Source organism: Hymenobacter sp. HSC-4F20, assembly GCF_019599275.1.
Lineage (GTDB): Bacteria > Bacteroidota > Bacteroidia > Cytophagales > Hymenobacteraceae > Hymenobacter.
Genome location: NZ_JAHZTD010000001.1, coordinates 1775068 through 1829996, shown reverse-complemented (window position 1 = coordinate 1829996; position 54929 = coordinate 1775068). Strand labels below are relative to the sequence as shown.

Here is a 54929-nt window from a genome sequence, read left to right as displayed (position 1 = left end):
AAGTACACCTTCGCAGGGTCGTCGCTCTGCACATCCAGGGCTTTGATTTCTACCAGGGAAAACGCGTCGGCGTCGAGCAGGAACAGGGGTTTATAGGAGATGGGCATGGGAGTATAGCGGTGAAACGGCGAAACAGTTGCCTACCGGAAATTACAAAGCTACTTTCTTCTGGCCGGCATCTATTCCCTTTAGGAACGTGAGCAGGCCGGTCATATACGTCAGCTGATCGTCGTAGAAGCTCATGTGGCTGCCGTTGGGGCAAATCAGCGCCGTGCCATTCTGCACCAGGGTGGCCACGCGGCGCATGTGCTCGGGGTCCATGGTGTCGTACTTGCCACCGATGCTGAGTACCGGTACCACGAGCTGGTTGAGGTCCGGGGTTCGGTCCCAGTGCACCAGCTTGCCGGCGACCCCAAACTCGCTGGGGCCCTGCATGGTGACGTAAAGCGACTGGTTCATCTTGGCGAAGGAGCGGTTCACCGGCTCAGGCCATTTATCCAGCGGCAGGCGCAGGATGTGCTCGGTATAGAAGTTAGGAAGCAACAGTTCCATGTAGCGCGGGTTCTGGAAGTCCTTCCGGGCTTCGATCTGCCGGATTTCCCGCAGCACCTCAGGCTTCAGCTGCTTGGCCAGCACATTGTCGGCGTACTTGCCGTAGTCGGGCACGCTCATCATCATATTGGAAATGATCAGGCCCTTCAGGTGCTGCTGGTATTTGAAAGCGTACTCGGCCGCCAGAATGCCGCCCCAGCTGTGGCCCAGCAAGTAAAAGTTATCCTTGGTCAGGTGCAGGGCCTGGCGCACCTGCTCCACCTCTTCCACGTAGCGGGGCAGGCTCCACAGGGCCGTGTCCCGGGGATTGTCGGAGTTGCCGCAGCCGAGCTGGTCGTAGTAAATAAACTCTATCCCCTCCTGCGGCAGAAAGCTCTCCATGCACTCAAAGTACTCGTGCGTGGCACCCGGGCCGCCATTGAGCAGCAGCAGCTTAATGCGCGGGTTATTGCCGAAACGCTTAGTCCAGACGTTGAACTTCCCCTTGGGGGTAGTAATCGGGATAACCTGCACACCGCCGTCCTTTACGCGGGCCGTGTCGCCGGTGAAGTAAGCCGGGGGCACCGTCGTGGTAGCCGCCGCGTGGTCTTGCTGCTGGGTGCAGGAGGCCGTAGCCAGGGCTGCCAGCAGCGTAGTGGTGACCCGCAGAATGGAAATGAGCTTCATGAACGTAACAATAAGGGGCGTGGTCAGCGGGTTGCTGTCAGGCTAAACCTAATGATATTTCTCACTCTTCCCAACGCACCCTAAGCCCCTGGCAGAACCGCCGTATGCCGCTACACCTGTTCTTCCGCCAGCCAGCGTGCCGCCTGGTACTGGCCGGGACCAAAAAATAATGGCAGCACCTCATCCGTGAGCTTGAGGCCATTGGCGCTGTTGGTAAAAAACACGAGGCTCTCCTGCCGGCTGGGAAAAGCCATGAAGAAGGAAGTAAAGTCCCCGTTGTTGCCCCAGTGCCATAAGGCCCGGCCGCGGCTGGTGCGCGCAAGGCCGACGCCACAGGCCCAGGCAATGCTCGGGTCGGGCGGGCGGGCGGGCGTTGCGCGGCGTTCTGCGCTGCACTGCGGTTCCAGCAGCAGGGCCCGGGTAGCGGGCTTCAACCCAGTGCCAGCCAGCACAGCTTGCAGGAACACGTTGTAATCGGCCGCTGTCGACAGCAAGCTGAACCCCGCATTGGCTTGCTCGAAGCGCTGTACTGCAGTAGGCTGGCCGGCGCCGTCGTGACCGGATGCGGCTGTTGCGGCAAAGTCGGGCCGCCACACGAAGCTGCTATTGGGCAGGTGCAGAGGCCCTACTACCTCGTCCTGCACCAGCAGGGGGAGGGGCTTGCCGGTCAGTTGCTCCAGCGTTTTTTGCAGAAATACGTATCCTTCGCCCGAATACTGCCAGCGCTTACCAGGAGGGCCATGCAGAGTGAGCGGGGAGGTGGCCCAGCCGGCGCCCAGCGGATGCTCGGCCCAGTTGGGCAAGCCCGAGGTATGGGTGAGCACCATGCGAGCCGTAATCTGGTGGGCCGCCGGTTGCTGATGTAAGCGAGGGTAGGGGTAGTACGCCAGCAGCGGTTCGTCCAGCGACAGGACGCCCCGGTCGTGGAGGCGCAGGGCTGTATAGGCCAGCATCACCTTTCCCAGGGAGGCCGCCTGAAAGATGGTGTGCGCCTCAATGGCCGCGGAAGTGCCGCTTTTGCGGTGCCCCAGCTGATACAGGGTAGTCTGGTGCCGGTGGGTGTGTACTAGCTGCAAGCCCGGCACTTGGGCCTGCTGCATCAGGGCCAGGAGCTGGCGCTGACGCTGGGCTTTACGAAATGCTGCGGGTAGCCGGAGCAACGCCGTCATCACGAGGTTCATCAGGACAGAAATGAATAGGACGTAGCAGAAGCATGCAGCCTCTTGCAGGGCAAGTATGTACCTGCGCTTGCCGGGGCGTTTTGGCCGTGGGGTAAGCAGCAGCACGAATTGCCCGTATCCGCCGCTCCTACCCCGGCGCGTTGGCTGCGTGCTGGAAAGCGTGTGCCACCGTAAAGCAAGAGTAAGATAAGGCCGGAAGCTTTGGTGGCGTTCAGCGTAGTGAAGCGCGCCTTTTCGTAGCCTTTAAAGGGAACGTAAAAGCACACGCGGGCTGCGCCACCTGGCGCAGCCCGCGTGTGTACGTGCCAGGAGCCGTCAGCGCGTTAGCCCAGCGTATGATACACAGCCTGTACGTCGTCGTCGTCCTCGAACTTCTCAATCAGGTTCATCACCTCTTCCAGCTGCTCGCCTTCCAGGTGCACGGTGGTATTGGGCACGCGCTGCAGCTGCGCCGACACCACGTTGAGGCCTTTTTCCTCGAGGGCTTTCTGCATCTGCCCGAAGTCGGTGAAGGCCGTTTCTACCACGATATAGTCTTTCACGTTGCCGTGCTCGTCCTCTTCCTGGTCGGTGTACACGTCTTCGGCGCCGGCGTCAATCAGCTCCAGCTCCAGCTCGTCGCGGTCGAGGCCTTCGGCGGCCAGCTTGAACACGCCCTTGCGGGTGAAGGTAAAATCGGAGGAGCCGGCCGTGCCCAGGGCGCCATTGCCGCGGTTGAAGTACATGCGTACGTTGGCCACGGTGCGGGTAGGGTTGTCGGTGGCCGTTTCCACCACAATGGCCACGCCGTGGGGGGCGTACCCTTCATATACCACTTCCTGGTAGTCTTTTTCCTCTTTGCTGCTGGCCCGTTTGATGGCGGCTTCTACCCGATCCTTGGGCATGTTCACGCCTTTGGCGTTCTGCATGGCCGTGCGCAGGCGGGAGTTGGTGTCGGGGTTGGGGCCGGCTTCCTTTACAGCCATTACAATTTCCCGGCCGATCCGGGTGAAGTCCTTCGACATTCGGTCCCAGCGCTTCATTTTGCGGCCTTTGCGGAATTCAAACGCGCGTCCCATCTATGGTAAGTTGGTGAAAAGGTGAATTAGTGAGGTTTTACTTCGGCGGGCGGGGCCGAAAGGGGCTGCAAGTTAGCAGAAAGCCCGGCGGAGCGCAATGCACGGCCCAACGCCGCCCAGCACCCCTAGCCTCAGTTCTAGCTGCCGGCTGCTTGCTGCCGGTAGGGGGCATAGAAGCCGGCAAAATATCCCGCTTCTGCGCCTGAGTCCCGACGGGTCAGCCTTCCCCTTCCACCTTTGTGGGGGCCGCTGGGGTAGCATTAGAGGCACTGGAGCAGTTGCGGTAGATGCGTTCCAGTACTTGGCGCAGGTGGTCAAGGTCGGTTTCGCTGAGGCCGGCCAGAGCGATGGCGCGGTTGCTGAGTACCACCGGCTGTACGGCCGCCAGCGTCGCTTCCCCAGCCGCCGATACGCGCAGGCGGTTGCGGCGGCCATCGGTGGGCTGGGGTTCCGATAGCACAAGGCCGCGTTTCAGCAGCAACGCCAGAATCCGGGCCACCGACGCCTGGTCTTTAAATACCCGCTCAGCTATTTCCATCTGGGTCAGGTCGTCGTGCTCTTCCAGCACGCGCAGCACCAGCCACTGGTCAATGGTAATGTCTATCCCCGCCCGGTCGATGTTGGCCTGGGCAAAGCGCCGGTACTGCCGGATAGCCTTATCCAGGGAGTAAAAAATAATGTTGGAAAGCATAGATACAGGAGAACGGGCCGGTGGAGGCAAAGGCAAGATAGAGCACCGCAGAAAGCGCCGGACGTTCGGCGCTGCAGCGCGTTGTCACAAACGGCATCCTCTTTTTTCGGTGCCCGGGTGGCTACTGTTGGCGCAGGGTATAGATGCTCTGGTTGCCGGCGGGGTAGCCTTGCATCGTCAGCGTCAGGAGGCCATTGCGCAGCTGAAACGTGCCCGCGTCGGTGCGGGACTGGCCTTTCTTATCGGTATAAGAAAAGCTGATGCGGTTGCCCGCAAAGGTATAGCGCCCGTCCTGGTCGAAGGGCATGGTGCCGCCGTTGGCGCTGAGCGTGAGGCGCTTCTGATACGTGCCGTCGGGGCGGAGCGTGAGCGTGCCACCTACCCCTTTCGCCGGCATAGGCGTAGGACTGGTGCCCCGGTCGAGGATGGAGTAGGTCAGGTAAGAGTAGGTAGTAAAGAAGGAGGGTGCCAGCCGGGGCACGGTAGGGGAGGTGCGCTGGGCCACTGCCGAAAAGCCGCTGAAACCCAGCAGGGCGGCCAAAACGAAACGATATAGCATGCTGCAAGGTAACCTGCGCCCGCCAGATGGGCACCAGCTACCCCACGGGCAGCTAAGCAAGCTGCGGTTTACTCCTACATTTGGGCATGCCCACCTTTATCCGCGACTTACTGCGCCCCGCCGCCGAACTGCCCCAGGCCGATGTGTGCCTGGTGGGCTTACCGCTCGACTTTGGCACCGTGCTGGAAGGCGGCCGCGCCGGGGCGGCCGGCGCCCCCGAGGCCATCCGGCGGGAGCTGCGCCGCTACCACAAAACCTACAACCTGGAGCACAACGTCAGTCTGGACGCCCTGCGCATTGCCGATGCGGGCAACCTGGACGTGCGCGCTAGCCCCGACCACGAAGCCAACCACCAGACCATCCGGGCCGAGCTTACGCGCCTGCTCCACCAGTATCCGCGGGTGGTGGTGCTGGGCGGCTCCCACGATGGCACCTACAGCACCGTCCGGGCCCTGCTCGACGCTACCAACGGGCACGCCGTGGGCGGTATCAACCTGGATGCCCACGCCGATGTAAAAGACCGGCCGGGCCTGCTCAGCAGCGGCACGCCCTTCGGCAAGCTCCTGCGCGAAGAAGTGCTGGCCGGGGAGCGGTTTACCGAAATCGGGCTGCACTCCAACCTCAACACCCGCGAGGATATTGACTTTCTGCACCAGCAACAGGCTACCATTGTCCCGCTGGCCCACGTGCAGCAGGATGGCATGGCCGAGTACATGCGCCGGGCCCTGCGCCGCGCTACCGCCGCGGGCCCCGCCTTCGTGAGCTTCGATATGGATGGCTGCGCCGAAGCCTACGCCCCGGCCGTATCGGCGCCCAGCGCCGATGGCTTCACGCCTCGGCAGGCAACGGAAGCCGCTTTTCTGGCCGGCAAAGAGCCCGAGGTACTGCTGTTTGAGCTGGTGGAGCTGAACCCCCTCTTCGACCGTGACAACCAGACTGCCCGGCTGGCTGCCACCATCCTCACGGCCTACCTGACGGGCGTAGCTGCCACCCTGAGCGCATAAGTACTACCCCTCGTAGAGCAGCAAGAAGAGTACTCTTTGTTTTTCTGCCTGGGCTCCGAGCTTTCCTTCTCCTATGAAACATCTGCTTGCCTGCCTGCTGAGCCTCACGCTTGCCTTGCCCGCTGCCGCCCAGAAATCGGCTTCCAAGCCCGTGGCTAAACCGGCTCCTGGCCCGGCCTTTACGCTCACCTGCGCGCCCCGCCCTGCCTCCAACTCGCTGCAGAAGCAACACTGCGAAACCCGCGACCTGAGCCTGCCCGCCCCGCCCGCCGGCACGCCACTCACCATAGACGCCCGCCTGAACGGTAGCATTACCGTGCGCAACTGGGCCGGTACTACCGTGCGCGTGCGCACTTTGGTGACGGGGCGCGCCGCTACCCTGGAAGCGGCCAAGGCATTGGCCGCGGCAGTGCGCGTTAGTACCCAGAACAACACCGTGCGGGCAGCCCGGGCCAATGAGTCGCTGGATGGGTGGGAGGCAAGCTACGAGGTGCTGGTACCCGCCCAAACCGACCTGACCCTGCGCTCCACTAATGGCCACATCAGCATTGAAAACGTGCGCGGTACCCTTCGCTGTGAAAGCACCAAAGGCTCCATTACCCTAACCGGGGTAGGCGGTGATGTGCGCGGCAAAACCACCTCCGGCGACCTGCGCCTGACCCTGACCGGCGAAACGTGGCAAGGCCCTACATTGGATGTCAGCACGGTAAATGGCAACATTACGTGGCAACTGCCGCCGGTGTACGCCGCCACCATTATGGCGCGCACGGTGCAGGGCCGGGTACAGGCCGAGCTGAACACCAAGCGCAAAAGCGTGCTACCCCACAACCTGGTTGCAACCCTGGGCAAGGGTGGGGCCCAGCTCCGGGCCACCACCGTTAACGGCAACGTTTCGGTAAAGCAGGAGGCTCTGTCTCCGGATGCTCAGCCGGCCGCGGCAGGGGTAGCAGAATAAAAAACGCCCGCTGAAAGCGGGCGTTTAGCGTGTGAGCGTATGTCGAGTAGAGCCAGGTGTCAGGGTTCATCCTGTCATGAATTACCTTGGGTTCTGCCTTCGTTGGAAGGGCAAGCAAAACTTAGTAGTGTTCCGGGTAGCGCACTACCTCGTCGGTGCGGGGGCGCTTGGGTACGGGCGAGGTTTTCTGAGGGTACTCGTTTTGCTTGTGCTTTTGGTAGCGCTTAATCAGCACGGCTACCCCTACCAGCGCCCCTAAGCCGGCGGCGGCAATGGCAAATTTCTGCCGGATGGGGTCGTGGGGCGCAGCGGGGAGGTAGGCCACCCCGTTTTCGTCGAGGCGCGCGGGGTCCTGCACGTAGCGCCCCTGAGCCGGCATCGGGAACTCATCGGCTAGCTTTTGCAGGCCAGCGGCGGCTTCGGGACCTTTGATAACCGGGCCGTGGCCGCAGCCAATAGCTGCGGGTCGCAGGGCTGCCAGCTTCTGAACCGACTCGCGCACTTGCTGCCAGTTGTAGTTGAACGGCGCGCCCGCCACGCTGATTTTGGGCAGCTGCAACAGCAGCTCCGGCACCGACTCGTGGTTGGCCGTGGCAAAGGCATCAGCCCCAATCAGGGTGCGGTCATTCTCGCGGAACAGCGCAATCTGGCCCGGCGCGTGGCCCGGCACGTGCAGAATCTGCCAGTCGGGCAGGAAAGGTGGTTCCGTATCGTTTTCGGGTAGGCGCTGCACATAGTCGCTGAGCTGAAACGACTGGGGCGGGAAAAAGCGGGCCACAAAAGCCAGCGAGCCGCCACCAGCTACGGTAGGGTCGGCGGGCGGATACACGGCTTTAGCCGTCAGGAAAGGTATTTCTAAAGAATGGGCCAGCACGGGTACTTTCCAGTGCTCAGCCAGGGCTTGCGCCGAGCCCGAGTGGTCCATGTGGCCGTGGGTCAGCAGAATAGCTTCGGGGTGGGTGCCGGGGTAGAAAATCTTGTCGGCAGCCTCAATAATGGCCTTCTCGGAGCCGGGTAGGCCAGTATCCACCAGTATCCAGGCACCCGCATGACCGGTTTCTACAAAGTATACATTAACAAAACGTTGAATAGAGAGCTGGTGAACCCCAGCGGCTACCTTTTCCATGAGTTCAGGGGTAGGTGAAACGATACAGTCAGTACGAACCTCCTCTGAATTGGGTATGGGTAACAGAGAGTTTGCCGCCGTGTCTTTCCGAGAGAAGCGAAAAAGTGGAGTTCATCTATTGAGAGCTCCCCCGGTTCCTTGCTTCTTTCTTAAGAAGAACACACCCTGTCATACCCCGGCACCAAAAAGGCCCGGCTGGCGAACCAGTCGGGCCTTTTCAGGAAGTTTGAAGTGCTACAACTTACGCCAGGGCCTCACGCAGGGCGGCAAGCAAAGTGCCTACGCCCTGGGCTTCGCCGGCCGAGCCGAGGTGTACGCGCAGGGTGCGGCGGTTGTAGTCCTGCAGGGCCTTCAGGTCGCCGGCGGCCTGGGCGTTCTGGAAGGTGCCGAAGGTGTAGGGGCGGCCGGGCAGGGGCAGGTCCTGAGCGTGGTCGGTGGTGATTTGCAGGAACAGACCGTTGTCGGGGCCGCCTTTGTGGTACTGGCCCGTGGAGTGCAGGAAGCGCGGACCGTAGCCCGAAGCCGTAGCAATGTGCAAGTGCTGCTGCACCAGGCTGCGCACCTCCTGTAGCTCCTGGTTCAGGGCTGGAGACTCCTGGAGGTAAGCCTGAATGCAGAGGAAATTGCCGGGCTGGCTCTGGCCGAAGAACGCACGTAGCACCTCCACCGCGCTACCCCCCGATACGTTAGCGTAGTAGTCGAGGCCGTTTTCCTGGAGCACCGGGGCGCTTTCCTCGGGCAGGGAGCCTTTTTCTACTACCACTTTCATCAGCTGGTCGGTGGCGGTTTTGGCGGCCTGCACGTTGGGCTGGTCGAAGGGGTTGATTTCGAGCACGGCGCTGGCAATGGCCGTGGCTACCTCCCAACGGAAGAACTCGGCGCCCAAGTCCAGGGCATCATGCATCAGAATGGTAACTACCGGGTGGCCGGCCGCCTGCAGGGCAGCTACTTGCTGGCGGTTCTGCTCGTCGGGCTGGTTTTCGAAGCCCACGTACACGAACACGCGGTCCTGGCCGTACACCTCGGGACTACCCAGCGGGTCGCCGGCCAGGGGCATAATACCTTTGCCTTCCTTACCGGTGCTTTCGGCTACCAGCTGCTCCAGCCACAGGCCAAAGTCCGAAATGGTGTCGGGCACTACCAGCGTGAGCTTGTCGCGGCCTTGCTGGGCCAGTACGCCCAGGGCCACGCCCAGCTCTAAGCCGGGGTTTTGCTGCACGTCGCCCTCCGAGCCGGTGGCGCGCATCATGTCAATGGCACGCTCCAGCAGGGTTTTGATGTCGATACCGTACAAAGCAGCCGGCACCAGCCCGAAGTAGGAGAGGGCCGAGAAGCGGCCGCCTACCTCGGCAAAGTTCAGGAAGATACGGCGGTAGCCTTCCTCGGTGGCCTGGGTCACGAATTTGGAGCCAGGGTCGGTAATGGCCACGAAGTTTTCGCCGGCCTTGTCGCCTTTAATTTCCTTTAGGCGGGCATAGAAATAGTCGCCGAAAGCCAGGGGCTCGGCCGTGGTGCCCGATTTGCTGGCTACCACAAAGAGGGTCTGGGCCAGGGGCACCGACTCCTCAATTTCGCGCACCGTACCGGGGTTGGTGGTATCGAGCACCGAGAGGGGTAGGGCATCGGCGCCCTGCTGGAACGCCTGCCGGAATACAATGGGAGTCATGGTGCTACCACCCATGCCCATTACCACTACGTGCTGAAAGCCAGCGGCCTGCACCTCGCGGGCAAACTCCTCAATCTCGCCCACGCGGGGCAGCATCGTTTCGGCTACCCGCAACCAGCCCATAAAGCTGCGCAGGCTTTGCTGGGCGGCTTCATCCTGCACCCACAGGTCGGCTTGCTTTTGCCAGAAGCCGGCGGTGAAGTTGCGGGCGTTGAAATCCTGAAGTTTGGCATCAACGGCAGCCTGGTAAGAACCCAGCTGCAGGGTCATGGCGGGGATGTTGGAGGGAGAAGTTTCCATTCGATTCGGGTTCAGGGAGTGTCGAGGAAGGAGCCGGCCGCTACCGGCGGTCGGCCGCAAGGGTACCGGGCAAAGGTAGAGAAGTCACTACATACGCCGCGCGGTTTAACCAAATTTCCCCGTCGTGAGAAGAACATGGCGGCACAGCGGCAGGCGGTAAGCACTACCCCCGGCGCTACACCCTCTAAAAACAACGAGCCGCAGTTCCCTCCGCGGGTGGGGCGGAAGGAACTGCGGCTGGCAGATACTCGGCTGGAAAAGCTGCCCGACCTAGGTGTTGGAGGGCGCTACTGCTACGCTACGGAAGAAAGCCGAAATTTCTTCCGAGAAGGTAAGCTTGGCTAGCGGACGCTGACGGTTAGCTGCGCCAAGCACAAGCAGAAGGAAGAGCGCAAAAAAGCGCAGAAGAGTAGAAAAGCGCTGCATAATACAAGGAACGAGTGAATGAAAATACTAATGTGGGTGCATCAGCGCCGGTACATACGGCGAAACTTCATTTAGGTATAGGAATACTTGAAATTTATTTGTCGAACCCCCCTTTAGCACCTGTCTAACCCGAAGCTGGCTGAAGAGCCTAGGCCCTACCAAGCCGGCTGCAATTCCTGGTCGCCCTACGCGCCTAGGAGCCTGACCATTCATTGCGCGTAGTGCGCGCCGCTGACCGGCAAGGCAACCATCGAACGAGGTAGCACTACCGACTAGCTGAGCGGCCTCCAGGGGTAAGCAACGGGTGCCGCATGATACGGTGTACGAAAAGTTTCGTGGTGTATGCGTCCTTTACGGGTTGCCCGTTGTCAGTGGGGTAGTATTCACCTTACCACTTCCCTACTATGAAACAGGTACTTATTCCTCTGCTAGTGGGCGCTTCGGCCCTGACGGCTGCCGCCCAAACCAGCCAGCCCGTCTTTACCTCCGCCTGCGAGGAAGGCAAGTGGGGTAGCTCCGGCCAAAAGCGCTACTGCGAAACGCGCGACCTGACCCTACCCGCCCCAAATGACGGACAACGCCTCACAATTGACGGGCTGCGCAACGGGGGCATTTCGGTGAAAGGCTACGCCGGCTCCCAGGTGCGGGTGCGGGCGAAGGTGCAAGCCTGGGCCCGTACCGAGGCCGAAGCCCGGGAGCGGGTAGGGCAGGTGAAAATCGGCAGTGAAGCCAATACGTTGCGTGCGGCCAGCTCAGCCGATGCCGCGGGCTATGCCGTGAGCTATGAGATATTCGTGCCCGAAAAGGTGGCGCTGGCCCTGACTACGCACAATGGCGGCATCCACCTCGAAAATCTACAGGGCCCGGTTTCATTTGAAGCCCAAAATGGGGGCGTCAGCATCACCGGCTCCGGGGGCGACATCAAAGGCCAGACCCAGAACGGCGGACTGAGCATTACGCTGACCGGGAGCCGTTGGGAAGGCAAGGGCCTTGATGTAACAACCACCAACGGCGGCATTTCCTGGCAGGTTCCGGCCGCCTACTCAGCCCAACTGTTCACCAGCACCCAGCGGGGCATTATCAACACTAGCCTGCCAGGCAGCAGCAACGGCAGCCGAGAGGTAGCCCTGAACCTGGGCCAGGGCGGGGCGCCCGTGCGGGCCGTAACTACCAACGGCGGTATTGTGCTGCACAGCTCAAGCAAATAGTACCGCGGCCCTACCTCTCTAAAAACAAAAAAGCCCCTCAGCTAGTGAGGGGCTTTTTCTTACTCGTATTGTTTGCTAAGCCACAGACTACTGAGCGGTGGTGCCACCCGTGGTGGTGCCAGCCGTAGTGCCCCCAGCCGTAGTGCCGGTAGCATCGGTAGTGCCCGTGGTCGAACCTTCGGTAGTGCCGCCCGCCGTAGTGGTCGAGCCAGTTGTCGAGCCGGCGCCCGCGCCGGTGTCGGTCATGGTCGAGTCAGTCGTGGTGGTCGATTCGGTGGCAGGAGCCTCCGTAGCCGAAGCGTCATCGGCACCGGTGCCGCCTTCGTTAGTCGTGGTAGCGTCGCCGCCGCACGAAGCGAAAGTGAACGAAGCAGCAGCCAGAGCGAGGAACAGAACTTTTTTCATGGTGATGGTAAGTGACAAGTAAATAAGGGCAGAAGAAAGAGTGAGCCCGCCGCCAGTCGGCCGCGAATCCGAACCTTAATAGCGGCCAACGGGGGAGGTAACCCATCAGAGGTAAAATAATTCTTGATTATTTTTTACTGTTCAGCTTCCGGAGTTTCTCTCCGAGAGGGAGAAGCTGAGGCATAAAAAAAGCTCCTCACCCAGTGAGGAGCTTTTTTTATGCCTGAGGTAGGCCTAGCGGCCCGTAGTGCCGCCGCCGGCCGTGGAGCCACCACCCGTAGTGCCGCCCGCCGTGCTGCCGCCCGCCGTGGTGCCAGTGCTGCCGCCGGCCGTAGAGCCGCCCGCCGTGGAGCCACCGGCTGTGCTACCACCTGCCGTAGAGCCCATGCCGCCGGCCGTGGAGCCGCCGGTAGTGCTGGTGCCGCTGGTGGTAGAGCCAGCGCTCTGGTCGCCGTTGCTGGTAGTGCCACCGCCGCCCGAGCCGGTGCCCATGCTGCTCGTGTCGCTGCTCATGCCAGCGTCGCCGGAAGCATCCATAGAGCCCGAGCCGGAGCCGCTGCCCGACTCAGTGCCGGTACCGCCTTCCGAGCCCGTACCCGAGCCAGCAGCGCCTTCTTGTTGATTGCCACCGCACGAAGCGAATGTGAACGAGGCCGCAGCGAGGGCCATAAACAGAACCTTTTTCATGGTGTTGGTAGGATAAGTGGAGTGTTGGTGGAGTTTTTAGCCGATTCGAGCCTGTTAGCGACGAATCAGTGCTTTATACTGCGAATAGAAAATAGGTAACCTGATTTAGAGTAATAAAATCTTGGTTTTTTTATAATGGTTGAGCTTGGTGCAGCATCTACTGCTGAGCCTGCCGGGTCGAATAAACCAGGCCTTGGCTCTGCAGGGGCGTAAAAGTGGGCGCGAGGGTATTGCCCATTGAGCGGGCGCCAGCCGCGGCACTGTGGAAGCGGAAGCGACGATTAACTGCTCCAAGCACAAGTAAGAGCAGCAAAAACAGAACCTGAAAATAGGTGGTGAAGTGGCGCATACGGGCAACGCAAACAGTGAATGAACAGCTTATCAGCAAAACTTCCGTCTGATACGGCACCTGCCCGGGGCGGGCAGGCAAACGGGCGTTAAGCTTTGGTAAACAATCTTGCCGGGCGGGTTGCCAGAGGCTGGGCCGGACCGTGGGAAAAGCATACCTTCCAGCCCCAAGTACTACCCAGCCGCGCTACTCTATGTCTGCCCCCACCGCCTCCATCACCCCTGAGCTTAACCTAGAAGCTGCCTCCACTTCTGACGCGGCCAACGCCCCGCAGCCGGCTACCCGGCCTATGTACTACGAGTACAAGCCCGCCGAAACCGTGCGCGCCCAGCACGGCGCCGGGTTGCGCTGCAAAACCTGGGAAGCCGAGGCAGCCCTCCGTATGCTCGAAAACAACCTCGATCCGGCCGTAAGCCTGGTCTACGACGAGCTGATTGTGTACGGCGGCGCCGGCCGCGCCGCCCGCAACTGGAAGGAGTACCAGACGATAGTAAAGACGCTCAAAAACCTGGAGGCCGACGAAACCATGCTCGTGCAGAGTGGCAAGGCCGTGGGCGTGATTCGCACCTGGGCCCACGCCCCGCGCGTGCTCATTGCCAACTCCAACCTCGTGCCGGCCTGGAGCACCCAGGAATACTTTGATGAGCTGGACCGCCTGGGCCTGATGATGTACGGGCAGATGACGGCCGGCTCCTGGATTTACATTGCTACCCAGGGCATCCTGCAGGGTACCTACGAAACCTTCGCTGCCGTGGCCGACAAGCACTTCGGCGGCACGCTGGCTGGTACCGTCACCGTTACGGCTGGCCTGGGCGGCATGTCGGGGGCCCAGCCCCTGGCCGTGACCATGAACGACGGGGTGTGCCTGGTCATTGAGCCCATTGATGCCCGCGTGAAGCAGAAGGTGCAGGAAGGCTACCTCGACGAGCAGGCCCGCGACCTAGACCACGCCCTGAACTTGTGTGAGCAGTATAAGCAGGCGCGCCAGGGCTGGAGCATCGGCCTCACTGGCAACGCGGCCACCGTGCTGCCCGAGCTGCTGGCGCGCGGCTACCAGGCCGACATCGTCACCGACCAAACCTCGGCCCACGACCTGATGGACTACATTCCCGAGGGCGACATTGAGGCCGTATTGCAGCTGCGCAAAGACAACCCCGAAGAGTTTAAGCGCCAGGCTCTGGCCTCCATCGTGAAGCACTGCAGGGCCATCATTGAGTTGCAGGCCGGCGGGGCCGTGGCCCTCGATTACGGCAACAACCTGCGCGGACAGGCCGAAAAAGGCGGGCTGCAAGTGCGCGACTCAACCGGACGGTTTCTCTACCCCGGTTTCGTGCCTGCCTACATCCGGCCGCTGTTCTGTGAGGGCAAGGGACCGTTCCGCTGGGCGGCTCTCTCCGGCGACCCGCAAGACATCCTGCGCATCGACCGCGCCCTGCTCGAAACCTTCCCGGAAAACCGCATGCTGCGCCGCTGGATTGAGAAGGCCCAGGCCAAGGTGCCCTTCATTGGGCTACCGGCCCGCGTGTGCTGGCTGGGCTACGGCGAGCGGGCGAAGTTCGGCTTGGTTATTAACGACCTGGTAGCCCGCGGCGAAGTCTCGGCCCCCATCGTCATCGGCCGCGACCACCTCGACTGCGGCTCCGTGGCCTCGCCCAACCGCGAAACCGAAGGCATGAAAGATGGCTCCGACGCCGTGGCCGACTGGCCCCTGCTCAACGCCCTGGCCAACACGGCCTCCGGCGCAGACTGGGTGAGCCTGCACAACGGTGGCGGCGTGGGCATTGGCAACAGCACCCACGCGGGCATGGTCATCGTGGCCACCGGCACCCCCGAAAAAGCCGAGCGCCTGCGCCGCGTGCTCACCACTGACCCCGGCATGGGCGTCTTCCGCCACGCCGACGCCGGCTACGAGCTAGCCCAGCAGGTAGCCCAGGAGCGCGGCGTAAAGATTCCGGGGCAGGAGTAGCTGACGAATTATTGTTTAGATGGACCATACTTCTTTGAAAATACGGCAGATTTTTCTGCCGTATTTGCTAATTGTGAATGGTGTTATCCTGAGCTTTCTGGCCATTGACTGGCAGTTGAACCAACAGACAGCCAGTTCACAGAGCGCGGTATGGACCTTTTTTATTCCAGGCATAGCCACCCTCGTTTTACTATGGCGTTTCTTACGGCCAAGGCTCCTGATGCTGGAGGAAAACGCGTCTCGGACCACCGGTGAAAAGGATTAGGGTTACGTGTCCTTTTATTTCTTGACCGTAACGCTGGTTCTGTTGATGACGTGGAGGATAGATGAGTATGTAAGCAAGCGGCTTGGTAGGGTAGCTGTGTTAAATAACATAGCTGAAATGGCTATCGGGCCGCCTGCTCGTTACTACTTCCTGAAGCAGGTGTATGTCAACAAAAAAATGGCGGTGTATGACTCTGTAGTCGTGCAGTCCAAAACTGGAAATCCTTCCTCGCACCTGAGAATAGGCCTTCCTTTGCTAGCCAACCATACCGATACACTCAAAAAAGTATATGCGGTATGGTTGGCTTATGAGCTCAGCAAAGAATTTGCGCGCAGTACCGACAAGGAAGAGCGGGACAGTACGGTGCTTAGGTTAAATCAGGCGATGCGTGCAGAGGTTAAAGCCGCTCGGTTAGATTCTCTGCTTAACTTTCAATACCTGGAACGCGCTGGTGACAGCGACAAAAACCTATCGTATAGAAAAGCTATTCAACGCAGCCAGTTCTTAACAAGTATTGATCCTCCCGTACTACTATATCCAGTGTCAAAACCATTTGCTCAGCGTAGTAGGGGAGCTCTCTGGTTAATGGTAGGTATATACCTTGTAGGGAGTGCATTATTTTTATCGGAGTTGTTATTTACTGCTCTTAAAGAGCAGAATACTAAGCAACTTCACGCTATATGCCTTTCTGATGGGCCCCTTGAGGCTGGGCCTGCGACGCAATAAAGGGTGAGCTCTTGCCGTGCATGACGCAAACGGACTCGTTACAGCCTAAGACTGCGAGAAACGCTCGTAGAAACACATGCCAGCGTTAGAACAATACCCAGATGGTCTAGGTCATTATGAAGAGGTAGGCGTACCTACTGGGCATAAGCTACTAGTGGTCCTACCAGTAATCGAACCGCCTGGCAAAAAAAGCAAAACGTCCACTTCCGCTGTTTACCTCCCTGCGCTGGCACATCACCGGCGTACGAACCAAACAACACAACCTATGAACATCGGAATCATTGGCGCCGGCCACATCGGTAGCGCCCTTGCCGTGCGGCTCACCAGCCTCGGCCATTCAGTTTACATTGCCAACTCCCGTGGCCCCGAAACCCTGCAGGACCTAGCCCGGAAAACCGGCGCTACCCCCGTGACGGCCGAGGAAGCAGCCCGCCGCGGCAGCGACTTCATCGTGGTGACTATTCCCCTGGAGAAAATCCCGGACCTGCCCAAAGACCTGCTGGCCGATGTACCGGCCGAGGTGCCCATCATCGATACCAGCAATTACTATCCCATGCTGCGCGACGGCCATATTCCGGAGCTGGAAACCGGCGACCTGACCGAAAGCGGCTGGGTGCAGCAGCACCTGGGCCGCCCGGTAGTGAAAGTGTTCAACAACATCTTCGCCGAGCACCTCGAGAAAAACGGGAAGCCCGCCGGCACGCCCGGTCGCATTGCCCTGCCCGTAGCCTCCGATGATGCCGCAGCCAAGCAGAAAGTAATGGCCCTGGTAGAAGAGCTGGGCTTTGACGCCCTCGACGGCGGCACCATGCGCGAATCGTGGCGGCAGCAGCCCGGCGGCCCCATCTACTGCAACGATTTGCCCGCCGACCAGGTGCGCGAGCATCTGGCCCGCCTCGGCTCGGAGCGCACGGAAGCTCAGCACCAGGAGTTCCTGGCCAACCAAGCCAAGCAGGAGCAGGCCATGCAGGCCCAAGGCATCAAGCTGAAATAGCCGACGCCAGGAAACGCCAAGCCGGTGCGTACGCCCCTGAAAACCGGAAAATCAGCCGTTTTCTCTACCATGGGCTTACCGCTGAACGCGCATTCCAATCAATGATCTACTTATCCGTTTTCGCCAAGGGTAGCCCGCTTTGAGTACCAACTCAAAGCTTCATGAAACGAGTTAAACAACTCCAAAAGGCCTTTGGCATGGTGGAAGAAGGCTGTTTTGTCGACTTCCCAGCCAAGTTTTCCAACGTGCAGGTGTCGCGCGTGGTGTTCGGTAATGCCCGCGGCTGCGCCTACTGCTTTCCGCACGGCCCCGAAACCAGCAACGCCACCCTGGCGAAACGAGAGCGGAGCTGGAAGCAGTTTCGCCGAACCCAGTGGAAACACTGAGGTTAGCCCCACGCAGCAAGCGCCGCCCCGGTTTCCGGGGCGGCGCTTTTCGGTTGAAGAAGGGTAAGACAAAGCTTCTATGCCGCTGTTGCTAGTATGGACATATCAGCTAACAGCGGCATAGGAGCTTTATTTCTTGCTTAATACCCGCACATCCATAGCTGGCACGATTACCTGCTTCACTGGCTTCTTGGTAAATGCGTCCCGGTATTTGTTCTTGGATAAAACGGCATTGGTGAAGGTGGCCGCTTGGTTGCCGCGGTTGAAGATGACCAGCACATCGTCGGGGCCGTGTTGGCGGCGGAAGGCGTAGAGCTTCTGGGCATCATCGGTGGCTACCGTGGTGAAGGTGCCCAGGCGCAGGGCCGGGTGCTGCCGCCGGAGCCCGATGAACTTCTGGTACCAGGCAAACAGCTCCGGGTTAAAGCCTACCGGGTCAGGGTCGTGCTTGGTTTGGTCGGGGTTATGCGTTTCGGGCTCGTAGGCCTTTTCGGCCCAGAGCATGGGTTTGCGGCAGTCGGGGTCGTTGCTGCCCCAGAGGCCGGCCTCGTCGCCGTAGAATATCATGGGGGAGCCCAGGTACAGCATTTGAAAGGCCGCAATCAGCTTTTGCTTTTGCACCTGGGCGGGGGTGGGCTTGCGGGCGTTGTAGGTGGGGTTGTTGCTTTTCTGGCTCCAGTTGAAGTACGGGCCCCAGTCGCCGAACTTCTTGCCATCGGGGTTGGCCACGGCGCTGCCAATGCGGGTGGCATCGTGGCTGTCCACCAGGTTTTGCATGTTCAGGGCCACGCCCGGCCCAAAGGCTTCGCGCAGCTCACGCAGTCGGTTATCAAACTGCGTAGCCGTAGCAGCGGTGGCTTCCTGCACGAAAAAATCGTGGACCGCAAAGGCGAAGTTGTAGTTCATGGTGGCGTCGAACTCATCGCCGCTCAGGTAGGGCCGGGTTTGCTCGATGGGAAATACCAGTTCGGCCGTCATGTAAGCCTCCGGGTTGAGGCTGCGCACCCATTGGCGCCAGCTTTTCCAGAATGGGTGGCCCACATCGTAGGCCACATCCAGGCGCCAGCCGTCGATGCCATGGGCCGCGCCCTTGTCCATAGGGTTCATCCAGCGCTTGGTCGCGTTGAAGATGTACTGCTTGGGCCCGGCCACAATGCCGTTGGCGTCTTCGCGCAGCTCAGGCAGCGTTTTCACCCCAAACCACCCGTTATACTCGAAGGCAGTACCCTTGGCCGGGTCGCGCCAACTCTTCACGGAAAACCAGTCGGCGTAAGGCGAGGCCTGTTGGTTTTTCTCCACATCCTGGAAGGCAAAGCTCTTGGCTCCGAGGTGGTTGAATACGCCATCGAAGATGATGCGCATCTTGCGCTTGTGTACTTCTTCAATCAGCTTGAGGGCTAGTAAGTCAGCCTTGGTCCACACCCAGGTTTCGGGCTTGAGTGGGTTTTCGGTGGTCATGAGCTTTTTATCGCCCTCGGGGTCGGGGCCGAAGGTAGGGTCGATGTGGTGGTAACACAGCGCATCGTACTTGTGCGAGGAGGGCGACCAGAATACTGGGGTCAGGTACACGGCATTCACGCCCAGCTTCTGCAGGTAGTCCAGCTTGTTGAGCACGCCCTGTAAGTCGCCGCCGTAGCGCCGGCGCTGAATGTTATACCAAATGTCCTTTCCATTCTTCTGCTCGTAGGGCTGCAACTCGTACCAGTCGCTCTGCCAGGGATGAATCTGGAAAGGAGAGGTAGCATCGAAGGGGTAGGCGCCATGCTGGTCGGTCACCTTGGGGTCGTTGCCCGGGTCGCCGTTGCTGAAGCGCTCCGGGAATATCTGGTACCACACTACCCCCTTACTCCAGGCAGGGGTGAAATCGGTGGGTTGGGCCCGGGCAGACAGGGTAGGCAGTAGGGGCAGAGCAACGGCCAGCAGAACGGAAAAAAGAGGCTGTTTAATCATTATTGGGGTACATACACGCCGCAACAGCGGGGCTACCTGCCAAATAACGCAAGCTTGCCGCAAGAAATCGGTAGAAGGGAAGGCGTAAGGCGAAAAGAGAGCCTGAATTGGGGGAAGCTCCAGCGCGTCTCGGGCCTGGCAGAGTGCAAAATCAGGTTGAGCGGGCTGGCGCTACCCTGGGCTTTAGTATAAGTCGGCGCCCGGTTGGGAAGGCTCTCCTCAGCCCGCAAGGCGTGGTTACTCAACGGGCAGCGTCGCCCTATAAGGTACATATCACGTCTCGTCACCGGCGCTTTACGCTTGCTGAGGCGTAGGTGCATGAGCTATTCCTGCGCGCATAAGTGGCTTCTGCTTAGAAGGGGGGCAGCGGTGGTAGATAGGGAGGCTGAAGCCGTGATACTTGATTCGCTACCTTCGTAACCACACGCGCTTTGCCCCCTATCCGTACCACATGGAACAATCTATGGCATTACCCGCAGTATGGGCCCGGAGTAGGGCGGCGGTATCCCGGGTGCAAGCTGTGGATGTAGTGCGGGGGCTGGTTATGGTAGTTATGGCGCTGGATCATGTGCGCGAATTATGGAGCCCCACAGTCTTTCGGCCCGAGGATGTTACTCAGGCTACGGGCCTCCTGTTTTTCACCCGTTGGATTACTCACTTCTGCGCGCCTACGTTCGTGTTTCTTTCGGGCGTAAGTATCTGGCTGCAACAGCAGAAGCAGGGGAGCCGGGGCGCTACCAGTCGCTTTCTGCTTACGCGGGGGCTGTGGCTGGTTTTTATCGAGGTGATGCTTATCACCTTCCTGCTGCAGTGGAATCACAATATGATCGTGCTGGAGGTCATTTGGGGTATCGGCTGCGGGATGGTGCTGTTGGCAGGGCTGCACTGGCTGCCGCGCCCGGTACTGGCCGCGCTGGCGGCCCTCGTTCTGCTAGGCCACGATGCGCTACCCTTTATTCAGCCGATAACTGCTGGCAACATTGGCTGGGCCCTGCTGCATAACACCCCCTTTGTGGTACCCCTGGGGCCACTACCGCCGGCGCTGGTGGCGTATTCCGTGGGGCCGTGGCTGGGCGTGATGCTAGCTGGCTACGTGGTAGGGCCGTGGTTTGGGCAGCCGCTCTCCGAGCGGACCCGCCGGCTGCGCCGGGCCGGCGCTGGTTTGTTGCTGCTCTTTATAGCGTTGCGGGCCACGAATTGGTACGGCGACCCCAGCCCCTGGAGCCCGCAGCCGCGCGGATGGCCCTACACGGTGTTCTCGTTTCTAAATGTGAGTAAGTATCCGCCCTCTTTGCTGTTCGTGAGCCTGACGCTAGGCGTCACCCTGCTCCTCTTGAGCCAGTTGGAAACCGTAGACAACCGCCTGACGCGCTGGCTGCGCACTTATGGGCAGGTGCCGTTCTTCTACTTTCTACTCCACCTGGGGCTGATCAGTGCCGGGGCCTGGCTTTGGACTCGCCTGGCGTTTGGGCAGGCCCTCAATTTATCGTTTGCGGCCCCGCCTACCTGGCCGCAAAGGTACGAGCCCAGCCTGTTGCGCGCCTACCTGGTGTGGGCCGCCGTGGTGGTACTGCTGTACTGGCCCTGCCGTTGGTACCGGGACTTCAAGCAGCGGCATACGTACTGGTGGCTGTCTTACTTGTAGGCAAGCTGTGGGTTGCGCCGCTCCAGACAACTCGGGGCGGCCTTTTCATTGCCGCACCAGTGGCAGCAGACGCCGGTAGCCGCCACCTAGCTGCCAGCGCGTTTAGGGAGTAGGTAGCTGTTGCTCAAGCGCACTTCGGCAGAGTAGTATCCGGTTAGTAACCTCAGCGGCGGCGTTACCGGGGCGTTGAAGGGCACTGAGGCAATGGCAACAAAAAGGCGCGGGTAGCCGCCCGCGCCTTTTTGTTGCCACAACTCCAGGTTCCTACAGCTTCCGTGCCGCTACACCTTCCTGGGTAATCTTCACCGGCTGAATGCGGCCCTGGGCGTCGAAATACAGCCGGTCGATGCAGGTGACGCGGTGGTTCATATCGGTTTCGGTGAGGGGGCGGCGGTGGTACACGATGTACCACTCCTCCTTGCCCGGCACCTGAATGACAGAGTGGTGGCCGGCTCCGGTAGCTACCTGGGGGTCCTGCTGCAGAATCTTCCCTACCCGCTGAAAAGGACCGAGCGGAGAGTCGGCTACGGCGTAGGCCACCGAGTAGTCGGGCCCGGCCCATCCGCCTTCTGACCACATGAAGTAGTACTTGCCCTGGCGACGGAACATAATGGGACCTTCCACATAGTTCTGGGGCGTGATTTCCTTGAAAGTGCTACCATCGGGGAAAGGAAGCAAGCCAGTAAAATCAGGTTTGAGGCGAGCCAGGTTGCAGTGCGACCAGCCCCCGTAGAGCAGGTAGTACTGCCCATCTGCGTCCTGAAATACGAACTGGTCAATGGGCTGGGCCCCGTTGTGGATATTGCCCACGAGGGGCTTGCCCAGGTAGTCGCGGAATGGGCCCTGCGGGCGGTCAGCCACGGCCACCCCAATTCCGCCCACTTCCCCCTCGTGCACATCATTGGCCCCAAAGAACAGGTAGTACTTGCCGCCTTTCTGCACTACGGCGGGCGCCCACATAGCGCGTCGGGCCCATGTAACGCTAGCGGTGTCGATGATGCGCGGGTGCTTGGTCCAGTGTACCAGGTCAGGGGAGGAAAACGCATCCATGAACACCTGCTGGTCAAACGGAGCCGAGTAGGTCGGGTACACCCAGTACTGTTTGCCGAAAATAACGGCCTCGGGGTCGGCGTACCAGCCGGGGAAGATGGGATTACCGGAGGTGCGGGCGGCAGTAGCGGGCTTCGGCCCAGCGCCAGAGGTAGTGGCCTGGGCGTAGGCCTGCTGCGTCAGCAGCAAGCCGGGCAGCAACCAAAGAAGCAGAAGTTTCTTCATGGGAGCATACTTACGAAAATTCTGCGGAACCCCAGCTTCCGTAACGGGCCGGGGCCGTAGGTTTTCGCCAAGCCAAGGGAGTGCTCTGGCTGGCCACCACCCACGGAAGGCAAGGCCCATGCCGGCCGTGTGTTACGGGCCACGCAGCCCCGGCACAGCGGCCAGCGGGTTTCTTAGGCCAGCACCTGCCGCACCTTTGTCCACCGAACCTCAGGGTACCGGTCGTTGTCCAGTGGCTCCGCGAGTTTGGCTTGGCCGCTGAGCATGTTGTGCAGGTATTGCATACCCTGCCACGGCGGAAACACCTCGTTCTTGGCCGGCAATAAAGTGCGGGTAGCCTTAATCATCGTATCAAGCAGGCCTAGCCCCCCCACCCGAAAAAGCTTGAACTCCTGGCCTAGGGCCTGGCTGGCGGCGGCCTGCACTGCCCGAATGCTGGCTACTTCGCCGGCCACGCGCAGGTAGCGGGGCGTGGTAGGGTCGAGGGCGGCGGCGGCCGTAAACTCGGCCGTGTTTACCATGGTAGTGAAGTCCAGGGGCTGGTCGGCGTCGCCCCAGTACAGGATGCGGCCCAGGCCGGTCTGGATAAGCGGCGCCTGACCGTTGAGCAGCTCCATGAACATGCCGTTGAGGATGGAGGTAGCCTGGATGGAAGCCTTGTCGAGCCGGCGCTGAAACTCCCGCCGCAGATCAAAGTTGCGGTTGGAGCCCTCGGGCAGACGGGTAAAATCGGCAGAGAAGTCGGAAGGAATAAAGCGCGGCACACCCGCCGCTACGGCTGCTTCCAGCAGCTGGGTCTGCGCATCCACAATCACCTCCCGCAGTCCCGATAGCGCCGATATTACACAGGCGGCCCCCACGCAGGCCGCCGTCAGGGCGGGGGCATTGTCGTAGGCTACTTCCACTAGTTCTACGCCCTGCAGCCGCAGAGACGCTACCTCGGGCCGGGGGCCGGCTCCCGGCCGGATCAAGGCCCGCACGGGAGTCCCGCGTCGGCGAAGGTGATGGGCAATAAGCAGGCCGAGGGCGCCGGTAGCGCCGGCCAGCACAATCGGGGCCGGCTCAGAAGCAGGGGAGCTAAGGTAAGCGGGGGTGGAGTCTGCCACGATGAAAGCCGTAAACTGTCGGGGATGGAAACGGGTTGCCTGCTTTGGGGGAAGCACGTCCCCGGGAGCGGCGGCAAGCAAGCCCGGCAGTTACCGGGAAACGGTAATACTGGTACCCGGGCCGGAAGGTTTTCAAAGCGGTAGTGCGCCCCCACCCAGCGGCTACCTGCTCACCGCCAGTAGCCTGAAAACCGCGTACGCATAGAAACCAAACCGGACCACAGGAGTTGCGGCCACCAATACGCCTATGAGTACGCAACAGCAAGCAAAAACTGGCCGGCCCGAGGGCTGGCATGCAGGGCCGGAAGCAGGCCCGCGCCCAGACTGCGCGGGGCTGGTAACGGGGCTGGTGCTGGGAATAGGGGCGGACTACTCACGGGCTGCTCCGACGAGAAGCCCCGCCGCCCGGACTCCGACCGGTCAGCCAGTGCCCCTGCGGCAGCTTCCCCAGCTACCGGCACCTCCTCCGCTGCTCCGGCCGAGAGTACTGCAGCTTCCCCGCGGGTAGCAGCGGCCAGTACCGGGTAGCAGTAGCAGCGGCCTACTTCTTCGACTCGCCCCAGCAATCCGAGCCCACCGGCCCCTACCCACTCCGCGACGATGTGGTGTATGGAGAAGAAAGCGTTGGTTTTGTGAAAACACGCTTCACAAGCCCAGGGGGCGCAACCTCGGTAGGGTGGTTGAAGGCCAGCGAGCTAAGCCAGGTCGCCCCCGCCCGGCTCGCCTGGCGCCGCCCGCCCAGTTGGTGAAGGTTCCCGCCGATGACAACTACAGCTACGAACTGGAGCCGGCCGCCAGCAGTGCTGCGGAGGCCGGCTCCGTGGGCTTCCAAACAGCGGTGGTGCAGACGCCGCGCTCCTGTTTTTACACCTCGGCTGACGTAACCCAACCCCGCAAAGCCCACTGCGTGCGAGGCGATAAAGGCCGTCTGGAGGAAGAGCGTAACAATGCTGTATTCGTGCGCTTTATCCAACTGGGGAAAGGTGACTGCCACCGGCTGGATGCGCAAAGATGCCCTGCGCCACACCCCGTAGCACCGGCTTTACCGACGGCCCCACCCCGAACAATTGGCTGCCCAGACCGGTTGTTGGGCCCTACCGCAACTCCACATTTCCATGAAAGCATACAAGCTGCACGGCCCCAAAAACCTGGATAACTTCCAGCTCGGCAACTACGATGAGCCCCTCGTCCGCGACCACGAGGTGAAGATTCAGGTAAAAGCCGTGTCCCTGAACTTCCGCGACTGGGCCCTGGCCAACGGCTGGTTTGGCTACCCCGGCGAGAAGCTGCCCTTTATTCCCTTCAGCGACGCGGCGGGGATAGTAACGGAGGTTGGCCAAAGCGTCACTGCCATCCAGGTGGGCGACCGGGTGGCCGTCAACTTCTTCCCCGACTGGGCAGATGGACCTTTCTCGGCCGAAAAAACGGCCCGCTCCCTGGGCGGCAGCACCGATGGCGTGCTGGCCGAGTATGTCGCCTTCCCGGAAAGTGCCGTGGCCAAAGTTCCCGACTCCTTTTCCTTCGAGGAGGCGGCAGCCTTTCCCTGCGCCGGCGTAACGGCCTGGCACTCTCTGGTGGTGCAAGCTCAGCTCAAGCCCACGGATACGGTACTGCTGCAAGGCACCGGCGGGGTTTCCATCTTCGGCCTGCAAATCGCCAAGCTGCTGGGGGCCCGCGCCATTATCACCTCCAGCTCCGACGAGAAGCTGGCTCGGGCCCAGGCCCTGGGCGCCGATGAGCTTGTCAATTACCAGCAAACGCCCAACTGGGAAGCCAGAGTTCGGGAGCTAACCCACGGCCACGGCGTGGAGTACGTGGTAGAGGTAGCCGGGCAACTGGCCCGCTCCCTCAAGGCCCTGAAGGCTGGCGGCAGCATCTTCCAGATTGGGGCCGTGGGCGGCCCGGCTGACGAGGCACCCAACCTCGGGATGGTGCCCATCAACACCCAACGCATTCAGGGAATTTACGTGGGCAGCACCCACATGCTCACGGATATGTTCCAGGCCTTCCACCGCAACGGTCTCAAGCCGGTTATCAGCAACACCTTCGAGTTCGACCAAGCCAAGGAAGCCCTGGCCTACATGGGCAATGGCTCGCACTTCGGCAAAATTGTAGTGCGAGTAGGGTAAGCCGCCCAGACGGCATCCGCTATTCAGCCAAGCTCGGCAAGCAGTAAAACAACCGCGTCCATAGCGCATTCACATCAGCATTTTGCTGTTCCAGGTCCGGCCTTCCGGAAATAAAGTGTAGGTTTACACTCAGTAAGGCAACTTGCCTCGTGTCGCTATCATTAATTCGCGTGTTGAATTAACAATAGGGTTCCGCTGCCGCTTGCTTCATTTATCATCCATCTCCTCGCATCATGCAGACAGGAACCGTAAAATTTTTCAATGAAACCAAGGGCTTTGGTTTCATTAAAAACGCCGAAACCGGCGAAGACATCTTTGTTCACGTAACCGGCATCATTGACGAAATCCGCGACAATGACCAGGTAGAATTCGAAGTAGAGCAGGGCCGTAAGGGCCTGAACGCCGTGAAAGTTCGCCGCAGCGCCTAAGCGCTAGCTTGCCCTACCGCCTTACAAGAAGCACGCTATCCGGCGTGCTTCTTTTGTTTTATACCAACTGAACTCCGAGCTTGGCATCCAGAAACCACCAGTAAGCAGAAGCAAAAGTAACTACTTGACCACAGGTTGTGCTTTCGCTTACAACGTCATCATATAGTTTGTGTCAATTAACGATAATACATAATACTTGACACAACTGACTGTGTCAGATTTGTATGAAAAATAAAATACTGACACACGGCTTCGAGTTAGTGTAACCGGGCCACTTCTGCCATGTTAAATGGGCCGCTTATTATAGAGAGCAGAGCTGCTGATTGGGGGCTGGTAGGGTAGCACCTAGGGCCTGATGACCCAATAGGTTACTGAGTAGCTTGCTTGGCTTCTGGTTTGAAAACAAGTAGATAAGCAAGGTAAGTGTGGGTAGGGTAGCGTACTGCTGCGGTAGCCGTAACAGGCTCTGGCAGTGATTATTTAATGGGAAGCTGTTTCTTTGTGAGGGCCACCCACCACTTAGTTTCTATGCAGTCTGCCCGCACCGTTTTCCTTGTCCGGCCCACCCGCTTCGCGTTCAATGCCGAAACGGCCCAATCCAACCACTTTCAACAGCCGCTGGCCGGGCTCGACGAGCAGACAATTCAGGCGCGGGCCTTCAGCGAGTTTGATGCCGCTGTAGCGGCATTAAGTGTGCGCGGGGTGGAAGTAGTGGTATTCGACGATACCCCCGAGCCCCACACGCCCGACGCCATATTTCCCAACAACTGGGGCACCTTCCATGCCGACGGCCACGTGCTGCTCTACCCCATGTGCGCCCCCAACCGCCGGGCTGAGCGCCGGCTCGATATTCTGGCGGCGCTGGGCCGGCACTTTACCATTCGACAAGTCACGGACCTGTCGGCCCACGAGCAGGAGGGACGGTTTCTGGAAGGAACGGGCAGTATCATCTTCGACCACGTACACCGGGTAGCGTACGCCGGCTTATCTGTGCGGACGGAGGAGAGCCTGTTTCGGGAAGTAGCGGCCCGGCTAGGGTACGAGGCCGTCGCTTTCCGGGCGGCAGATGCCCGGGGCCAGGAAATCTACCATACCAATGTGATGATGTGCCTGGGAGCAGCGTTTGCGGTCATCTGTCTGGAAAGCATCCGGGACCCGGTGGAGCGGGCTACGGTGGTGGCCTCGCTCCGGCGGACGGGCCGCGAGATACTGGCTATTACCCTGCAACAGGTCGTCTGTTTCGTTGGCAACATGCTCACGGTGCAGTCGGCCTATGGCACGGAGTTGCTGGTACTCTCCCAAACTGCCTACGAGGCCCTGGAGTCTGAGCAGCGCCACGCTCTAAGCCGCTACGCCGAGCTGGTGCCCCTGGCTATTCCGACTATTGAAAGTATTGGGGGCGGCAGTGCCCGGTGTATGCTGGCCGAGGTGTTTCTGCCAGCAGCGGAGAGTAGGCCGTAGGCTCGCCACTAAGCAGCGAAAATATGCGCAATAAACTGAAAATCAGAGATTAAATAATGGGATTACGGGAGCAAACTCCGGGGAGTTAGTGTTATAACTAACTATGACCCAACCGCAGTTGTTTCCTTCGCTTGCTATTCTTGACCCGACCCCGGAACCGCGCCAGCACAGTGCCAAAGTGTGGTTACCGAAGCGGGTAGTATTCACGCCTGATGCCCTGGACCAGCCTTTCGGTCGGCAAATCCTGGAGCGCGTAAGGGCCCACGGCTTGGAGGTAGAGCTGCTGAAAAGCAACCGCCTCGTGGGCGTACGCGGCGAGGATGCCCGCGACACGTATCGCCGGGCCAAGAGTACGCTGGCGGTAGTGTGTGCTCCGCCCAGTGCCCTGCGCCTGCAGCCCACGCCACCCTCCGCCGACTGGCAGATGAACCTGGCCGAGGGCTGTCCTGCCCACTGTCAGTACTGCTACCTGGCTGGTAGCCTGAGTGGGCCGCCAGTGGTAAAAGTGTTTGCTAACCTGCCCCAGTTGCTGGAAAACACCCAGGCCTACGAGCAGCCGGGCCGCGTTACCTCTTTCGAGGTAAGCTGCTACACCGATGTGCTGGGCATTGAGCACCTCACGGGCAGCTTGGCCGAGTGCATTCGCTACTTCGGACGGCGGGAGGGAGCCCACTTGCGCTTCGTGAGCAAGTACGACTACGTAAACACGCTGCTAGACCTGCCCCACCACGGCCGGACGCGCGCCCGTTTCAGCCTCAATGCCGAAGCCGCCGTGCGCAAGCTGGAAGCGGGAACAGCCTCCGTGGAGGCCCGCCTGCAGGCCCTGCGCCGGCTGGCGCTGCCCGTAGAGCAGGGTGGAGGCGGCTACCCCGTGGGGGTGGTGCTAGCGCCCATTATGCCCCTGCCCGGCTGGCAGGATGCGTACCGGCACCTGCTCGACCGGCTGGCGGCTACCTTAGATTTTCCCTGCGACCTCACGGCCGAGTGCATCACCCACCGCTTCACGCCTGGCTCTAAGGAGGTACTGCTGCAGTGGTATCCTAACACGTCTCTGGACCTGGAGGAAGCTACCCGCGCCGTGAAGCGTAACAAGTTCGGGGGCACCAAATTCGTGTATCAGCCCGCCGACATGCGCACTCTCAAAGAGTTCTTCTACCAGGAGTGGCAGCAGCGCTTTCCTGCTGCCCCCCTGCTATACTGGACGTAAGGAAGAAACGCGGCTCGCTTGCTCCCAACTATGCGCAGAGGCTGGGAGTATTGCATGGAGCGAATAGCAAAGGGGCACCCGGTGTACGGGTGCCCCTTTGCTGTTTAAAGCTACGTGCTCGTACCTACGCAGGGGTAGCATCTACTTTCAGCCCAAGAACGGCACTGGTGCGGGCCCGCAGCTCCTCTACCAGGGCCGGGTTGTCGTTCAGGGACTGCCCGAAGGACGGTATCATTTCGCGCAGCTTGGCTTGCCACTCCGCCGACTTCGCCTTCTCGGGAAAGCAGCGCTGCACCAGGCCCAGCATAATACTGACGGCCGTGGAGGCACCGGGCGAAGCCCCGAGCAGGGCGGCAATGGAGCCATCAGAAGCGGCTACTACCTCCGTGCCGAACTCCAGAACACCGCCTTGTTTTTCGTCCTTTTTGATTACCTGCACGCGCTGCCCGGCAATTTCCAGCTGCCAGTCCTCTGCCCGGGCTTCAGGCAGATATTCGCGCAGGGCTGCCAGGCGGTCTTCCGGCGACTGACGTACCTGGTTGATCAGGTACTTGGTTAGCGGAATATTTTTGAGGCCGGCAATAATCATGGGGCGCATGTTGCTCAGCTTCACTGACAGGGGCAGATCAAGGTAGGAGCCCTGCTTGAGGAACTTGGTGCTGAAGCCGGCGTAGGGGCCGAACAACAGCTCCTGCTTGCCATTAATTACGCGGGTGTCCAGGTGGGGCACCGACATGGGCGGGGAGCCCACGGCTGCCTTGCCGTACACCTTGGCGTGGTGCTGGGCAATAACGGCGGGGTTCACACATTTCAGCCACTGCCCGCTAACAGGAAAGCCCCCAAAGCCCGAGCCCTCCGGAATGCCCGATTTGATGAGCAGGGGCAACGACCCGCCGCCGGCCCCGATAAACACGAAAGGCGCCCGGATTTTAAGAGTAGCATTGGTTGAGAGGTTCTGGGCTTTTACGCGCCACGTACCGTCCTTCTGCCGCAGCTTCTCTACGTTGTGGTTGAAGTAGAACGTCACGCCGGGCTTCTGCTGAAGCAGGGTAAACATACCGCGGGTCAGGGAGCCGAAGTTTACGTCGGTGCCCAAGTCCATGCGGGTGGCGGCCACGGGCTGCTGCGGGTCGCGGCCATGCATTACCAGCGGCATCCACCGTTCCATTTCCTCCCGGTTTTCGGTGTACTCCATGCCCTGAAACAAGGGAGATTGGGTTAGGGCGGCGTGGCGCTTGCGCAAAAAGCTAACGTTCTTATCGCCCCACACGAAGCTCAGGTGCGGAATGTGGTTGATGAAGCGCGAGAGTTCTTTAACAGCGTAGGTTTCGGCCAGGAAAGACCAGAACTGTTTAGACTCCTCAAACTGCTCGGCAATTTTGATGGCCTTGCTAATATCGACGGAGCCGTCGGGCTTTTCAGGGGTATAATTTAACTCACAGAAGGCCGAGTGGCCGGTGCCAGCATTATTCCAGGCATCGGAGCTTTCGGCCGCGGCCACGTCCAGACGCTCCAGGATGGCTATGGTCAGATCAGGCTGCAACTCTTTCAGCATCATGCCCAAAGTGGCGCTCATGATGCCCGCCCCAATCAGGACTACGTCGGCGGAAAGGGAGTCAGCGGGTTCGGTAGTGCTCATGCGTATTTCGAAATAGGACTTACGAAGTACGGGGAAAGTCGGAAAAGGTGGCTTTTGTTGCCGAAGAAACTACTTTCCTCGCTTCGGGCGGAAGCAGCAGGGCTCCCCGCCGCAGATAAGGTTAAACACCAGGTGGGGGCGGCTCGTTCCGCAACGTACTGCTTTGAGTTTGGTCTGCCCGGCCGCGCCCCACTGGTACAGCACCGCCGATTCAAGCCCTTCTCCCTTTCGTGAACAGGAGGCATACGCTACCGCGCAAGGCTACGTAGTTTCCGGGGCGTTCGGTTGGATTTGGGCCCGTAGCTGCTGCACTTCGCGCTCCAGGGTCAGGGTGCGGAACGTAACCTTCAGCTCCAGGTCCTGGTAGGAGCGCTCCAACTGCTCCTGCAGCTGCTTTAGCTCAGTAATATCAGTATTGGTACCAAACCAGCGCAGCACCTGACCCTGCTCGTTGCGGATGGGCACGGCCCGGGTTAGAAACCAGCGGTACTGGCCCTGGTGGCCGCGCAGGGGAAACGTCAGCTCCCAAGGCTGGCCGGCGGGCCATGCGGCACGCACAAACTCCAAAACCCGCCCCACGTGCTCGGGATGATGCACTTTTTCCCAGCCCCAGCCAAGCATTTCTTCCTGGGTGGTGCCCGTGTACTCATACCAGCGGCGGTTGTACCACGTGATGTTGCCATCGGGCTCGGCCATCCAGGCCAGCTGGGCAATGGTGTCGGCCATAGTGGTGAAATCGGCCTCACGCTGACGCAGGGCTTTTTCTGCTTCGCGCTGACGGGTGACGTCCTGCATGGCTCCAATCATGCGCAGGGGCTGGCCCTGGGCGCCCCGGGCCACGTGGCCGCGGTCCATCATGCTGGCGTAGCTGCCATCGGCGCGCTGGAAGCGGTACTCGTCATGCCAGTCAGTGCGGCCCCCATCAATAGCTTCATGGATGCCATGCACCACGCGCTCGGCGTCAGCAGGATGAATGTGCTGGTACCACCACTCGGCCGTGGTGGTGCGAGCTTCCGGGCCGTAGCCGAGCACCCGCTCTACGGCCGGGTTCCACTTTACCTCGTTGGTCTGCAGGTTCCACTCCCAAATAGCATCATTGGTCGCCAGAGCCGCCAGAGCGTAGCGCTCCTCGCTCTGGCGCAGGGTTTCCTGCACTTGCTTCTGACGGGTGATGTCGGTGATGGTGCCAATAAAGCGCAGCGGCTGCGTATGGGTCGCATCAAAAAAGGTCCGGCCCGTGGCCCGCACCCAGCGTACCCGCCCGCCGTCTTCCAGGCCAACGGTGCGGTACTCAATGTCGTAGGTGCCACTGCCGGTCGGGTCCAGGGCCTGGCCGACGGCCGCCTCGGTAGCCGGTCGGTCGTCGGGGTGCAGGCCGCGCAGAAACTCATCGTACGTAATAGTGGCAGTAGGGGGTAGGCCAAACAACTCCTTGCAGCGCGTGGACCAGACTAGCTCGCCGGTGGCCGGGTTCAAATCCCAGGTGCCCACCCCGGCGGCATCTACGGCAGTTTGCAGGCGTTCGTAATCGGGCGAAAAAGCAGGCAGTGTACTCATGAGGGCGGAAGGACGGAAACAGTATGCTTAGGGCTGCACTAGCTGCAGCTCCATGCCCGAATGAAAATAAAGTGTGAGGGCGCGTTGGGCGCCCGTAACTGAGCGCCGAAGGCGGGTGACCAGGGCCGTAGTACTGTCTTGCGGTAGGCTGAGCTGCAAATACGGCCGACTCAGCAGCGCGTCGCGTTCCACCGACCACTGGCCCAGCACCGAGCCGTGGTCCGTGGCTACCACCAGCTGCTGGGGTAGCAGCTGCAACTGAGTGGCGCGGGCCAGCTCCGTAGTAGGGTCGGCCTGGCTCAGCACCCGGCCCGCTACCCGCCATGTGCCGGTCAACTCCTGGTCCGCCACTTGCTGCAGATTAACATCGAGTAAGGTGTCGGGCATAAGCAACGCGCGGAGCGGAGAGTAGACGTAGCAAGTAGCGTCTTGTGGGCGTTTTGCTACTATTCAGCGAAGATAAGAACTGCCTGTGACTGACGCAAAGTAAGCGGCGCCTGCCTGGGGTGTGGGACCGGCTCAGTAGCCCGGCAAGGACTGCCCCGCGGTGCTGGCTGGCGCGGCCTGCTCACAGTAAGAAAGCCAGGCGGCTGGCCTGGCTTTGCGTTTGCGGCGGTAGGCGTTGGTCAGGCCGCTTCGTTGCTGGCCGCCTGGCGGGCGGCATGATACTGGGCTACCAGTGGGGTGCTGGCCACGATAACCGTTGCGTAGCCCTTGGGCATTTCGGTGTAGAGCAGGCGCACCTGCGGGTTGGTCCACTGCTGGGCGGAGGTAGCGGCCAGCTGGCTAGGGCCGTAGGTGCGGGTAAGCAGGCTGTAGATGCCCTGGCAGTTGGCCGGACCCAGCACGCGCACTTCCACGCAGCACAGCAGCCCTTTGTAAAAGCCGTAGCTGATGCCCGTTACGGGGTAGCCCCCAATGGTCAGGGCCTCATCCGGGCGGGTGTAGTACACAATGCCGGAGGGGGTTGCGCGCCGCTCCGGTACCAGGTGCCGGAATCGTTTCAGCGGGGCACCCAGCCAGGCCGCCCGCAAATCGGTAGCTACCTCCTTGTCGCGGGCCACGCTCGCTGAGGGTCGGGTAGGAGCACCCGTGGCTGCCTCGGCGCGGGTGAAACCGGCGCTAAGCAGGAGCAGCGGAAGTAGGAGGCTGTGCTTCATGAGCGGACACCCAGGATAGGGCAGCTTGGTAGGCTGAACATCGAAGGGGGGAAGGTACGCAAAAGTGCGGGTCAAACCCGCAGAAAATTCATTTTTTGACTTCTAAGCGCATAGCCGTCGGGACGGACCAGTGCCGCCGTTGGCGCTACCCCAGGTGGCAAGGCGCAACTCCGCTATCACCCCTGTGCTGGTTTCCTGCGTAGGAAGCAGGCCCTGCAAGCAGCCGGGCGGCGTACCACCTACTTTCACGTTATGAATCTGGCAGGAAATACAGTATTGATTACGGGCGGCGCCACCGGCATTGGGCTGGCGCTGGCCCGGCGCTTTCAGCAGGCGGGTAGCACGGTGCTGGCCGTAGGCCGTCGGGAGGACAAGCTCCGGGAGGCCCAGCAGCAGCTCCCGGGCCTGCACATCCGCGTCTGCGATGTGGCCTTAGCCACCGAGCGGGTGGCCCTAGTCGAATGGGCGCGGCGGGAGTATCCGCAGTTGAACGTGCTGGTAAACAACGCCGGCGTACAGCGCCGCTTTCAGCTCACAGAGGAAGAAGACTGGGAAGTTCGCCGGCAGGAGCTGGTAATAAACGTGGAAGCGCCCATTCACCTGACTACCCTGCTGCTTCCGCACCTGCGTCAGCAGGCGGCCCCGGCCATCCTCAATGTTACCTCCGGGCTGGCTTTTGCGCCCATGGCCCAAGCGCCTATTTACAGCGCTACTAAGGCCGCTCTGCACTCCTTTACCCTGTCGTTGCGGCACCAGCTGGCCGCTACTCCCATTCAGGTGCTGGAAATTGTGCCTCCCGCTGTTAATACGGACCTGGGAGGGGCGGGCCTGCACACCTGGGGTGTGCCAGTGGACGTGTTTGCTGATTCCGTGATGGAGCGCCTAGCGGCCGGGGAGCAGGAGGTAGGCTACGGCACCTCCGAGGAAATCCGTCGGGCTTCGCGTGAGCAGATTGATGCCCGGTTCCAACTAATTAATTCCCGCTAGGCTTTTGGGAGAAAAGCAAAGGGGCCCGCCCGCTACTCAGTAGCAGGCGGGCCCCTTCGGGTAGGGACGGGTAGCGTTACGCTATACTACGCTGCGGCTTCTACCGGCGCGGCGGTGCGTAAGCCTTCCCACTCGGGGCGTAGCATGCTCATTTCTACCAGGCTCCAGTACTCGCCCTCGTAGCGCAGGATGTCGCGGGAGCAGCCCTCCCGTTGCATGCCCGCGCGGGTGTAAGCCCGAATGGCGGCCTCGTTGAAATCGTACACACCCAGATCAATGCGGTGCAGCTGCAGTTGCTCGAAGCCAAAGCGCAGCACCTCCGTGAGCATGGCGGCCGCGAAGCCCCGGCCCCGGAACTGCGGGTCGACAAACACCCGGCTCACGCGCGCCGAGCTGTTTTTTCGGCTGATGCTGCCCAGGGAAATATGCCCCACTACTGCCCCGGTAGTAGAGTCAAGAGCTTTGAAAACGTACACGTCGGCTACACCCAGCGTGTTGGTGTCCTGTAGATACCACTCCAGCTTGTCACGGGTGAGGGGAAAGTTGAACATGGGGCCCGACCAGTTCATCAGCAGGCGGGGCGAGTCAATCCAGGCAATGAGTTGGTCGAAATCAGAAGGGGTGAAATATTCTAAATGAACCATAGAGTAGGAAGCAGCGTGCTTATTCTGGAAATAGTACCAGATGTAGTTGCTTAACCTACAAATATACGGCACGAACGCCTCTTTTAAGTCAATTCAGCGAAGTTAAATCCTCCGCGGGGGCAGGCGTAAAAGGCTGGTCTGGTGGGGCCACCAGCGTGCGGCTTTTGGGCAGGCTTTCGGGGTAGTGCTGCTGAATAAATTGCACCAGCTGCTCGCGCACTGCGCAGCGCAAATCGAAGGCCTGGCTAGAGTTAGCCGCGCTAACCAGGCACCGCAGCTCCAGGGTACGCTCCTTGGAATCAGTAACCTGCAGCACGCACACGCGCCGGTCCCAGAGCGGGTTGCTTTCCACCGTGCGCTGCAGCTCGGCCCGCACGGCTTCCACCGGAATGGTGTAGTCAGTGTACAGAAACACAGTGCCCAGCAGCTGGGAGGTAGTACGCGTCCAGTTCTGAAAGGGCTTTTCGATGAAATAGTTGAGGGGGAGCACCAGCCGGCGCTCGTCCCAGATGCGCAGCACCACGTAGGTAAAGGTAATTTCCTCAACCCGGCCCCACTCGCCCTCCACCACCAGCACGTCGTCGAGGCGAATAGGTTGAGTAAAGGCAATCTGAAAGCCGGCCAGCAGGTTGCTGATGGAGCGTTGGGCAGCAAAGCCCACAATCACGCTGGCAATACCGGCAGAGGTGAGCAGGCCGGTGCCAATTTTGCGCACGGTGGCAAAGCTCATCAGCACCAACGCCGTGGCCACGAAAATAATAAGCGTGACGGCCAGCTTCTTTACGAACTGCAACTGGGTGAAAAGCTTGCGCACCCGCAGGTTGTCGTCGTCGGTGAGGCGGTAGTGGTGCTGCACCAGGTCTTCTACCACATCCACAGTTTTCACCAGGCCCCAGGCAAAAGTGGTCAGCAGCGCTGTTTCGACCAAGCGCCGGGCTACCTCTAGGGCCCGGGCGTTCAGTGGGGTGAGAGGCAGCACGAAGGACAGCACCAGCACAGGAAAAAACCAGGCGCTGGGGCGGCTTAGATGCCGCAGCACCGACTCGGCCAGCAGTACCGGCTCCCGGCGGTGGTAGGCAGCCAGCAGCCAGAAGGCCAGCTGTTTGAGCAGCCAGCCGCCCAGCAGGCTGCCGCCCACTACGGCTGCCGTGTGCAGCACCACGCGGAGCTGTTCCAGATCAGAGAAAAAATCAGACATAGGCGAGCAGCCGCCGGGGTACTATGCCCCCCAGCGGCCTTTTTCTACCCGAAACCAGCCGGAAAGGTTGGCCCGGCAGGTTACGCTATCCGTGCCCCGCGCCGGAGTAGCTCCTGCCGGGCCTGGGCGTAGCCTTCCGCCGAAATAGCCCGGGTAGCTGCCTCCAGAAACGTCACGGCAAACCCCTCCTGCAGGGCATCGAGGGCAGAGAAATTCACGCAGTAGTCGGCGGCCAGCCCGCAGAGGTGTACCTGCTGCACGCCCCGCCCGCGCAAGTAGTCGGCTAGGCCGGTGCTTTTGCGGTGGCCGTTGTCGAAAAAGCCGCTGTAGGAATCAATTTCCGGAGTGGTGCCCTTGCGGAAGATGGCCTCGATGCGGTGCTGCTCCAGGGCGGGGCTGAACTCGGCGCCCGGGCTGCCCTGCACGCAGTGGTCGGGCCAGAGGGTTTGGGACAGGCCGTGCAAGTCAATCTGCTGGAAGACCTGGCAGCCGGGGTGTTGGCTGGCAAAGCTCTGATGCTGAGCCGGGTGCCAGTCCTGAGTGGCTACTACCAGCTCGTAGCTCGGCTGCAGCTCATTTACCAGGGGCAGAATCTCGTGACCCCCCGGTACGGCCAGGGAACCCCCGGGCAGGAAGTCGTTTTGGATGTCAATCAGCAGCAAGGCTTTCATAAGCGACAGGAAAAAAACAAGAGTGCTGGATTTTAGCGGTCCAAATTAGGAAGCTGGGAAATCAAATAGGGATGAAAAGGGCAGGACTGGAGTGGCATTCTACTCGTATTTTTTAGCACTAGTTTACTACTGCCTATTGCCTTCCTCCATGAGTTTGCTTCATCATATTATCTACCAAAGTAATGTTGTGGCTCCGTTATCGGCCGCAGAGCTTGGGCGGTTGCTGGAGCAGTGTTGCTTTCACAACCGACTTTCTTCTATCACGGGCGTCCTGTTGTACGATGGTAGCCGCTTTTTGCAGGTGCTGGAAGGGCCGGCGGCGGCCGTAGCTGCTGTATTTGCCCGAATTCAAGTTGACTGCCGCCACACCGCTGTGGAAGTATTGGCCGACGGGCCCATGGCCCACCGGCAGTTTGCTAACTGGAGCATGGGCCTGGTCAACGACGTGTGGCAGCCGGTGGAGCCGTCTGGTCCGGCCATGTCGTGCCTGCACACCGTAACGGATGCTGCCCTGTGGCTCCTGATCCGGGAGTTTCAAGTCAGCGCCGGCCAAAGCGTGCACCCGGTTGCTTCCTGACGCCCGTCTGGCTGCCGGAACGGAGCGGTAGCCCGCCCACCCCGCAACCACCCACCCGGCTACCTCAGGTGTGGCGGACTAGTTGGGTATGGCCGGCCCCGGAATCATGCCTACCTTGCGCGGCGCGGCGCTACCTGAACTGCTGGGAGGGCAGGTACGGGCCCGATTTGTTTGCATGAGCTTATTTTCTACTTCGCGTCTTTTCTGGCTGCTTTCACTGCTTCCGCTAGGCGTGCGGGCTCAGGCTCCGGGCCCCGCCCGGGCCGTGGCGGGTACACAAGTGTGGCTGGTGCCGCCAGCTGGCTTCACGGCCGCGCCTGGTCTGTCGGGCTTTCGGCGGGGCGAGGCTGTCCTGCAGGTCTATGATCTGAAGGGCGGCAACTACTACCGTCAGGCCGCGGCTTTTACCAAGGCCCGCTTCGAGGCGCGCGGGAGCAAAGTGCTGGACCTGCAGGAAGTGCAGGGCGCCTACCCGGCCCGCCTGGCACGGGTGCAGCTCACGCCCACCCAGGAGTCGGCCCAGCTGCTTTACGGCGACTCCACCTTTGCCGTGCTGCTCGACGCCCGCTACCCGGCCGCCGACACGGCTACTGCTACCGCCCTGCGGCGCAGCCTGCTTTCGGCTACCTACCAGAAGGTAGCGGGCGCAGGGGGCACAGCTTCTCTCTCCGATGCGGTGTTTGCTCTGGAGGAAAAGAAGTCGCCGTTTGCCCTGGCCGAAGTGCGCAACGGGCAGTATATCTATTCCCTGGGCGGGCAGCGCAAGGCCGATTACGGCTCAGAGCCCACCGTCATGGCTGTGCTGCTCCCGTACAACCCCTCATTAACCGCCGCCGACATCAGCCAGCAGGCGCTGGGCCGCCGGACCGGCCTGACGGGCTATACCGCCCGCAAAATGTCGTCGGTGAAGGTGAATGACCTGGTAACGTACGAAACCGAAGGCTTTGCGCAGCTGCGGGGGCAACGGGTACTGGTGTATCAGCAGGTCAGCCTTATCGGCAGCACGGCCGTGGCCATGCAAGGCCTAGCCTACCAGGACTTCGAGGCGGCGCTGGCCCAGTTCAAGGCACTGACCCATACTATCACGGCCCGCAGGAAATAAGGTAGCTGCTTTCCGCGCCTACTGCACCCGGCTGGCAGATGCTTTTGCTTCTTATTGGTATGGAGCTTATCGTTTTCTGTGGGATTCAGGCCACCGGCAAATCCACGTTCTACCAGCAGCAGTTCTTCCACTCGCACGTGCGCATCAGCCTGGATTTGCTGCGCACCCGGCACCGGGAGCGGCGCCTGCTGGCCCTATGCCTGGAAACCCAGATGCCCTGCGTCATCGATAATACCAACCCCACTGCCGCCGAGCGGGCGCGCTACCTGGAGCCTGCCCGGGCCGCCGGCTTCCGTGTTATCGGGTACTTCTTTCAGTCGGTAGCGGCCGAGGCGCTGGTGCGCAACCGGCAGCGGCCGGCAGCCCGGCAGGTGCCGGAAGTCGGCATCCGGGCCACGCGCAACCGCCTGGAGTTGCCCCGGTACGCGGAAGGCTTCGCTGAGCTGTATTTCGTGCGGGTAGCGGCCCATCAGCAATTTGCTGTCAGCCCCTGGCAAGAGGAAGTCTGATGACCTGGACGCCCGCATGCGCGTCTTGTTGAAACCGCCCACCACCACTGCGCCCTGCCCGGCCTCCACCTGGCAGCCCGCCTCAACGACCGCCGCTTTCCGCGCCTGACCAAGGAAGTTTACTTGGTTGAGGCTTCCTTTGGCGAGCGTACGCGCGCTATGATGGCTGCCGCCGTGGAGCACCTGCCGGGCCGTGGTTTCCGGATAGTATACGGCAACATCCAAGACGACGAAACTTCCTTACCCCTGCAGCCGGAGGAAAACACTTGCGGCCACAAACCGCGCAAGTACACCTCTATTCTGGCTGGCGCGGCTTCCGCCCAGTTCCCGGTGCTGCTGGGCGCCGTGGGCGTATTCGATTGCCGGATTCTGCCGCTGCCGCGCCCCCAGGACGTGGTGGAGTACTTCCGCCGGCGGTAGGTTGACCGGGAGGCCGTGAGCGGAATACGCAAGCTTTGCCCGCCAGTTTTTAGGGTAGTACTTCCGGCCCGTCGAACCTGAATTGTTGCAGCTCCTCCCAGGGGCCGCCGCGGTAGAGCCACAGGGTAAACCCCGTGCCTGTTGCTTTAAACGGCTGGAACTGCTCCGTCAGCTCCTGGTGCAAAGCGCGGGCCACGGCCGGGTCTACCTTGTTCTGAACTGTCACGTGGGGCTTGAGGCGCTGCTGATCCTGGGGGGTAAGCCAGGCGGCCCACTTCTGCTGCAGCGCCTGGTGCAGCACCTGCAGCTCGGGCGTATGCAGCTGGTAGGCCACGCCCCGGCCCAGAAAGCGCAATCCTGCTACCTGCAGGGGCAGGGGAGAGGTAGCCGCCGCTACCTGGGCCAGGTGGTCGGACAGGGCAGCAGCCTGTGCGCCGGGCAGATGATGAAAGAGCGTGACGTGGGCCTGCAGGTAATTGCGCTCCGGCGGAAAGTACCGCTGCCGGAGACCGTTGAAGTGCTGCTGGCTCCCGGCATCGAGGGCAAGGGTCAGGATAAGGGGGGCGGAGTGAGGCTGCATCAGGGAGGGGTAGGCGAACACCTGCTCTACGCAGGCACGGCAGCAACAGCCGCAGTTTTCCCCGGAGCAGCGGTGTACTACACGGGGTTAGCCTCGTTACTAGGCTACTATACACAGGGTTACAACTGGCTGTTCCTTGGTAGCGCAGAGAAAGACAGGAGCAGTTTTCTACCAGGAAGGCGTAAAACACCACGGTACTCAGCCCTCAGTGGCCGGCAGTAAGCAGCTAGGTAGTTGCTTACTGCCGGCCACCGGGGGCTACAATCGGCTGCGCAGCCTACTGGCCACTACCTTCCAGCACTACCCGGGTAGTGCTGGTATGGCTGCCTTGCTGTACGCGCAGCAGGTACAATCCAGGGGCAAGGCCCGCAGTAGGTAGCTTGAGAGGGCCGCTGCTCCCGGTGGCTTGCAGGCGGCGTACTACTTGCCCGCGTCCGTCAACCAAGCTCAGGGCGCCAGGCAGCGCCGGGTTGGCTAGCACCACCCGCAGCTCTTCCCGCGCCGGATTAGGATAGGCCACTGCCAGCGCAGCCCCCGTGGGCACTGTAACCTGCACCGTAGAGTACGTTACGGAGCCATCGGCGTCGTGCATCGCCAAACGGTAGTAGGTCTGACCCGGGTAGGGGTTTGGGTCAGTGGCGGTATACCGCTGGCCCGTGGTCTGGTTGCTGGCCGCCACGCGCGCCACGGGTTGCCACTCCGTAGCTGTGGGGCTGCGCTCTACCTCAAAGTAGGCCGCGGCCTGCTCGTGGGAGGTTTGCCATTCGAAACGAACTCCACCGCCGGCAGTAGGCAGGGCCGCAAAGCGAACCAGGGTAACGGGCAGAGGCAAGGCGCCGGGCAGGCTGACCGCGTCGCCGCGGGAGCAGCCGAACGCCGAGCCGTAGGAGCGCCCCGAGTAGTTGCCCGTGAGGCGGTCAATCTTGTAAATAGTGCCGCCGTCGGCCTCCACGGCGTACACGTTGCCGAGGCGGTCAGTGAACATAGCGCCAATATTCTGCTGGGTCGGAATGGGGGCATCCGGCACGGTGGTACGGCCAGCCGGGGCCGTGGCCGGGTTGGTAATAGTCAGAAACTTATCCTCCAGCCCCAGGTAGCTGACCAGGTTGCCGGTGCGCGCATCATACACCCAGTCCTGAATGCCGCCCTCCGGAGTGGGGCCGTTGCCGCCGCTGGCCAGATACGCCTGCACCTGGGCCTGGTAGCCGGCTACCACGGCCGCCGTGGCCGGGTCAGAGGTATCGAGCTGCTTCCAGGCCGGGGCGGCGGAAGTAAACGGGGCCAGCTGCACGGTGCCCACGTACAGGCGCAGGTCGGCCACGCGCAGGCTGAAAGTAAAGGCGTTGGCAATAACCCGCGCCGTGGCCCCGCCCACGTAATACTCCGAGCTGGCTCCGCCGTCGCCGATAAAGTTGAACGTCTGGCGGATGTCGCGGGCCACAAACTCGCCGAAGGCCAGCGGCGAAAGACCGGTAGTGGGGGCGGGCGGGGGTGTCACCGTGCCCAGGCCGGCAGCCAGGCCCGTGCCCAGCTCCACGCGGTACAGGGTAGGCGGCGCATCGAAGTTGGCCATAGTCACGGGCTGCTGCACGTTCATGGCGTAGAGCACCGTAGGATTGGCATCGTCAAAGCCTAGAGCATTGAGAATAAGCGGATTCGTGCCGTCAGTAATGGTGGCAATAGGCGTCAGGGAACCATCGGTATTCACTTGCTGCAGCACCGACGGGTTGGCCGCACTGGCCGGGCAGGCCGATGTAACGGCAAAGCTATTGGTGGGCAGTTGCGCCTGTAACTGCTGGCTACCAAGCAAAAGAGAGAGAAAGAGTACGGTTTTTTTCATTTTGGGAAAGAGTAAAAGCGTACGTAGTGGAACAACAGACTGATTTCAGAGTGATTAGCCTGTAATAAGATACTATAGTACGGCGCTATAAACTTGTTTTTCCCGGAAATGGATACACTTTCCCAAAATAAATTTGTACTTTATATAGAGGGTTTTAAATATTATAAGCCCTGGTTGCCGCCGGTCTAGCTCCCTAGGAATTCGTCCTCGCGCCACGTGGTACGCTGGGTTTTGCGCGGCTGAACTCAGGTTTTGGTGCATATTTGGCTTTCATCCGCCTTTTTCCCTTATGGCTTACACCCTTCTGGTGCGCAACTGCGGTGAGCTGCTGACCATGGACACCGGTCGGCCGAACGAGCCCCTGCGCGGGCGGGCCCTCCGCGACTGGCACAGCATTCCGAATGGCTACGTGGCCTGCGAGCAGGACCGCATTGTTGCGCTGGGCCCCATGGCGGAGTTAGATACCACCCAGCTCACGCCTGCCACAACCCTTGTGGACGCTGCCGGGCAGGTAGTGCTGCCGGGCCTGGTGGAGTGCCACACCCATCTGGTGTTCGGGGGCAACCGGGCTGGGGAGTTTCAGCGGAAGCTGCAAGGCGAATCGTACCTGGATATTCTGGCTGGTGGCGGCGGCATCCTGAGTACCGTGCGCGCCACCCGTGCTGCTACCCCTGAGGCCCTGCTGGACAGGGCGTTGCATCACCTGGCCGGCTTCCGTCGCTATGGCGTCACTACGCTGGAAGCTAAAAGCGGATACGGCCTCGACGCCGAAACGGAACTGTGCCTGCTGGAGGTAGCCCGGGCGGCGGGCCGACAGCAGCCCGTGCGGGTAGTGCCTACCTTTCTGGGCGCCCACGTGCCCGGGCCCGAGTACCACGGCCGCCCCACCGAATACCTGGACATGCTGGCTACGGAAGTCCTGCCCCATCTAAACCCCGCCGCGGTTCCCTTCGTGGATATCTTCTGCGAGCAGGGCGCTTTTTCGGTAGCGGATGCGCGGCGCTACCTCACGCGGGCCCGGGAACTGGGCTTCGGGCTGAAAATCCATGCCGAGCAGCTGCACGAGTTGGGCGGCTGCGAAATGGCCGCGGCGCTGGGTGCCGTTAGCATAGACCATTGCGACTACCTGAGCCCGGCCGGAGCTGCCCGCGTAGCAGCCGTTTCCGGGGGGCGCACAGTGGCGGTGCTGTTGCCGCTAGTGCCTCTTTTCCTGCGTCAGGAGCAGTATGCGCCCGGTCGGGCCTTCATAGAAGCCGGCCTGCCCGTGGCCCTCAGCACCGACTTCAACCCCGGTTCCTGCCCGAGCAAAAACCTCTGGCTGGCCGTGTCGGTAGCCTGCCTGAAAATGGGGTTTACGCCCCGGGAAGCTCTGGCCGCCGTTACCTGCAATGCCGCCTGGGCCATTGGGCAGCAGCAGGAGTGCGGCAGCCTGGCACGCGGCAAGCGCGCCGACCTGCTGGTACTCAATGTGCCTACGGCTGAGGAAATCCCGTACTGGCTGGGCGAAAACCCGGTGCAGCAGGTCATCATTGGCGGCCAGCTACAGTCCGCCTGAGACCCCGCGGGGGGCTCTGCGCTGCTACCCGGGCGTAAGGGCGCCGAAGCTGCGTCCGCCTGCACTGCGGCCAGCGGCTCATGTGCCATCTGCCCCGGCTGGTAGTGACGGGCAGCAGCGCAGCGCGGGCGCCGAGTGGACCTCGTATAGCGGCCGGCGGCGGGGCCAGGGAACGTGAAATTTCCCCTGAAATAGTAGCTTCGTCGCCACACTGGTTTCCGTGTTCCTTCTTCTTGCCTTTCTTCCCGCTATGCTGCTACCCCTCTACCAGGTTGATGCCTTCACCGACCGGCCCTTTGCTGGTAACCCCGCCGCCGTGTGCCCGCTCACCGAGTGGCTGCCCGCCGAAACCATGCAGGCTATTGCCGCCGAAAATAACCTGGCCGAAACCGCCTTCTTCGTGCCGAAAACCAGCAATGAGTACGAAATCCGGTGGTTTACGCCCGCTGTGGAGGTAGAGCTGTGTGGGCACGCCACGCTGGCTTCGGCCCACGTGCTGTACCGCCACCTCAATTTTCAGGCACCGGAAATTGTGTTTCACTCCAAAAGTGGCCCCTTGCGGGTAAGCCAGGGCGCGGAAGGCCGCCTGACTCTCGACTTTCCGGCCCGGCCACCCCAGCCCCTGAGCACCCACCCCAACGGCCTGCTCGATGGCCTGCGCGCCACGCCCCTGAGCCTCCACGCCGGCCCTGACCTGGTGTGTGTGTTTGGCTCCGAGGCCGAAGTACGCGCCCTGCACCCCGATATGACCCACTTGGCCAACGTGGAATACCGCGCCGTTATTGCTACCGCCCCCGGCACCGAGGGCATCGACTTTGTCTCGCGCTTTTTCGGTCCTCGCGTAGGCGTGCCCGAGGACCCGGTAACCGGCTCGGCCCACACCACCCTGGTACCTTACTGGGCCGAGCGTCTAGGCAAAACCAGCTTCCACGCCCGCCAGGTATCGGCCCGCGGCGGCGACCTGTGGTGCGAGCTGCGCGGCGAGCGGGTGCTGATGAGCGGCTACGCCGTGACGTACTTAAAAGGCGAAATAGAGGTAGGAGCGTAACGCTCTGATTCAGTAGTACTAATCCAACAGCTTTCCGTGTATCATATGCGCAGTATGTCTAAGCAATATGCCTGTTTGGTGCTGGCTTGGGGCCTCAGCTTTTCTATTCAATCGGCCTCGGCCCAAACTGCTGGTAGCCAGGAGCTGGTAAGGCAGGGCGTTGCGCTCTACGACCAGGGCAAGTATGATGAGGCTGTGTTGCGCTATAAGGAGGCCCTGAAGCAGGACGCTACCAACACCACCGCCCGCTACGAGCTGGCCATGACCTACAATGCCCTTAACCGCAACGACGAGGCAGTGGAGCTATGCAAGCAGCTCCTCAAGCAGGAAGCAAACCCTGCCTCCTCGTTGTACAACACCTACGGCAACGCGCTTGATGGCCTGAAAAAGCCCAAGGAAGCCGCTAAAGTGTATACGGATGGCCTGAAGCGCTACCCCAACGACGGTGCGCTGTACTTCAACCTGGGCGTGACGCAGGCCACGGCTCTGCAGCAGCCCGCCGAGGCCATTGCCAGTATGCAGCAGTCGGTGCGCTGCCGGCCGGGGCACGCCAACTCGCTGAACGCGCTGGCTCTGCTTCTGCAGCAGGAAGGTAATCGGGTGCCGGCCCTGCTGGCCATGCTCCGCCTGTTGCAGGTGGAGCCTACCGGCCAGCGCGCCACCGCTACCCTGGCGCGTTTCGATAAGCTGATGGGCCAGGGGGTAGAGAAAACCGGCGAAAAGGCCGTTACCATCAGCATTTCGCCGGAAACGCTGAAAGACGCCGGTAAGAAAGGCCGCGCCGATAACTTTGGCCCCGCTGATATGCTGCTGAGCATGAGCGGGGCCCTCGACTACAGCGAAGAAAACAAGGACAAAACGCCCAGTGAACAGCTTATTCGGAAGCTGGAGGCGCTGATTAGTGTGCTGGAGGAGCTACAGGCTAAAAAGCAGGATGGCTTCACCTGGCAGTACGTTGTACCCTACTTTGTGGAGCTCAAGAAGCAGGGCTATCTGCCCGCCTTGGCTTATTCCATTCAGGCCGCCCGCGCCAACAGTACTCCGGAGGTGCAGCAGTGGCTGGCCAACCACACGGCTACCCTGGAAGAACTGCGCAGCTGGTCGGCGGCCTACCCCTGGCCGAAATAGGAAAGCGGCGGCTACCCGCGCACTTGCTCGCGCCCGTAGCCGCCGCGCTCTACTACCTGCTCCACAAACATAGCCTTACCTGGCATCTGCAACAGCGCCTCGTAGATAGTGGGTGGCACGCCCGTATAGCGCACCAGCCCGCCGTGGCGGTACTCTATTTCCAGCGTAAGGGTAGCGGCATCGTAGCCAACGGCTTTAAGAGAGGAAGAGCGGATAGGGCAGCGTTGCATAACGTGGTAGGATATGAAAGTATAAGCCTTGTGCTTAGCAAAGTACAGAAATAGTTATTCGAATAGTTAGGCCAGAGAATAGTATTCTATGGCTTGTGTAGCGAGAACTGAGATTATGTTAAGGGATGAAAACTAGACAGGGGCTACACAAACTCAGCAGGCAGTATCTAGTTTTTATCTACATTCTACTCACCCTGTTACCATCTGCTTTTAGGACATTACCTTTACCATGTATACAATCATCGGATGATAAAATATAGTCTACTGACCTTTCTCCTTATGGGGACGGTGTCTCATGTGCTGGGACAAACTGTCATTCAAGGAGACAGCATGTTTCTAGGGCTTCAATTCAGGAAGTCATCGCTTGAGCAAGTCAAAGCACAACTGGGGAACCGTTACCGGGCCAAAAAGATAGTAAGTGTTGGTACTGGAAAGACTCGTGATGGCTACTGCATTCGCATCAAGCGCGAGACAGGTGTGTCCATGCACTACCGTAAGCAGGGGCTGATTTGCTACATCAATACCACCACCACAAAGTGGCGTCAAGGGTTAGCACTGATTGCGTTTGACTCTACCGCGAATGTGTCATCTGCCAGGGGCATACAGCCCGGTAAACACCGGTTTAGCGATGTGATTGCGCAGTATGGCCCAATCGATTTTGACAAAAAGGACACTTCTCTCCCAGCAGTTCAGGAGATTTCCAGTGATGGAGAGCATTGGTATACCGTTCTGGTTTTCCCAAATATTCGCTTTATAAGTCCAGGCAAGAAGCAGCCTGGTGAGAACCTGCTCTTAAGGCCAGTTACTGGCATTTGGTTGGAGAAAGAATATTAGGGACACGAATGCGACTCGTGCGAAGGCCCCGTCAACATCGCTCGTATTTGTTAGTCATATAAGTAAAACTATAATAAGTAGATAGCAAAACGCTTGCTTATCAATAGATACCCAGCTCTACACAACAAGCAACATTAGCACCCCTACGCGGCAGGTTTCTTCTTCGCGGCTACCTTTTTACCTGCAACGGGTGCGGCTAGCTTGCCGGGATTGTCGGCCAGGAATTTGCCCCAGCTTTTGCCGCCGGCTTTTACGTTGTTGCCTTTCTGGTAGTGGTGGCACATGGCCACGGCCAGGGCATCGGTGGCGTCAAGAAACTTGGGGGCTTCTTCGATGGGGGGCAGCTTCAGGGTCTGGCGCAGCATGTGGGCTACCTGCTCCTTGGTGGCGTTGCCCGAGCCCGTTACCGACTGTTTTACTTTGGTGGGCGCGTACTCTACGTACGGAATCTGGCGGGAGAGGCAGGCGGCAATGGCCACGCCCTGGGCCCGGCCCAGCTTGAGCATACTCTGCACGTTCACCCCGAAAAAGGGGGCTTCGATGGCCAGTTCATCGGGCAGGAATTCGTCAATCAGCTCCACCATCCGCTCGTGAATGCGCTTGAGCTTGAGGGCGTGGTTGGTGCCGAGCTTCTTCATGTCGATGACGTCGTAGCGGAGCACGGTCACCTGCTGACCCTGCACCTCAATCACGGCGTAGCCCATTATCTGGGTGCCGGGGTCGACGCCCATGATAACTTTTGGCAGCAGATCGGCGGAAGCAAGAGGTAAAATCATAGGAGCACGGGCAACAGACGAGAAGATAGGCAACGCGGCGTAAATTTCATCGGTAACTTGCCGAGGTAAACCCTTGCGCTGCCTTGTTGTCGTCCCGCCACCTACAAAACTACGTCCAAAAGCCGGAAGAACGGGCACCGCGGCGGCGGGGGCTGGTGGTGCTGGGCAAACTTTTCATTTCCCTGCTCACCCTGGGGTTGCTCTGGCACTCGGTGGTGGCCGATGAGGCGACGGCCGCGGCCTGGCGGGGGCTGCTCACGCGCACCCTGAGCGGCGAAGGGCGCGGTCCGGTGCTGCTGGCCCTGCTGCTGATGCCTCTGAACTGGGGACTGGAAGCCTGGAAGTGGTGGCGCCTGGCCCGGCACCTGGAGCCGGTTTCCTTCCGGCGCAGCTTTCGGGCCGTGCTGGTGGGCCTCACCCTGGGCTTCGTGACCCCCAACCGGGTAGGCGACTACGCGGGCCGCATCATCGAGCTGAAAAGCCGGCGGCTGGATGCGCTGGGGGCCGTGTTTCTGGGCCGCTACTGCCAGTTAGTAGCCACGGTGGCGGCCGGCACGGTGGGGCTGCTGTACTTTCTGCTGCGGTTTTACCTGACCGGCTACCCGGCCGCCCGCCTCGGGGTGGTGCTGGCTACCGTACTGCTGAACGTGGCCGTGCTCTTACCCCTCTACTACTCGCAGATGCTGGTGGCGGCGGTGCGGGCCGTGCGGCCCCTGCGGCGCTTTAGTCGCTTCCTGGCGGTGATGCCCACCTATCCGGCCCGCGCCCTCTCCGCCATACTACTGATTTCCAGCCTGCGCTACCTGGTATTCTGCGCGCAATTTGGGCTGCTACTGGCCGCCTATGGCGTGCGCGCCCCCCTGGGGCCGGCGGCGGCGGCCGTGGCCGGCACGTTCCTGCTCAAGTCGCTGGTGCCTTCCCTGAATGCCCTGGCCGACGTAGGGGTGCGGGAGCTGTCGGCCACCCAGCTGTTTGGCTTGCTGGGCGAGCCGGTGCTGCCCGTGCTCAGCGCCAGCCTGAGCTTGTGGGTGCTTAATATTGCCGTGCCCAGCGCCATTGGTCTGTTGTTTGTGCTGCGCCTGAAAGTGCTGGGCAAGCGTGCCAACCGCCGGCCCGAGCCGGTAGCCGCCCCATGAGTGGGGCCGGAGCGGCAGCAGCCCTAGCGCTGCTTGGCATTAACGGGGCGTATTTCTGGCAGATGCTGCGGTTTCGTAGCGCGTGGCGGCGGCTGGCGGCGCACCGGGGCCCGGCCGCCCAGGCTTCCGCAGCAGGTGGCCCGTCAGGTAGCGAAGACGCGGGGCCGAAAGCCTCAGGGCCGGTTTTTTCCATTGTGGTGGCCGCCCGTAACGAAGCTGCGAGCCTGCCCGGACTACTCCACGACCTACAGCAGCAACGGGGTGTAACGGCTGGGCTAGAGTTGATCATTGTTGATGACCATTCCACCGATGCCACGGCCCAGGTAGTGCAGCAGGCGGCCGCCGCACTGCCTTTTCCGGTCCGGCTGGTGCGCCTGGCCGAGTTGCCCGGGGCACCCACCGGCAAAAAAGCCGCCGTGCAGGCCGCTCTTCACTTGGCCCGCGCCCCGTGGGTGCTGCTCACCGACGCCGACTGCCGGGTGCCCGCCGGCTGGGTGCAGGCCTACGCCCGCCTGATACGCCAGGATGCCGCGGCCCGCTTTATCAGCGGGCCGGTGCTACTCACGGGGCGCGGCTGGCTGGCTACCCTGCAGGGGCTGGAGCTGGCCGGGCTGGTAGGGGTAGGGGCCGCCTCCATTGGCCTGGGCCGCCCTACCATGTGCAACGGCGCCAACCTGGCCTACCGTCGCGCCGACTTCTTTGCCGTGGATGGCTACCGCGGCAACGAGCAGGTAGCCAGTGGCGACGATGAGTTTCTGCTGCACAAGCTGCACGCCGCCTTTCCCGGCAGCATCCGCTTCCTGGCCGACGAGAATGCCGTGGTGCGCACCGCCGCCCAACCCACCGTAGGCCAGCTGCTGCGGCAGCGCGTGCGCTGGGCCAGCAAGTGGCGCCACTACCAAACCACGGCCCCGCAGCGCCTGGCCGTGCTGGTGCTGCTCAGCAACCTCACCTTTCCGGTGGGAGCCGGGCTATGGTTGCTCGGAACAGTTTCCGGGGTAGGGGTGCTGGGAGCCTGGAGCCTCAAGCTCCTGGCCGATGTGGCGCTGCTGCGGCCCGTGCTGGGGTTTTTAGGGCGGCCCGCGTGGCTGTGGTGGGTGCCCGTGCTGCAGCTAGCGTATGGCCCCTACGCCCTGGCGACCGGCCTGCTGGGTCTGCGCGGCCGCTACGAGTGGAAGGGGCGGCACACCAGGGTTGCGTAGCTGACCGGCAGCGCTGCGGCAGATTTGGCCGGAATATAAAGCGAGGTTTTGCTAGGATTTCGTCAGGTTGCAAGCGTACTTATCTCGTCAATATATCTACCACTTAATTCTGTTTCAATATGAATAAGATATGGTTGGAGATGGTGTTTCCGGCGAGTATGGCACTACTGGTGTGTACCGCGGGAGTAGTTGTGCTGACGATGACCGGCTTGCTTGAACCCGGGCCGGCCGTTGAAGAAGTTGCTGTTTGTGCAGGTCCTCTCTATTTCTCAGAAGACAGCCGGCAGCTACAAGAAAAACAGATTTTGCCTCAACTCACTGGGGCCGCTGCGGCAACCGTTGCCACTGGCGAAGCCCTGTTCAAAGGCAACTGCGCCCAGTGCCACGCGGTGAACGATGTGGTAGTAGGCCCGGCGCTGGCTGGCATTACCAAGCGCCGGCCCGCTGCCTGGATTACGCGGTGGGTAAAGAACTCCAGCAAAATGGTAGCTAGCGGCGACGAGTACGCGGTAAAAATCTTCACCCAATAGCAGCAACAGCAAATGCCCAGCTTCCAGCTTTCTACGCAGGAAATTGAAGCTATTGTGGCCTACATTGAATATCACGGGCAGCAACCATCGTATCATGATGCCGCAGGGGTAGCGTCATTGTGAACTGGTTCTCCTGCTTTTAGCGGTCCGTTTTGTGCGCGGAGTTGCTGAATACAGCTACCGCTCTTCGCAAGGGAAAAGCGCGCAGTAGCGTCCTGCAGCTAACCCTGCCCCCTTCCTATGCTCGTTGTAACTGCCCGGTATAAACAGCTCAGCTACTCTCCAGGCCAGGACGTTGCGCCGGGCTACCCGCCTAATCCTTTCACGCGCTACCTTTGCCTGGCACACTCCACCCGCTGTTCTCTCGTGACCGACGCCGAATTCGATATCCTCGACGAACTGTACTTCGTCACTTCCTTTGCTGACTTGAGCCGCAAAACTGGCCTGGCGCCCGCCGAGCTGGAGCGCCACCTGCGTAGCCTGCTGGAGCAGGACCTGGTGCGCAGCTTCTGGCCCGACCCCGACACCGAGCTGGCCTTCGAGGAAAGCTCCTTCGGGGCCATCGTGCGCGACTGTTACTTTCTGGCTTCCAAGGAAGGCCTGCTTCAACACAACTCCCGCTAGCCGTGGCCGCTTCTACTGCCCCGGCGCCCGTGGCTGCGGCGTCGGCCCGGCCGCCGGGCTACTACGTCCGTCAGCGCCTGCTGCGTAACACGCCGGCCATGCTGGGGCTGGGCTTTATTGTGCTCTGCACCCTGGTAGCTCTGCTGGGCTACTGGGTGCTGCCCGATAACTCGCCCAATGCCAACAACGGCCTCGTGCAGCTCCAGAAAGAGGCCCCCGGCTTTCGGGCTACCATCCTGCGCCTGGCCCTACCCGATTCGGCCCGCGCGGAGAGTAGGGGCGTGCTGGGCACGTGGGGCGGAGGGCAGGTGCCGCAGTTCCGGGAGGTGCCCATTGGCGGCTACCGCTTCCAGGCCGATTCCCTGCTCACCACGCCCTACCAGAACCACTCCGCCCTCGCTGACCAAGGCCAGCGCTACAGCCTGGCCGAGGTAGTGGGCCACCCCGGGGAGCCCGGGGCCCTGCGCCGCGAAATCGAGCAGGGCCACCTCCGGCAACGTACCTACTGGCTGGGCACCGACAAAGCCGGCCGCGACGAGCTGAGCCGCCTGCTGCTGGGCACGCGCGTGTCCTTGGGCATTGGCCTGGTAGCCGTGCTGATTTCCGTGGTGCTGGGCATGCTCATCGGGGCCGTGGCTGGTTACGTGGGCGGCTGGGTGGATAGCCTGCTGCTGGGGCTGATGACGGTGGTGTGGAGCATTCCGGGCATCATGCTGGTCATTGCCATTTCCCTGGCCCTGGACAGCAAGGGCGTCTGGACGTCCTTCGTGGCCGTGGGCCTGACCATGTGGGTGGACGTGGCCCGGGTGGTGCGGGGGCAGATGCTGAGCTTGCGCGAAAAAACCTTTGTGGAAGCCGGCCGGGTATTGGGCCTGCCCCAACACCGCCTGATCTGGCGCCACCTGCTGCCCAACATGACGGGTCCGCTGATTGTGCTGGCTACCAGCAACTTCGCCGCCGCTATTCTGCTGGAAGCCGGTCTGAGCTTTCTGGGTCTGGGTGTGCAGCCCCCCGCGCCCTCCTGGGGCCTGATGGTGAACGAAGGGTTTCAGTTGCTGGGCACCACGGCAGGCTTCTGGCTGACGTTGCTGCCGGGGCTGGTGATTAGCCTGCTGGTGCTGAGCTTCAACCTGCTGGGTAACGGTCTGCGCGACGCCTACGACCCGAAAACTCCCCTCAGCTAGCGCCAAAAAGTAGGGCTCTACGTAGAAATAACCGGTTCAGGTTTCGAGTCGGAAGCCGGCGTCGTACTTTCGGGATGTTTTTCCTTCTTTCGTATTCCTCTCTCTCCGACCATATGCCAACTATTACTCCCGAAAAGCGCCTGTTTCTGAAGGAGCGTGAGCTGGGGGCCCTGCTGGAAATAACCCAGGCCATCAACCAGGACCCCACGGAGGCGGCCCTCTACAAAATCTTTCAGTTCACTCTGCTCGGCCAGCTCAACATCCGCCGGCTGGTGCTCTACGTGAAGGAAGAAGGCCTCTGGCAGTGTATGGTATCCTTCGGGGCAGGCCTGTCCGATTTTCGCAAGGTGGCTCTGCCGGCCGTTATTCTGGAAAACTGTACCAGCGTGCCCTGCCCCCTCACCAGCTTCGATGGCCTCGGGCGCGAGTGGCAGCACCTGGAAACCGTAATTCCGGTGGTGCAGAACGGGGACGTGCTGGCCTACGTGTTCATTGGCAACGTGCACGAAGACTACGCCAGTGAGGAAGCCACCAAGTTTCTGCAAACCCTGAGCAACATCCTTATTGGGGCCATTGAAAACCGGCGCCTGGCCCGCCAGCGGGTGGCAGCGGCGGCCATGCGCAAGGAAATTGAAATTGCCCAGGAGGTGCAGACCATGCTCTTCCCGCGCAAGCTGCCCAACGATGCTCACGTGGCCGTGCACGCTTCCTACGTGCCCCACACCGCCGTAGGCGGCGACTACTACGACGTCGTAAGCCTCGACGCTGACCGGTTCCTGTTCTGCGTGGCCGACGTATCGGGCAAGGGCGTGGCGGCCTCCCTGCTGATGTCGAACTTCCAGGCCGGGCTGCGCACTCTGCTCCGTCAGCAGGCCGACCTGGGCACCGTGGCCCAGGAGCTGAACAACCTGATTTTCCGCAACGCCGGCGGCGACAAGTTTATCACCGTCTTTTTCGGCCTCTACAACCGCGCTACCCGGGAGCTGGAGTACGTGAATGCCGGCCACAACGACCCGCTGCTCATCCCCGATGCGGGCCCGGTGGTGCTGCTCAAGGAAGGCTCCATTATGCTGGGCGTGATGGACGAGCTGCCCATGCTCAAGGTGGGCCGCATTCAGGTGCCCCCGCGCAGCCTGCTGTTTTCCTACACCGATGGCCTGACGGAGGTGTTTGATGCCCAACAGGATGAGTTCGGGGAGGAAGGCGTGCTGCGGGTGCTGCGGCACAACCGCTACGCCCCCCTTACCACGGTGCACAAAGAGCTGCTGCGCGAAATTGAGGAGTACAACCTGCACGGCAACCGCTTCGCCGACGACGTGACCATTCTCAGTTGCCGGTTTAAATAGGAGAAGCGAACAGCCGCGGACTGCTACCCCTCCGCATACATTGAAACACCCCCTTACTGCCAGCGTGGCGGTAAGGGGGTGTTTGTTTACTCATCAGCTGCCGCGCAGGCTTACAGTTTCACTTCGCCCTGCTGACGGATGTCGCGGGAGGAACTGCCCACTAGCAGGCTGAACTTGCCCGGCTCCAGCACCCATTGCTTTTTAGCCTCGTCGTAGTAGCGGAAAGCGTCGGGCCCCAGGGTCAGGGTAACGGTTTTGGCTTCGCCAGGTTTGAGGAACACTTTCTCGAAGGCTTTCAGCTCCTTTTCCGGGCGCTTCACGCTGGCTTGCTCGTCGTGCACGTAGAGCTGCACTACCTCGGCGCCGGCCACTTTGCCGGTGTTGCGCACGCTCAGGGTTACCGTGGCGCTTTGAGTTCCAGGCTTCACCGTGAGCTTGCCGTACTCGAAGGTGGTGTAGCTCAGGCCGTGGCCGAAGGCGAACTGCGGGGCTACTTTATAGGTGTCGAAGTAGCGGTAGCCCACGAACACGTCCTCCTTGTAGGTTTGCTTCAGGGGGTTGCCCGCGGTGCTCGGGTACTCGCCCAGCTTGTGGGCCGGCGAGTCTTCCAGCTTCACGGGGAAGGTCATAGGCAGCTTGCCCGAAGGGTTCACGTCGCCGAAGAGCACGCGGGCCAAGGCCGTGCCGCCCTCCATGCCGGGGTACCAAGCTTCCACAATGCCCTTGGCCTGCCCGGCCCAGGCCGAAACGTCAATTGGGCCGCCGCCCATCAGCACCACCACCGTGTTAGGGTTGGCCTTGAGCACGGCCTGAATCAGCTCGTCCTGGCCGAAGGGCATCTTCATGTCGGGCTTGTCGAAGCCCTCGGCGTCGTAGGCGTTGTCGCTCCACTTGCTGTAGTCGTAGCCGTGGGTAGAGCCGCCCACGATGATGGCCACGTCGGCGGCTTTGGCGGCAGCCACCGCCTGCTGAATCAGCTGCGCATCAGCCTTCTGGCCGCGGGCAATGGTGTAGCCGGGGGCGTAGGTAATCTTGGCCTGGGAGCCGAGGGCCTTCTGCAGGCCCTGGAGCGGGGTAATTTCGTACTTGGCTTTCACCTGGGAGCTGCCGCCGCCCATGGCGTTTTCGCGGGTAGCGTTGGCCCCGATGACGGCAAACGTCTTGGTCGTCTTCTTCAGGGGTAGGAAGTTACCCTCGTTTTTCAGCAGCACAATGCCCTCCTCGGCCACTTTGCGGGCCGTGGCCTGGTGCTCGGGGGTGTTGTAGGCGCCGGCTTTGCGCTTGGCCCCGTCGAGCATGTTGGTTTTGTACATCACCCGCAGGATGCGGCGCACTTTATCGTCGAGCAGGGGCTCCAGGCTCTTGTCCTTCTTCACGGCGTCCAGGGCGGCGTTGGCCAGGAAAAACCGGTCGTAGAGGCTGGCCGTGGAGTTGCCCCCGCCGGCGGTCTGGTCTACGCTGCCGTACATCAGGGAGAGGTCGGTGCCCATTTCCAGGTCGGTGCCGTTGCGCAGGGCTTCCTGGGTGTCGTGCACCGAGCCCCAGTCGCTAATCACCAGCCCGTTAAAGCCCCACTCGCCCTTTAGCACCTGGTTCATGAGGTAGGCGTTGTGGGTGGCGTAGGTGCCCCGGAACTTGTTGTAGGAGCCCATGAGCGTGTGCACCCCGCCTTCCTGCACGGCCGCCTTAAACCCAGGCAGGTACAGCTCCCGCAGGGCCCGCTCGCTCATGTACACGTCCACGTCGTTGCGGTGCTCCTCCTGGTTGTTGGCCGCGTAGTGCTTCACGCAGGCCGATACGCCCTGGTCCTGCACCCCCTTGATGTAGCCCACCACCATCTTCGAAATGAGGTAGGGGTCTTCGCTCAAGTACTCAAAGTTGCGCCCGTTCAGGGGCGTGCGGATGATGTTGATGCCGGGGCCCAGGATGATGTCTTTGCCCCGGAAAGCGGCCTCGCTACCCAGCACCGAGCCGAAGGCGTAGCCCAGGGCCGGGTTCCAGGTAGAAGCCAGGGTGTTGCCGGTGGGCAGGTAGGTGCCCGCGTCGTTGGCATCTTTCACGCCTTTCCAGTCGCGGCCCTG

At 61.2% G+C, this 54929-nt stretch carries 53 protein-coding genes and 1 pseudogene (2 of these 54 only partly in view); 28 read left to right on the top strand and 26 right to left on the bottom strand.

Features of this window, described 5'->3' with window-relative positions:
* The 6 genes from K3G63_RS07905 to K3G63_RS07880 all read right to left on the bottom strand — a co-directional run.
* A protein-coding gene (locus tag K3G63_RS07905) for a hypothetical protein (protein WP_220613504.1) crosses the window boundary here: on the bottom strand, positions 1-107 show its 5' end (the start). Its footprint begins 238 nt before the window's first position; the window shows 107 of its 345 coding nt (coding positions 1-107); the start codon lies at positions 105-107; its stop codon lies off the left edge, out of view.
* A 43-nt stretch (positions 108-150) separates the two neighbouring features.
* Positions 151-1218, bottom strand: a complete 1068-nt coding sequence (locus K3G63_RS07900) for a proline iminopeptidase-family hydrolase (RefSeq protein ID WP_220613503.1) — start codon at positions 1216-1218, stop codon at positions 151-153.
* A 110-nt stretch (positions 1219-1328) separates the two neighbouring features.
* Positions 1329-2399: a serine hydrolase gene (locus K3G63_RS07895; protein WP_220613502.1), complete on the bottom strand. Its 1071-nt coding sequence runs from the start codon at positions 2397-2399 to the stop codon at positions 1329-1331.
* A 323-nt stretch (positions 2400-2722) separates the two neighbouring features.
* Positions 2723-3457: a YebC/PmpR family DNA-binding transcriptional regulator gene (locus tag K3G63_RS07890; protein WP_220613501.1), complete on the bottom strand. Its 735-nt coding sequence runs from the start codon at positions 3455-3457 to the stop codon at positions 2723-2725.
* 217 nt (positions 3458-3674) lie between these two features.
* On the bottom strand, positions 3675-4148 hold the full coding sequence (locus K3G63_RS07885) for a MarR family winged helix-turn-helix transcriptional regulator (RefSeq protein ID WP_220613500.1): 474 nt from the start codon (positions 4146-4148) through the stop codon (positions 3675-3677).
* 121 nt (positions 4149-4269) lie between these two features.
* Positions 4270-4707: a copper resistance protein NlpE gene (locus tag K3G63_RS07880; RefSeq protein ID WP_220613499.1), complete on the bottom strand. Its 438-nt coding sequence runs from the start codon at positions 4705-4707 to the stop codon at positions 4270-4272.
* An 86-nt stretch (positions 4708-4793) separates the two neighbouring features.
* On the opposite strand from K3G63_RS07880, the gene K3G63_RS07875 reads away from it, so the two are divergent.
* Both K3G63_RS07875 and K3G63_RS07870 read left to right on the top strand, forming a co-directional pair.
* Positions 4794-5711: an arginase family protein gene (locus K3G63_RS07875; protein WP_220613498.1), complete on the top strand. Its 918-nt coding sequence runs from the start codon at positions 4794-4796 to the stop codon at positions 5709-5711.
* A 73-nt stretch (positions 5712-5784) separates the two neighbouring features.
* A complete protein-coding gene (locus tag K3G63_RS07870; RefSeq protein ID WP_220613497.1) occupies positions 5785-6666 on the top strand; it encodes a DUF4097 family beta strand repeat-containing protein in 882 nt (293 codons plus the stop codon).
* Positions 6667-6787: 121 nt separating this feature from the next.
* On the opposite strand, the gene K3G63_RS07865 is transcribed toward K3G63_RS07870, so the two are convergent.
* Both K3G63_RS07865 and K3G63_RS07860 read right to left on the bottom strand, forming a co-directional pair.
* Positions 6788-7792: an MBL fold metallo-hydrolase gene (locus tag K3G63_RS07865; RefSeq protein WP_220613496.1), complete on the bottom strand. Its 1005-nt coding sequence runs from the start codon at positions 7790-7792 to the stop codon at positions 6788-6790.
* Between the two features lie 241 nt (positions 7793-8033).
* Positions 8034-9758, bottom strand: a complete 1725-nt coding sequence (locus tag K3G63_RS07860) for a hypothetical protein (protein WP_220613495.1) — start codon at positions 9756-9758, stop codon at positions 8034-8036.
* A gap of 830 nt (positions 9759-10588) precedes the next feature.
* Between K3G63_RS07860 and K3G63_RS07855 the strand changes: the two genes are divergently transcribed.
* The gene (locus K3G63_RS07855) at positions 10589-11392 is read left to right on the top strand and encodes a hypothetical protein (protein ID WP_220613494.1); all 804 of its coding nucleotides are present in this window, start codon (positions 10589-10591) and stop codon (positions 11390-11392) included.
* Positions 11393-11479: 87 nt separating this feature from the next.
* Here K3G63_RS07855 and K3G63_RS07850 read toward each other — a convergent pair whose 3' ends face one another.
* The 3 genes from K3G63_RS07850 to K3G63_RS07840 all read right to left on the bottom strand — a co-directional run bounded on the left by K3G63_RS07850 (position 11480) and on the right by K3G63_RS07840 (position 12833).
* Positions 11480-11797, bottom strand: a complete 318-nt coding sequence (locus K3G63_RS07850) for a hypothetical protein (protein ID WP_220613493.1) — start codon at positions 11795-11797, stop codon at positions 11480-11482.
* A gap of 234 nt (positions 11798-12031) precedes the next feature.
* Complete coding sequence (locus tag K3G63_RS07845) at positions 12032-12484, bottom strand: hypothetical protein (RefSeq protein WP_220613492.1); 453 nt, start codon at positions 12482-12484, stop codon at positions 12032-12034.
* A 157-nt stretch (positions 12485-12641) separates the two neighbouring features.
* Positions 12642-12833 (bottom strand): hypothetical protein, encoded by a 192-nt coding sequence (locus K3G63_RS07840; protein ID WP_220613491.1) that lies wholly within the window; start codon positions 12831-12833, stop codon positions 12642-12644.
* A gap of 193 nt (positions 12834-13026) precedes the next feature.
* Here K3G63_RS07840 and hutU point away from each other — a divergent pair, with 193 nt between their 5' ends.
* The 5 genes from hutU to K3G63_RS07815 all read left to right on the top strand — a co-directional run bounded on the left by hutU (position 13027) and on the right by K3G63_RS07815 (position 17170).
* Entirely contained in the window at positions 13027-14799 is a 1773-nt protein-coding gene (hutU, locus tag K3G63_RS07835; protein ID WP_220613490.1) for a urocanate hydratase, read from the top strand.
* 19 nt (positions 14800-14818) lie between these two features.
* Positions 14819-15064 carry a hypothetical protein gene (locus K3G63_RS07830; protein WP_220613489.1) on the top strand — a complete coding sequence of 82 codons (246 nt, stop codon included), beginning with the start codon at positions 14819-14821 and terminating at the stop codon, positions 15062-15064.
* A gap of 21 nt (positions 15065-15085) precedes the next feature.
* Complete coding sequence (locus K3G63_RS07825) at positions 15086-15790, top strand: hypothetical protein (RefSeq protein WP_220613488.1); 705 nt, start codon at positions 15086-15088, stop codon at positions 15788-15790.
* Positions 15791-15866: 76 nt separating this feature from the next.
* Entirely contained in the window at positions 15867-16784 is a 918-nt protein-coding gene (locus K3G63_RS07820) for an NADPH-dependent F420 reductase (RefSeq protein ID WP_259404304.1), read from the top strand.
* Between the two features lie 161 nt (positions 16785-16945).
* Entirely contained in the window at positions 16946-17170 is a 225-nt protein-coding gene (locus tag K3G63_RS07815; RefSeq protein WP_220613486.1) for a hypothetical protein, read from the top strand.
* A gap of 129 nt (positions 17171-17299) precedes the next feature.
* On the opposite strand, the gene K3G63_RS07810 is transcribed toward K3G63_RS07815, so the two are convergent.
* Complete coding sequence (locus tag K3G63_RS07810) at positions 17300-19120, bottom strand: glycoside hydrolase family 13 protein (protein ID WP_220613485.1); 1821 nt, start codon at positions 19118-19120, stop codon at positions 17300-17302.
* Positions 19121-19571: 451 nt separating this feature from the next.
* On the opposite strand from K3G63_RS07810, the gene K3G63_RS07805 reads away from it, so the two are divergent.
* Positions 19572-20765, top strand: coding sequence for a DUF1624 domain-containing protein (locus K3G63_RS07805; RefSeq protein ID WP_220613484.1), 1194 nt, complete (start codon positions 19572-19574; stop codon positions 20763-20765).
* A 264-nt stretch (positions 20766-21029) separates the two neighbouring features.
* On the opposite strand, the gene K3G63_RS07800 is transcribed toward K3G63_RS07805, so the two are convergent.
* Both K3G63_RS07800 and K3G63_RS07795 read right to left on the bottom strand, forming a co-directional pair.
* Positions 21030-22040, bottom strand: a complete 1011-nt coding sequence (locus K3G63_RS07800) for a glycoside hydrolase family 43 protein (protein WP_220613483.1) — start codon at positions 22038-22040, stop codon at positions 21030-21032.
* Positions 22041-22213: 173 nt separating this feature from the next.
* The gene (locus K3G63_RS07795; protein WP_310794569.1) at positions 22214-23146 is read right to left on the bottom strand and encodes an NmrA family NAD(P)-binding protein; all 933 of its coding nucleotides are present in this window, start codon (positions 23144-23146) and stop codon (positions 22214-22216) included.
* Positions 23147-24261: 1115 nt separating this feature from the next.
* On the opposite strand from K3G63_RS07795, the gene K3G63_RS07790 reads away from it, so the two are divergent.
* The 4 genes from K3G63_RS07790 to K3G63_RS07775 all read left to right on the top strand — a co-directional run bounded on the left by K3G63_RS07790 (position 24262) and on the right by K3G63_RS07775 (position 28371).
* Positions 24262-25275, top strand: coding sequence for an NAD(P)-dependent alcohol dehydrogenase (locus K3G63_RS07790; RefSeq protein WP_220613482.1), 1014 nt, complete (start codon positions 24262-24264; stop codon positions 25273-25275).
* Positions 25276-25508: 233 nt separating this feature from the next.
* Entirely contained in the window at positions 25509-25703 is a 195-nt protein-coding gene (locus K3G63_RS07785; RefSeq protein WP_220613481.1) for a cold-shock protein, read from the top strand.
* A gap of 528 nt (positions 25704-26231) precedes the next feature.
* Entirely contained in the window at positions 26232-27164 is a 933-nt protein-coding gene (gene ctlX, locus K3G63_RS07780; RefSeq protein ID WP_220613480.1) for a citrulline utilization hydrolase CtlX, read from the top strand.
* A 103-nt stretch (positions 27165-27267) separates the two neighbouring features.
* Positions 27268-28371: a spore photoproduct lyase family protein gene (locus K3G63_RS07775; RefSeq protein ID WP_220613479.1), complete on the top strand. Its 1104-nt coding sequence runs from the start codon at positions 27268-27270 to the stop codon at positions 28369-28371.
* Between the two features lie 124 nt (positions 28372-28495).
* On the opposite strand, the gene K3G63_RS07770 is transcribed toward K3G63_RS07775, so the two are convergent.
* From K3G63_RS07770 to K3G63_RS07755, 4 genes are all read right to left on the bottom strand, one after another.
* On the bottom strand, positions 28496-30010 hold the full coding sequence (locus K3G63_RS07770) for a malate:quinone oxidoreductase (protein ID WP_220613478.1): 1515 nt from the start codon (positions 30008-30010) through the stop codon (positions 28496-28498).
* 261 nt (positions 30011-30271) lie between these two features.
* On the bottom strand, positions 30272-31567 hold the full coding sequence (locus K3G63_RS07765) for a PAS domain-containing protein (RefSeq protein ID WP_220613477.1): 1296 nt from the start codon (positions 31565-31567) through the stop codon (positions 30272-30274).
* 27 nt (positions 31568-31594) lie between these two features.
* A complete protein-coding gene (locus K3G63_RS07760) occupies positions 31595-31954 on the bottom strand; it encodes a hypothetical protein (protein WP_220613476.1) in 360 nt (119 codons plus the stop codon).
* A 239-nt stretch (positions 31955-32193) separates the two neighbouring features.
* Entirely contained in the window at positions 32194-32727 is a 534-nt protein-coding gene (locus tag K3G63_RS07755; RefSeq protein ID WP_220613475.1) for a hypothetical protein, read from the bottom strand.
* Positions 32728-32979: 252 nt separating this feature from the next.
* On the opposite strand from K3G63_RS07755, the gene K3G63_RS07750 reads away from it, so the two are divergent.
* Entirely contained in the window at positions 32980-33714 is a 735-nt protein-coding gene (locus K3G63_RS07750) for an SDR family oxidoreductase (RefSeq protein WP_220613474.1), read from the top strand.
* Positions 33715-33800: 86 nt separating this feature from the next.
* Here the strand turns inward: K3G63_RS07750 and K3G63_RS07745 are convergent, their stop codons facing one another.
* From K3G63_RS07745 to pncA, 3 genes are all read right to left on the bottom strand, one after another.
* Complete coding sequence (locus tag K3G63_RS07745) at positions 33801-34358, bottom strand: GNAT family N-acetyltransferase (RefSeq protein ID WP_220613473.1); 558 nt, start codon at positions 34356-34358, stop codon at positions 33801-33803.
* An 88-nt stretch (positions 34359-34446) separates the two neighbouring features.
* Positions 34447-35556 (bottom strand): mechanosensitive ion channel family protein, encoded by a 1110-nt coding sequence (locus K3G63_RS07740; protein WP_220613472.1) that lies wholly within the window; start codon positions 35554-35556, stop codon positions 34447-34449.
* Between the two features lie 80 nt (positions 35557-35636).
* Positions 35637-36227: a bifunctional nicotinamidase/pyrazinamidase gene (gene pncA, locus K3G63_RS07735; RefSeq protein WP_220613471.1), complete on the bottom strand. Its 591-nt coding sequence runs from the start codon at positions 36225-36227 to the stop codon at positions 35637-35639.
* 148 nt (positions 36228-36375) lie between these two features.
* On the opposite strand from pncA, the gene K3G63_RS07730 reads away from it, so the two are divergent.
* The 4 genes and pseudogenes from K3G63_RS07730 to K3G63_RS07715 all read left to right on the top strand — a co-directional run.
* Entirely contained in the window at positions 36376-36804 is a 429-nt protein-coding gene (locus tag K3G63_RS07730; RefSeq protein ID WP_220613470.1) for a BLUF domain-containing protein, read from the top strand.
* 175 nt (positions 36805-36979) lie between these two features.
* Complete coding sequence (locus tag K3G63_RS07725) at positions 36980-37906, top strand: hypothetical protein (protein ID WP_220613469.1); 927 nt, start codon at positions 36980-36982, stop codon at positions 37904-37906.
* Between the two features lie 59 nt (positions 37907-37965).
* Entirely contained in the window at positions 37966-38415 is a 450-nt protein-coding gene (locus K3G63_RS07720; RefSeq protein WP_220613468.1) for an AAA family ATPase, read from the top strand.
* A gap of 42 nt (positions 38416-38457) precedes the next feature.
* Positions 38458-38835: pseudogene (locus tag K3G63_RS07715) on the top strand (tRNA(His) guanylyltransferase Thg1 family protein); the annotation flags it as partial.
* A 49-nt stretch (positions 38836-38884) separates the two neighbouring features.
* Here K3G63_RS07715 and K3G63_RS07710 read toward each other — a convergent pair.
* Both K3G63_RS07710 and K3G63_RS07705 read right to left on the bottom strand, forming a co-directional pair.
* Positions 38885-39415, bottom strand: a complete 531-nt coding sequence (locus K3G63_RS07710; RefSeq protein ID WP_220613467.1) for a 2'-5' RNA ligase family protein — start codon at positions 39413-39415, stop codon at positions 38885-38887.
* A 277-nt stretch (positions 39416-39692) separates the two neighbouring features.
* Positions 39693-41255 (bottom strand): T9SS type A sorting domain-containing protein, encoded by a 1563-nt coding sequence (locus K3G63_RS07705; RefSeq protein WP_220613466.1) that lies wholly within the window; start codon positions 41253-41255, stop codon positions 39693-39695.
* A gap of 289 nt (positions 41256-41544) precedes the next feature.
* Between K3G63_RS07705 and hutI the strand changes: the two genes are divergently transcribed.
* From hutI to K3G63_RS07690, 3 genes are all read left to right on the top strand, one after another.
* A complete protein-coding gene (gene hutI, locus K3G63_RS07700; RefSeq protein WP_220613465.1) occupies positions 41545-42810 on the top strand; it encodes an imidazolonepropionase in 1266 nt (421 codons plus the stop codon).
* 250 nt (positions 42811-43060) lie between these two features.
* Complete coding sequence (locus K3G63_RS07695) at positions 43061-43858, top strand: PhzF family phenazine biosynthesis protein (protein ID WP_220613464.1); 798 nt, start codon at positions 43061-43063, stop codon at positions 43856-43858.
* 54 nt (positions 43859-43912) lie between these two features.
* The gene (locus K3G63_RS07690; RefSeq protein WP_220613463.1) at positions 43913-44986 is read left to right on the top strand and encodes a tetratricopeptide repeat protein; all 1074 of its coding nucleotides are present in this window, start codon (positions 43913-43915) and stop codon (positions 44984-44986) included.
* Positions 44987-44997: 11 nt separating this feature from the next.
* On the opposite strand, the gene K3G63_RS07685 is transcribed toward K3G63_RS07690, so the two are convergent.
* Positions 44998-45216 (bottom strand): KTSC domain-containing protein, encoded by a 219-nt coding sequence (locus K3G63_RS07685; protein WP_220613462.1) that lies wholly within the window; start codon positions 45214-45216, stop codon positions 44998-45000.
* Positions 45217-45495: 279 nt separating this feature from the next.
* On the opposite strand from K3G63_RS07685, the gene K3G63_RS07680 reads away from it, so the two are divergent.
* A complete protein-coding gene (locus K3G63_RS07680; RefSeq protein ID WP_220613461.1) occupies positions 45496-46050 on the top strand; it encodes a hypothetical protein in 555 nt (184 codons plus the stop codon).
* 143 nt (positions 46051-46193) lie between these two features.
* On the opposite strand, the gene ruvC is transcribed toward K3G63_RS07680, so the two are convergent.
* Positions 46194-46826 (bottom strand): crossover junction endodeoxyribonuclease RuvC, encoded by a 633-nt coding sequence (gene ruvC, locus K3G63_RS07675; protein ID WP_220613460.1) that lies wholly within the window; start codon positions 46824-46826, stop codon positions 46194-46196.
* An 86-nt stretch (positions 46827-46912) separates the two neighbouring features.
* Between ruvC and K3G63_RS07670 the strand changes: the two genes are divergently transcribed.
* The 6 genes from K3G63_RS07670 to K3G63_RS07645 all read left to right on the top strand — a co-directional run bounded on the left by K3G63_RS07670 (position 46913) and on the right by K3G63_RS07645 (position 52848).
* Positions 46913-47962: a lysylphosphatidylglycerol synthase transmembrane domain-containing protein gene (locus K3G63_RS07670; RefSeq protein WP_220613459.1), complete on the top strand. Its 1050-nt coding sequence runs from the start codon at positions 46913-46915 to the stop codon at positions 47960-47962.
* A gap of 62 nt (positions 47963-48024) precedes the next feature.
* Positions 48025-49164, top strand: coding sequence for a glycosyltransferase (locus K3G63_RS07665; RefSeq protein ID WP_220613458.1), 1140 nt, complete (start codon positions 48025-48027; stop codon positions 49162-49164).
* 305 nt (positions 49165-49469) lie between these two features.
* Positions 49470-49694, top strand: a complete 225-nt coding sequence (locus K3G63_RS07660; RefSeq protein WP_220613457.1) for a cytochrome c — start codon at positions 49470-49472, stop codon at positions 49692-49694.
* Between the two features lie 240 nt (positions 49695-49934).
* Positions 49935-50318: an ArsR family transcriptional regulator gene (locus K3G63_RS07655; protein ID WP_259404302.1), complete on the top strand. Its 384-nt coding sequence runs from the start codon at positions 49935-49937 to the stop codon at positions 50316-50318.
* A 2-nt stretch (positions 50319-50320) separates the two neighbouring features.
* The gene (locus K3G63_RS07650) at positions 50321-51502 is read left to right on the top strand and encodes an ABC transporter permease (protein WP_310794568.1); all 1182 of its coding nucleotides are present in this window, start codon (positions 50321-50323) and stop codon (positions 51500-51502) included.
* Between the two features lie 113 nt (positions 51503-51615).
* Positions 51616-52848 (top strand): PP2C family protein-serine/threonine phosphatase, encoded by a 1233-nt coding sequence (locus tag K3G63_RS07645; RefSeq protein WP_220613456.1) that lies wholly within the window; start codon positions 51616-51618, stop codon positions 52846-52848.
* A 110-nt stretch (positions 52849-52958) separates the two neighbouring features.
* Here the strand turns inward: K3G63_RS07645 and K3G63_RS07640 are convergent, their stop codons facing one another.
* On the bottom strand, positions 52959-54929 hold the 3' portion of the coding sequence (locus K3G63_RS07640; RefSeq protein ID WP_220613455.1) for a glycoside hydrolase family 3 C-terminal domain-containing protein. 309 nt of this gene lie beyond the right edge of the window; only the last 1971 of its 2280 coding nucleotides appear in the window; its start codon lies off the right edge, out of view; its stop codon occupies positions 52959-52961.

Bases quoted from the DNA above. Each gene is read 5' to 3' on its own strand.
- K3G63_RS07900 (WP_220613503.1), bottom strand. From the start codon at position 1,218: ATGAAGCTCATTTCCATTCTGCGGGTCACCACTACGCTGCTGGCAGCC.
- K3G63_RS07895 (WP_220613502.1), bottom strand. From the start codon at position 2,399: ATGAACCTCGTGATGACGGCGTTGCTCCGGCTACCCGCAGCATTTCGT.
- K3G63_RS07890 (WP_220613501.1), bottom strand. From the start codon at position 3,457: ATGGGACGCGCGTTTGAATTCCGCAAAGGCCGCAAAATGAAGCGCTGG.
- K3G63_RS07885 (WP_220613500.1), bottom strand. From the start codon at position 4,148: ATGCTTTCCAACATTATTTTTTACTCCCTGGATAAGGCTATCCGGCAG.
- K3G63_RS07880 (WP_220613499.1), bottom strand. From the start codon at position 4,707: ATGCTATATCGTTTCGTTTTGGCCGCCCTGCTGGGTTTCAGCGGCTTT.
- K3G63_RS07875 (WP_220613498.1), top strand. From the start codon at position 4,794: ATGCCCACCTTTATCCGCGACTTACTGCGCCCCGCCGCCGAACTGCCC.
- K3G63_RS07870 (WP_220613497.1), top strand. From the start codon at position 5,785: ATGAAACATCTGCTTGCCTGCCTGCTGAGCCTCACGCTTGCCTTGCCC.
- K3G63_RS07865 (WP_220613496.1), bottom strand. From the start codon at position 7,792: ATGGAAAAGGTAGCCGCTGGGGTTCACCAGCTCTCTATTCAACGTTTT.
- K3G63_RS07860 (WP_220613495.1), bottom strand. From the start codon at position 9,758: ATGGAAACTTCTCCCTCCAACATCCCCGCCATGACCCTGCAGCTGGGT.
- K3G63_RS07855 (WP_220613494.1), top strand. From the start codon at position 10,589: ATGAAACAGGTACTTATTCCTCTGCTAGTGGGCGCTTCGGCCCTGACG.
- K3G63_RS07850 (WP_220613493.1), bottom strand. From the start codon at position 11,797: ATGAAAAAAGTTCTGTTCCTCGCTCTGGCTGCTGCTTCGTTCACTTTC.
- K3G63_RS07845 (WP_220613492.1), bottom strand. From the start codon at position 12,484: ATGAAAAAGGTTCTGTTTATGGCCCTCGCTGCGGCCTCGTTCACATTC.
- K3G63_RS07840 (WP_220613491.1), bottom strand. From the start codon at position 12,833: ATGCGCCACTTCACCACCTATTTTCAGGTTCTGTTTTTGCTGCTCTTA.
- hutU (WP_220613490.1), top strand. From the start codon at position 13,027: ATGTCTGCCCCCACCGCCTCCATCACCCCTGAGCTTAACCTAGAAGCT.
- K3G63_RS07830 (WP_220613489.1), top strand. From the start codon at position 14,819: ATGGACCATACTTCTTTGAAAATACGGCAGATTTTTCTGCCGTATTTG.
- K3G63_RS07820 (WP_259404304.1), top strand. From the start codon at position 15,867: ATGCCAGCGTTAGAACAATACCCAGATGGTCTAGGTCATTATGAAGAG.
- K3G63_RS07815 (WP_220613486.1), top strand. From the start codon at position 16,946: ATGAAACGAGTTAAACAACTCCAAAAGGCCTTTGGCATGGTGGAAGAA.
- K3G63_RS07810 (WP_220613485.1), bottom strand. From the start codon at position 19,120: ATGATTAAACAGCCTCTTTTTTCCGTTCTGCTGGCCGTTGCTCTGCCC.
- K3G63_RS07805 (WP_220613484.1), top strand. From the start codon at position 19,572: ATGGAACAATCTATGGCATTACCCGCAGTATGGGCCCGGAGTAGGGCG.
- K3G63_RS07800 (WP_220613483.1), bottom strand. From the start codon at position 22,040: ATGAAGAAACTTCTGCTTCTTTGGTTGCTGCCCGGCTTGCTGCTGACG.
- K3G63_RS07790 (WP_220613482.1), top strand. From the start codon at position 24,262: ATGAAAGCATACAAGCTGCACGGCCCCAAAAACCTGGATAACTTCCAG.
- K3G63_RS07785 (WP_220613481.1), top strand. From the start codon at position 25,509: ATGCAGACAGGAACCGTAAAATTTTTCAATGAAACCAAGGGCTTTGGT.
- ctlX (WP_220613480.1), top strand. From the start codon at position 26,232: ATGCAGTCTGCCCGCACCGTTTTCCTTGTCCGGCCCACCCGCTTCGCG.
- K3G63_RS07775 (WP_220613479.1), top strand. From the start codon at position 27,268: ATGACCCAACCGCAGTTGTTTCCTTCGCTTGCTATTCTTGACCCGACC.
- K3G63_RS07770 (WP_220613478.1), bottom strand. From the start codon at position 30,010: ATGAGCACTACCGAACCCGCTGACTCCCTTTCCGCCGACGTAGTCCTG.
- K3G63_RS07765 (WP_220613477.1), bottom strand. From the start codon at position 31,567: ATGAGTACACTGCCTGCTTTTTCGCCCGATTACGAACGCCTGCAAACT.
- K3G63_RS07760 (WP_220613476.1), bottom strand. From the start codon at position 31,954: ATGCCCGACACCTTACTCGATGTTAATCTGCAGCAAGTGGCGGACCAG.
- K3G63_RS07755 (WP_220613475.1), bottom strand. From the start codon at position 32,727: ATGAAGCACAGCCTCCTACTTCCGCTGCTCCTGCTTAGCGCCGGTTTC.
- K3G63_RS07750 (WP_220613474.1), top strand. From the start codon at position 32,980: ATGAATCTGGCAGGAAATACAGTATTGATTACGGGCGGCGCCACCGGC.
- K3G63_RS07745 (WP_220613473.1), bottom strand. From the start codon at position 34,358: ATGGTTCATTTAGAATATTTCACCCCTTCTGATTTCGACCAACTCATT.
- K3G63_RS07740 (WP_220613472.1), bottom strand. From the start codon at position 35,556: ATGTCTGATTTTTTCTCTGATCTGGAACAGCTCCGCGTGGTGCTGCAC.
- pncA (WP_220613471.1), bottom strand. From the start codon at position 36,227: ATGAAAGCCTTGCTGCTGATTGACATCCAAAACGACTTCCTGCCCGGG.
- K3G63_RS07730 (WP_220613470.1), top strand. From the start codon at position 36,376: ATGAGTTTGCTTCATCATATTATCTACCAAAGTAATGTTGTGGCTCCG.
- K3G63_RS07725 (WP_220613469.1), top strand. From the start codon at position 36,980: ATGAGCTTATTTTCTACTTCGCGTCTTTTCTGGCTGCTTTCACTGCTT.
- K3G63_RS07720 (WP_220613468.1), top strand. From the start codon at position 37,966: ATGGAGCTTATCGTTTTCTGTGGGATTCAGGCCACCGGCAAATCCACG.
- K3G63_RS07710 (WP_220613467.1), bottom strand. From the start codon at position 39,415: ATGCAGCCTCACTCCGCCCCCCTTATCCTGACCCTTGCCCTCGATGCC.
- K3G63_RS07705 (WP_220613466.1), bottom strand. From the start codon at position 41,255: ATGAAAAAAACCGTACTCTTTCTCTCTCTTTTGCTTGGTAGCCAGCAG.
- hutI (WP_220613465.1), top strand. From the start codon at position 41,545: ATGGCTTACACCCTTCTGGTGCGCAACTGCGGTGAGCTGCTGACCATG.
- K3G63_RS07695 (WP_220613464.1), top strand. From the start codon at position 43,061: ATGCTGCTACCCCTCTACCAGGTTGATGCCTTCACCGACCGGCCCTTT.
- K3G63_RS07690 (WP_220613463.1), top strand. From the start codon at position 43,913: ATGTCTAAGCAATATGCCTGTTTGGTGCTGGCTTGGGGCCTCAGCTTT.
- K3G63_RS07685 (WP_220613462.1), bottom strand. From the start codon at position 45,216: ATGCAACGCTGCCCTATCCGCTCTTCCTCTCTTAAAGCCGTTGGCTAC.
- K3G63_RS07680 (WP_220613461.1), top strand. From the start codon at position 45,496: ATGGGGACGGTGTCTCATGTGCTGGGACAAACTGTCATTCAAGGAGAC.
- ruvC (WP_220613460.1), bottom strand. From the start codon at position 46,826: ATGATTTTACCTCTTGCTTCCGCCGATCTGCTGCCAAAAGTTATCATG.
- K3G63_RS07665 (WP_220613458.1), top strand. From the start codon at position 48,025: ATGCTGCGGTTTCGTAGCGCGTGGCGGCGGCTGGCGGCGCACCGGGGC.
- K3G63_RS07655 (WP_259404302.1), top strand. From the start codon at position 49,935: ATGCTCGTTGTAACTGCCCGGTATAAACAGCTCAGCTACTCTCCAGGC.
- K3G63_RS07645 (WP_220613456.1), top strand. From the start codon at position 51,616: ATGCCAACTATTACTCCCGAAAAGCGCCTGTTTCTGAAGGAGCGTGAG.